Raw genomic sequence first — 57258 nt, forward strand, 5'->3', positions numbered from 1 at the left:
CGGGCCGCCGCGCCGTGCCGCCCTCGCCGAGCTCACCGACCAGTGGCTGGCCGGCCTGTTCACCGCCGGCGCCGAGCAACTGCGCGGAGTCTCCCTGATCGCCGTCGGCGGCTACGGCCGCGGCGAACTGTCCCCGCGCAGCGACCTCGACCTGCTCCTGCTGCACGACGGCGGCGACTCCGACGCGGTGGCCGCGCTCGCCGACCGCATCTGGTACCCGGTGTGGGACCTCGGACTCGCCCTCGACCACTCCGTGCGCACCCCGGCCGAGGCGCGCCGGACCGCGGGGGAGGACCTCAAGGTCCAGCTCGGCCTGCTGGACGCCCGGCACCTCGCCGGCGACCTCGGCCTGACCGCCTCGCTGCGCACCGCCGTCCTCGCCGACTGGCGCAACCAGGCACCCAGGCGCCTGCCCGAACTCCAGGAACTGTGCGCCGAACGCGCCGAACGCCAGGGCGAGCTGCAGTACCTGCTGGAACCCGACCTCAAGGAGGCCCGCGGCGGGCTGCGCGACGCCACCACCCTGCGCGCGGTCGCCGCCTCCTGGCTCGCGGACGCCCCGCGCGAGGGTCTCGACGAGGCCCGGCGCCACCTCCTCGACGTCCGCGACGCCCTGCACCTGGCCACCGGGCGCGCCACCGACCGGCTGTCCCTCCAGGAACAGGACCAGGTCGCCGCCGAACTCGGCCTCCTCGACGCCGACACCCTGCTGCGCCAGGTCTACGAGGCCGCGCGGGTCATCTCCTACGCCAGCGACGTCACCTGGCGCGAGGTGAGCCGCGTGCTGCGCTCACGCGCGGTGCGGCCGCGGCTGCGCGCCATGCTGGGCGGCGGCAAACCGGTCGCCGAGCGGTCGCCGCTGGCCGAGGGCGTCGTCGAGCAGGACGGCGAGGCGGTGCTCGCCCGCGCCGCCCGCCCCGAACGCGACCCCGTACTCCCGCTGCGCGCCGCGGCCGCCGCCGCCCAGGCCGGTCTCCCGCTCTCCCTGCACGCCGTCCGGCGTCTCGCCGCGACCGTGCGCCCGCTGCCCACGCCCTGGCCCGCCGAGGCACGCGAACAGCTCGTCACCCTGCTCGGCTCCGGCCGTCCGACCATCGAGGTCTGGGAGGCACTGGAGGCCGAGGGCCTGATCAGCCGCATCCTGCCCGACTGGGAACGGGTGCGCTGCCGCCCGCAGCGCAACGCCGTGCACGTGTGGACCGTCGACCGGCACCTCATCGAGACCGCCGTGCGCGCCTCCGAGTTCACCCGCCGCGTCAGCCGCCCCGACCTGCTGCTGGTCGGCGCCCTGCTGCACGACATCGGCAAGGGCTGGCCCGGCGACCACTCCGTGGCCGGCGAGATCATCGCCCGCGACGTGGCGTCCCGGATCGGCTTCGACCGCTCCGACGTCGCCGTCCTCGCCACCCTCGTACGACACCACCTGCTGCTCATCGAGACGGCCACCCGGCGCGACCTGGAGGACCCCTCCACCGTGCGGGCCGTCGCCGAGGCGGTCGGCACCCAGAGCACGCTGGAGCTGCTGCACGCCCTGACCGAGGCGGACGCGCTGGCCACCGGTCCGGCGGCCTGGTCGTCCTGGCGCGGCTCGCTGGTCGCCGACCTGGTCAAACGCGTCTCGGCGGTGCTCGCAGGGGACGCCGCCGACGAGCCCGAGGCGTCCGCACCGACCGCCGAGCAGGAACGGCTCGCCATCGAGGCGTTCCGCACGGGCGGCCCGGTGCTCGCGCTGCGCGCGCAGACCGAGCCGCCGGCCGAGGCGACCGTCGCGGACGAGCCCGAGCCGCTGGGCGTGGAGCTGCTGATGGCCGTACCGGACCAGCCCGGGGTGCTGCCCGCCGCCGCGGGCGTCCTCGCCATGCACCGGCTGACCGTCCGCACGGCCGAGCTGCGCGCCCTGGACCTGCCCGAGGGCGTCGACGGCTCGGTCCTGGTGCTGAGCTGGCGCGTCGCCGCCGAGTACGGCTCCTTGCCGCAGGCCGCCCGGCTGCGCGCGGACCTCGTCCGCGCCCTGGACGGCTCGCTGGACGTTCCCGGCCGCCTGGCCGAGCGGGACGCGGCCTACCCGAGGCGCCGGGGGGTCATCGCCCCGCCGCCGCGCGTGACGGTGGCCTCGGCCGCCTCGCGCCACGCCACGGTCATAGAGGTGCGCGCCCAGGACGCCCCCGGACTGCTCTTCCGGATCGGCCAGGCCCTGGAGGACGCGGCGGTCCGAGTGCGCAGCGCCCATGTGTCCACGCTCGGCGCGAACGCCGTCGACGCCTTCTACGTCACGGGCGACGAGGGCGCTCCGCTGCCGGGGGAGGAGGCCGTGGCGGTGGCGCGGAAGCTGGAGGAGACCCTGCGGGCGTGACCCCCGCGCTCGTGGCAGGCGTTCACCTCACGCGCTCCCCGCGTATGCGGGGGCGCTCCGGTGGTCAACGCCGAGCCGGTGCGGATCCCTGAGTGCTCCGCGCACGCCCGGGGATTCCGTCTCCGCCCGCTTACTCCGGCGGGCGGAGACGATTGTCCGGCCGAGCCAGATACTCTGGAGGGCAGCCCAGACCACTTCCGACCCCGAGGACCGACGCCACCGTGTTCGATACTCTCTCCGACCGCCTCAGCGCGACTTTCAAAAATCTCCGCGGCAAGGGCAGGCTCAGCGAGGCGGATATCGACGCCACGGCGCGTGAAATCCGTATCGCCCTCCTCGAAGCCGACGTGGCCCTCCCGGTCGTCCGGACGTTCATCAAGAACGTCAAGGAACGCGCACTCGGGGCCGACGTCTCTCGCGCGCTCAACCCCGCCCAGCAGGTCCTCAAGATCGTCAACGAAGAGCTGGTCAGGATCCTGGGCGGCGAGACCCGTCGTCTGCGGTTCGCCAAGCAGCCGCCGACGGTCATCATGCTGGCCGGTCTCCAGGGTGCCGGTAAGACCACCCTCGCGGGCAAGCTCGGCCGCTGGCTGAAGGAGCAGGGCCACTCGCCGCTGCTGGTCGCCTGTGACCTCCAGCGCCCCAACGCCGTGAACCAGCTCAGCGTCGTCGCCGAGCGCGCCGGTGTGGCCGTCTACGCCCCGGAGCCGGGCAACGGCGTCGGTGACCCGGTCAAGGTCGCCAAGGACTCGATCGACTTCGCCAAGTCCAAGGTCCACGACATCGTCATCGTCGACACCGCGGGCCGCCTCGGTATCGACCAGGAGATGATGCAGCAGGCCGCGGACATCCGTGACGCGGTCGGCCCCGACGAGATCCTCTTCGTCGTCGACGCCATGATCGGCCAGGACGCGGTCAACACCGCCGAGGCCTTCCGCGACGGCGTCGGCTTCGACGGCGTGGTGCTCTCCAAGCTCGACGGTGACGCCCGCGGTGGTGCGGCCCTGTCGATCCGCGAGGTCACCGGCAAGCCGATCATGTTCGCGTCGAACGGCGAGAAGCTCGACGAGTTCGACGCGTTCCACCCGGACCGGATGGCCTCGCGCATCCTCGACATGGGTGACCTGCTCACCCTGATCGAGCAGGCGGAGAAGACGTTCAGCCAGGAAGAGGCCCAGAAGATGGCCTCCAAGCTGGCGTCGAAGAAGGGCCAGGACTTCACCCTGGACGACTTCCTGGCTCAGATGGAGCAGGTCAGGAAGATGGGCTCGATCAGCAAGCTCCTCGGCATGCTGCCGGGCATGGGCCAGATCAAGGACCAGATCAACAACATCGACGAGCGTGACGTCGACCGTACGGCCGCGATCATCAAGTCGATGACCCCCGGCGAGCGCCAGGACCCCACGATCATCAACGGCTCGCGCCGCGCTCGTATCGCCCGGGGTTCCGGCGTCGAGGTCAGCGCGGTGAAGAACCTGGTCGAGCGGTTCTTCGAGGCCCGCAAGATGATGTCGCGCATGGCCCAGGGCGGCGGCATGCCCGGCATGCCGGGGATCCCGGGCATGGGCGGCGGCCCCGGCCGGGCCAAGAAGCAGCCGAAGAAGGCCAAGGGCAAGCAGCGCTCGGGCAACCCGATGAAGCGCAAGCAGCAGGAGCAGGAGGAGGCCGCCCGCCGTGCGGCCGCCGCCGAGGGCGGTGCCTTCGGGCTGCCGGGCCAGCAGGCCGGACAGGACTTCGACCTGCCGGACGAGTTCAAGAAGTTCATGGGCTGACGCGGCCCCGCGTGAGGGCCGACGCGGCCCTGTGCGCACGTCCCCTGGGGGCGCCCTCCGACGGAGGGCGCCCCCAGCGGCGTAGGTCCGCGGAGGCCCTGAGGGCGACGCCGTCCAGGGCCAGCCCAAGGAGAAGCGGGACAGGCCGGACCACGACCGCACCTTCACCAGGCACAAGGTGCCGGTCGCCGCGGAGCCGGTCGTCCCGGAGCGCGGTTTCTCGCCAATGTGCTGGTCTCACCGGCGCCGACGCTGCTGCTGATCGTCCTGTGGATCTTCATCGCTCGGTGGATGCGCCAGGGCCTGGGCGGCGCGGGCGGATGTTCGGGCGCAAGGCGCCCCCGGAACCGGGTGACGAGGTGGCGACGCCGTCGCCCACGGCCCGCGAGTGATCGGGCGGAGACCACCTCGCCTACGGCACCCGGGTGATCGGCGGAGACCACCTCGCCTACGGCACCCGGGTGATCAGGTAGCGGAAGACGTTGGGCATCCACACCGTGCCGTCCGGGCGCCGGTAGGGGTGCAGGGCCTCCGACAGCTCCTTGTCGACCTGCTCCCGGTCGCCTACGGCCGTGTCGAACAGGCCCGTCGACATCAGCCCGCGTACCGCGCTGTCCAGGTCGGCGTACCCGAAGACGCAGGTGACCCGGCCCGAGCCGTCCGGCCGCAGGCCGGCCCGCTGGGCGATGTCCTCCAGGTCGTCGCGCCGGGGGCCACGCCAGCCGCGCGCTCCACCCGGCGGGTCGCCTGGTCCGAGAACCGACCGCAGCACCGCCGAGGTGGCGCAGCGCTCCGGTGGGCCCCAGCCGGTCAGCACCACGGCGGCACCGTCCGCGGCCAGCCGGGCCACCGGGGCGAGCAGTTCGCCGAGCCCCTCCCCGTCGCCCTCCACACAGCCGACCGGCTCGAAGGCGGTCACCAGGGTGTACCGGGGTGCGTCCGTGTCGTCGGTGCCCAGGGGCGCGTCCTCGACGATGCGGGCCTGACCGTGTGCCCGTGCCCCGGGGTCGGCGGGCAGCAGGCGCTCCCGGGCCAAGGCGAGCCGCTCGGGGGAGGAGGGGTCGGTGCCGGTGACCGCGGCGCCGCGGGACAGAGCCATCAGCAGGGCCAGTCCGCTTCCGCAGCCCAGGCCCAGCAGCCGGGTCGCCGGGCCCACGTCGAGCCGCTGGTACACGGCCTCGTAGAGCGGCACGAGCATCCGCTCCTGGATCTCCGACCAGTCACGCGCGCGTGCCCGCGGATCCACCCGGGGATGCGGTCCCGAGTGAGGCCGGTGCTGCCGCACGAGCGTAGGTGTCATGAAAAGAGCCCCAATCCGCCGAGAGGTGATGGCGGGCCGTGTTCCTGGCCCGCGTGCCGTGCGCTCGTCCCCCCGTATGCCAGGTAACTCCCGGCTCGCGGTGCCGTCCAGTGGTCGTGTGGCCCAGCTTGAGGACCGGTCGCGCATGTGGCGAGATTTCACCTTCCGGCAATCTGCGCCGGTACGGTGTCGATCACCGCGAGCCCGTTTCGCACCGCGACGCCGGGGACGGGCCGGTGACGGCGGGCCGTGACGTGCCCGGTAACGTCGCCGCCGTCGTCGGAACTGAAGCGATCTACGCGCGAGGCGACCGAAACGCCTCTTGCGCTCTCGCTGGCCACGGCCGAGCCGCCCCGCGCGACCTTCCTACGACCGGGGTCGTAGGGGTTGCTACGCACCGGCTTGATACGAGGTGCGAGGCTTCTCCGCAGATCAGCGCACCCGCCCTCGTCGGGACGCATCAGCGGCAACTGACGGGTACGTGCAAATTATTTGAGATGCCCCGGAATAGGAACACGGCGGGCCCCTGGCTCGTTGTCATTACGTGAGCACGACACAGACAACACCTGTTCTCGCAGCGGAGCTGGCACAGGCGTGGGCCGACATTCAGCGGTACCACCCCGAACTGCCGGACCTCGCCGCGCCCGAGTCCCTCATCGGGGAGTCCTCGTCCGCGTGCGGTCACGAGCTCTCCTTCGAACGGCTGCTCCACGAGGCCGTCCATGGCATCGCAGCCGCGCGCGGGGTACGCGACACCTCCCGCGCCGGCCGATACCACAACCGCAGATTCCTCGCGATCGCCGAGGAGCTGGGCCTGGACCATCCCGACGAGCCGCATCCGAGCAGCGGCTTCTCGCTGGTCACGCTCAACCCCGAGGCGAAACGGCGCTATCGGCCGACGATCGAGCAGCTCCAGCGGGCCCTGAAGGCCCATACGGCGGCGACCTCCGCCGACACGGCCCGGTCCTTCCGGGGTCCGGCGGCCCGTCACGGCTCGTCCGGCGGCGGTGTGCGCGTGAAGGCCGTCTGTGACTGCGGGCGCAATGTGCGCGTGGTCCCGTCGGTCCTCGCCCAGGCGCCGATCGTGTGCGGGGGCTGCGGCAAACCGTTCCGGATTCCCGAGGTGGCCGGGGCGGCGTAAGGCCCGACGCACACACCGGCAACTCGTGGCTGTCGGTGCGGTGGGGCGAAGAGGGCGCCGCGCGTGGGGACGACCACGTGCGGCTCCTCGGCATGCGCTCGGCCGGGCGCCCGGGCCTCGGTCTGAGGCGCCCCGCGGGGTGTGGCACAATGTCTAGCTGTACTCGACAGTCGCATAGGACCCCTCTCTCCTCCGGCTGACGCGTCCGTCGGGCCACTCGGGTACCGCAGCCCCACGCGGCATCCCGCTGTGACCCACCACGTCAAATCCAGGAGAATCCACTCCCGTGGCAGTCAAGATCAAGCTGAAGCGTCTGGGCAAGATCCGTTCGCCTCACTACCGCATCGTCGTCGCCGACTCCCGCACCCGCCGTGACGGCCGTGCGATCGAGGAGATCGGCAAGTACCACCCGACCTACAACCCGTCGGTCATCGAGGTGGACGCCGACCGCGTGGCGTACTGGCTGGGTGTCGGCGCGCAGCCGACCGAGCCCGTGCTCGCCATCCTCAAGAAGACCGGCGACTGGCAGAAGTACAAGGGCGAGCCCGCCCCGGCTCCGCTGCTCGTCGCCGAGCCGAAGAAGGCCCGCCCGTCGTTCGACGCCCTCGGTGGCGACGACGAGGGCAAGGGTGAGGCCATCACCCAGAAGAAGAAGGCCGAGAAGAAGGACGAGGCGGCCACCGAGTCGTCCGCGTCTGAGTCGACCGAGGCCTGAGCACCATGCTCGAAGAGGCGCTTGAGCACCTCGTGAAGGGCATCGTCGACAACCCCGACGATGTGCAGGTCGCCTCGCGCAACCTGCGCCGCGGGCGGGTGCTCGAGGTCCGGGTCCACCCGGACGACCTCGGCAAGGTGATCGGCCGCAACGGCCGCACCGCACGCGCTCTGCGTACCGTCGTGGGCGCCATCGGCGGCCGCGGTGTCCGTGTCGACCTCGTCGACGTGGACAACATCCGCTGACGCTTCAGGCGAAGCGGACCTAGTCCGCTCACGCTTCAGGCAACCGGCTCGGGCCGGGGAGGGCCACAGGGCCGTCCCCGGCCCGTAGTCGTATGACAGGAGATCTGTACACGTGCAGCTGGTAGTCGCGCGGATCGGCCGCGCCCATGGCATCAAGGGCGACGTCACCGTCGAGGTGCGTACCGACGAGCCCGAGCTGCGGCTCGCGCCCGGCGCCGTCCTGGCCACCGACCCGGCCTCCACCGGGCCGCTCACCATCGCCACCGGCCGTGTCCACAGCGGCCGGCTGCTCCTGCGCTTCGAGGGCGTCGCCGACCGCACCGCCGCCGAGGCGCTGCGCAACACCCTGCTGATCGCCGAGGTGGACCCCGAGGAACTGCCCGAGGAAGAGGACGAGTACTACGACCACCAGCTGATCGACCTGGACGTGGTCACCCGGGACGGTGTCGAGGTCGGCCGCATCACGGAGATCTCGCACCTGCCCTCCCAGGACCTCTTCATCGTCGAGCGGGCGGACGGCAGCGAGGTGATGATCCCCTTCGTGCAGGAGATCGTCGTCGAGATCGACCTGGAGGAGCAGCGGGCCGTCGTCGACCCGCCGCCCGGGCTGATCGACGACCGCGCGGAGATCGCCTCCAGCCGGGACGCCGAGGCCGGCGAGGCCGCCGAGACGGGTGCGGCTGCCGAGACGGGTGCGGCCGGGGCCAACGGGGGCGGGGCCGACGAGGAGGACGCCGACGGGCGCGGGGACCTGGCTGTCGGGGACGGCGGGCGTGGGGACGGCGCCGACGGGAACGGCGGGCGTGGGGACCGCGCCGAAGGGGACGACCACTGATGCGGCTCGACGTCGTCACGATCTTCCCCGAGTACCTGGAGCCGCTGAACGTCTCCCTGGTCGGCAAGGCACGCGCGCGTGGCCGCCTGGACGTGCGGCTGCACGACCTGCGGTCCTGGACGTACGACCGCCACAACACGGTGGACGACACGCCCTACGGCGGCGGCCCAGGCATGGTCATGAAGACCGAGCCCTGGGGCGACGCCCTGGACTCCGTGCTGGCCGACGGCTACGAGTCGGGGGCCGGCGCGCCGGCGCTGATCGTCCCCACGCCCAGCGGCCGCCCCTTCACCCAGGAACTGGCCGTCGAGCTCTCCGAACGCCCCTGGCTGGTCTTCACACCGGCCCGCTACGAGGGCATCGACCGGCGGGTCATCGACGAGTACGCCACGCGGATGCCGGTGTACGAGGTCTCCATCGGCGACTACGTCCTGGCCGGCGGCGAGGCGGCCGTCCTGGTCATCACCGAGGCCGTGGCCCGGCTGCTGCCCGGTGTGCTGGGCAACGCCGAGTCGCACCGGGACGACTCCTTCGCGCCCGGCGCGATGGCGAACCTCCTGGAGGGGCCCGTCTACACCAAGCCGCCCCTGTGGCGCGACCGGGACATCCCCGAGGTGCTGCTCAGCGGCCACCACGGGAAGATCGCCCGCTGGCGCCGCGACGAGGCCCTGCGACGCACCACGGCCAACCGCCCCGACCTGATCGAGCGCTGCGACCCGAGGACCTTCGACAAGAAGGACCGGGAGATGCTGTCGATCCTCGGCTGGGCCCCGGACCCGGAGGGCGAGCGGTACGGCCGATTTTGGCGGCGGGTCGAGGACGTGGAACAATAGGGCGCTGTTGTGCGCCGTCCGACGTGCGCCCCTGCCGCAGGGGGACACGACGCCCGCTCCGACCCGCACGGCTTTCCACCAGAACACCTAGTTTCCGTTGATGACCTGTGGCATCAACGAAGAAAGCAGACGAAATGTCGCACCTGCTCGACACTGTCGACGCCGCGTCGCTGCGCAGCGACGTCCCGGCCTTCCGCCCGGGTGACACCGTCAACGTCCACGTCCGCGTCATCGAGGGCAACCGCTCCCGTGTGCAGCAGTTCAAGGGCGTTGTGATCCGTCGCCAGGGTTCCGGCGTGCGCGAGACCTTCACGGTCCGCAAGGTCTCCTTCTCCGTCGGCGTCGAGCGCACCTTCCCGGTGCACACTCCGATCGTGGAGAAGATCGAGCTCGTCACCCGCGGTGACGTGCGTCGCGCCAAGCTGTACTACCTGCGCGAGCTGCGCGGCAAGGCGGCGAAGATCAAGGAGAAGCGCGACAGCTGATCTCGCGTCGGGGTTCACATCGGGGCCGGATAACATCTGGCCCCGATGGACACCGAAGCACAGCCCACGGAGCGCGACCGCTCCTCCCGCCCCACGACACCGGGGCCGGAGGGACGGTCGCGTTTCGCGTTGGTGTCGCGGATCACCCCCTGGCTGCCCGGCGGCGGGCTCACCCTGTCGCTGCTCGTCTGCCTGCTCTTCCTGCTGCTCGTCAACACGTTCGTGGCGCAGCCCTTCCAGATCCCCAGCGGGTCGATGGAGCGGGGATTGAGGATCGGGGACCGCGTTCTCGTAAATAAGTTGGCGTACCGTTTCGGTGCCGAGCCCCGGCGGGGGGACGTGGTCGTCTTCGACGGCAGCGGGTACTTCGGGAACGCCGACTACATCAAACGCGTCGTGGGTGTAGGGGGAGACCGCGTGGTCTGCTGTGACAGGGAGGGAAGGATCGAGGTGAACGGCCGGCCGGTCGACGAGTCGACCTTCCTGTATCCCGGTGACAGCGCGTCGTCGGTGCCCTTCGAGGTGGTCGTGCCCGAGGGACGGCTGTTCCTGCTGGGCGACCACCGCAGCGCCTCCAGCGACTCCCGCGACCATCTGGGCTCCCCGGGCGGCGGCATGGTGCCCGTCGGCGCGGTGATCGGCCGGGCGGAGGGGATCGTCTGGCCGATCGGGCACATGGACCGGCTGGAACGGCCCGGCGCGTACGCGCGCGTGCCCGCGGCGGGCGGTTCCGGTGGCGAGGGCTCTGCCGGCGCGGGCGAGGGCTCCGCCGGTTTCGGTGAGACGGACTCTGTCGGCTCGGGTGGCGAGGGCTCCGTCGGCTCGCGTGGCGAGGGCTCCGCCGGCGAGGGTTCCGGTGGTGCGCGTGGGTAACCGCGGCAAGCCCCGTGGCGCGGCGACCAGCGCCGCCGAGGACCTGCTGCCGACCGGCACCCGCCGCTCGTCGGGGTCCTCCTCCGGCCGCAGCCGGGCGGACCGGCGCAAGCTCCAGCGCAAGGTCAAGCGCCGCCGACGCCGCTCCGCGATCAAGGAGATTCCGCTCCTGGCCGGAGTGGCGGTGCTCATAGCCCTCGTGCTGAAGACGTTCCTGGTGCAGGCCTTCGTGATCCCGTCCGGCTCCATGGAGCAGACGATCCAGATCGGCGACCGGGTCCTGGTGGACAAGCTCACCCCCTGGTTCGGCTCCGAGCCCGAGCGCGGGGACGTCGTCGTCTTCAAGGACCCCGGTGGCTGGCTGCGGAGCGAGCAGCCCACCCAGAAGAAGGACGACCCGGTCGTCGTGAAGCAGGTCAAGCAGGCGCTGACCTTCATCGGCCTGCTGCCGTCCGACAACGAGAAGGACCTGATCAAACGGGTCGTCGGGGTCGGCGGCGACCATGTCGTGTGCTGTGACGCGCAGGGCCGGTTGACCGTCAACGGCATGCCGCTGGACGAGACCGACTACCTGCATCCCGGGAACGTCCCCTCCGAATCCAGGTTCGACATCACGGTGCCCGAGGGACGCCTGTGGGTGATGGGCGACCACCGTGACAACTCCGCGGACTCCCGCGCCCACCAGGACCAGGACTACGGCGGCACGGTGTCGGTCGACCAGGTCGTGGGACGCGCGGTCGTCATCGGCTGGCCCGTCGGACACTGGACCGGCCTGAACGAGCCGCAGACCTTCTCCTCCGTGCCCGACTCCGCGCCCGGGTCGACCGCGGCTCCCCGGCTGTCGCATAGGGTTGCCCCTGACGATCCGAACGCTATGACCCAGCTCCCGAGCCCTGCGGAACTCCCGCTCGTTATGGGAGTGGTGGGCCTGCACCGGATGAGGCGCAGGCGGTGGCACAGACTAAGGAGTTGGCGTGGGGGATGTGGCGGTTGGCGCACGGTCCGGGCACGACGGCGAGGAACACCGCGGGCGGCCCGGGGATGCGACCGGCCCGTCCGCGGACAGCGTCATGAGCTCCGGGAGTGACGCCGGTACGACCGAGGGCGGCACGGTGACGGACGAACAGAGCGCCGAGGGCGCGGAGCCGACGGAACCGAGGAAGAAGCAGCAGCGTTCCTTCTGGAAGGAACTGCCGATCCTTATCGGTATCGCGCTCGTGCTGGCGCTGCTGATCAAGACGTTCCTGGTGCAGGCGTTCTCGATCCCCTCCGACTCGATGCAGAACACCCTCCAGCAGGGTGACCGGGTCCTGGTCGACAAGCTGACCCCGTGGTTCGGCTCCGAGCCCGAGCGCGGCGAGGTCGTCGTCTTCCACGACCCGGACAGCTGGCTCGCGGGCGAGCCCACGCCCGACCCGAACGCCCTGCAGACGGTCCTCAGCTGGATCGGCCTCATGCCGTCCGCGGAGGAGAAGGACCTGATCAAGCGGGTCGTCGGCGTCGGCGGCGACACCGTCGAGTGCTCCGGCACCGGCCCGCTCAAGGTCAACGGCAAGCCGCTGGACGAGCCGTACGTCTACCCGGGCAACACGCCGTGCAGCGACGACGACCAGGGCGGCCGGTTCAAGGTGACGGTCCCCGAGGGGTTCATCTGGGTCATGGGCGACCACCGCCAGAACTCCCGCGACTCGCGCTACAACCAGTCCGACTCCCACCACGGCATGGTGCCCGTGGACAAGGTCGTCGGGCGGGCCGTCGTCAAGGCCTGGCCCATCAACCGCTGGGGCACGCTGCCCGTGCCGGACACGTTCGACCAGGCCGGCCTGGACCGCAAGGACTCGGCGGCCCCGGCGCCGGCGGCGGCGCCCCAGGCGCTGGCGCTCGTGGGCGTGCTCCCGATCGCCGTGTGGCGGCGGCGCCGCAAGTGAGGCCGAGCGCGGCCTCGCGCGACCGTGCCATCAGCCCCTTCTCACGTGACCTCGGTCGCGTGCGGAGGGGCTGACCGCTTCCCGTACCGCCGGGTAGGGTGCGGACCCATGGGTGCTGAGAGTGCGACACATACGGCCCCGCGGAGCGGCGGGACGGGCAACGGCGAGGCGGGCGGCCGGGCCGGGCAGGTGCTGTCCGGGCTGGCGGTGGCGCTGGGACTGGTGCTGTTCCTCGCCGGGTTCGGCTGGGGAGCGGTCGCCTACCGGCCGTACACCGTGCCCACGCGCTCGATGAGCCCCACGATCGAGGCGGGCGACCGGGTGCTGGCCCAGCGCGTGGACGGCGACGAGATACGCCGCGGCGACGTCGTCGTCTTCAAGGACGCCACCTGGGCGAACGCGCCCATGGTCAAGCGGGTCGTCGCCGTCGGAGGGGACACCGTCGCCTGCTGCTCCCAGGGCAGGCTGACAGTGAACGGCAAGGAGATCGACGAGCCCTACCTGCCCGAGGGCGAGGCAGCGGAGAGCATCGCGTTCCCGACGGTGACCGTGCCCGAGGACCGGCTGTTCCTGCTCGGTGACGAGCGCGCGGGCTCGCTGGACTCCACCGCCCACCTCCAGGACGCCGCGAGCGGCACGGTCGCGCGGTCCGCGGTCGACGGCCGGGTCGACGCCGTCGTCTGGCCGATGGACGGCCTGCTGCCGCGCCCGACCGGATTCGAGGCACTGGGTGCGGAACTGTCGGAGCCGGGACCGTTCCGGATGCTCGTCGGCATGATCGCCGGCGGGGCCGTGCTGGTCATGGTCGGCGCCGCGTACGGGCCCATCGCCAAGCGGGTCGGCGGTGCGCGCGGGCGTCGGACGGTGGGTGCCGGTGCCGGCTGAGGTGGCGCGGGAGCCGTCCGGGGACTCGGCCGAGCACCGGGCCGAGGGTGGGCCGCGGGATTCTTCGTACGAGGGTGACCCGCGGGAGCTGTCCGGCCCGAGGGATTCGGACGAAGGTGACTCGCCGGAGTTGTCCGGCCCGAGGGATTCGGACGAGGGTGACTCGCCGGAGCTGTCCGGGCCGCGGGATTCGTACGCGGGCGGTGTGCGCAAGGTCGCCAGGGTGGTGCTGCTCGATCCGCGGGACCGCGTGCTGCTGCTCCACGGTCATGAGCCTGACGATCCGTCGAACGACTGGTGGTTCACGCCCGGCGGGGGAGTCGAGGGGAACGAGACGCGAGCGGATGCCGCGTTGCGGGAACTCGTCGAGGAGACGGGGATCACCAAGGTCGAACTCGGGCCGGTGCTGTGGCGGCGCAGATGCTCGTTCCCGTTCGCGGGACGCCGCTGGGACCAGGACGAGTGGTACTACCTGGCCCGTACGACACAGACCGCGACCCGGGCCACGGCCCTGACGGAACTGGAGCGGGCCAGCGTCGCCGGAGCCCGGTGGTGGGAGTGTGAGGAACTGGCCCGGACGCATGAGACGGTGTACCCGACCAGACTCGCCGGGCTGCTGCGCACGCTGCTCGACGAAGGTCCCCCGGCCCGTCCCGTCACCCTTGACACGGAAATCGTCTAGGGGGACACGGGGCTGGCGCACAATGGGTGGATCGCACGGCTGAAGGGGAACATGCCATGAGCGCCGAGGACCTCGAGAAGTACGAGACCGAGATGGAGCTCAAGCTCTATCGCGAGTACCGCGACGTCGTCGGTCTGTTCAAGTACGTGATCGAGACCGAGCGGCGCTTCTACCTGACCAACGACTACGAGATGCAGGTGCATTCGGTCCAGGGTGAGGTGTTCTTCGAGGTGTCCATGGCGGACGCCTGGGTCTGGGACATGTACCGGCCGGCTCGGTTCGTGAAGCAGGTGCGTGTACTCACGTTCAAGGACGTGAACATCGAGGAGCTCAACAAGAGCGATCTGGAGCTGCCGGGGAGCTGAGCCCGGCGTGTCGAGGCGGGGCCGCGCCGGGGCGAGTGGGGGCTGAGCTCGGTCGAGCCCGGAGCCGGGCCCGGGGTGGGGTCAGGGCTTTTTCACCCGAACGGGTGGGGCGGTTTTCCACAGACGCCCCACCGTCCACCAAGATCAACTCGCTGTGAGCGGGCTGCGTGATCGTTGGCGCCGGAGGTGGTGCCGACATGAGCACGCGAAACGCGCGCGGCGCGTACGGAAAATCACGCAGCGCCCTCGGCAGGTACGGCGAGACGCTGGCCGCGCGGCGGCTGGCCGAAGCCGGAATGACGGTCCTGCGGCGCAACTGGCGCTGCGGCCGCACGGGTGAGATCGACGTCGTCGCCCGGGACGGGGACGTCCTGGTCGTCTGCGAGGTGAAGACCCGCAGGGACGGCGGCTACGAGCACCCGATGGCCGCGGTGACCCCGGAGAAGGCCGGGCGGCTGCGCGATCTCGCCGAACGCTGGATCCAGACCCACGGAGGCGCCCCGCCCGGCGGCGTCCGCATCGACGTCGTGGGCGTGCTGCTGCCCCGGCGCGGCGCGCCCGTCGTGGAACACGTGCGGGGGGTGGCCTGATGGGATTCGCACGCACCTGCTCGGTCGCGCTGGTCGGGGTGGAGGGCGTGGTCGTCGAGGTCCAGGCCGACCTCGAACCAGGCGTCGCCGCGTTCACCCTGGTAGGCCTCCCCGACAAGAGCCTCACGGAGAGCCGCGACCGCGTCCGGGCCGCCGTGGTCAACTCCGGTACGGCCTGGCCGCAGAAGAAGCTCACCGTGGGCCTGAGCCCGGCGTCGGTGCCCAAGAGCGGCAGCGGATTCGATCTCGCCGTCGCGGCCGCGGTCCTCGGCGCGGCGGAGCGCATCGATCCGCGGGTCCTGGCCGACATCGTGATGATCGGGGAGCTGGGCCTGGACGGACGGGTCCGCCCGGTGCGCGGTGTCCTGCCTGCCGTGCTGGCCGCGGCCGACGCGGGGTACGAGCAGGTGGTCGTGCCGGAGTGCGCGGCCGCGGAAGCCTCGCTGGTACCGGGCGTGTCCGTGCTGGGTGTGCGCAGCCTGCGGCAGCTCATCGCCGTCCTGGCGGACGAGCCGGTGCCCGAGGAGGATCCCGACGAGCAGGGCCGGCCCGATCCCCTGCTGGCCGGACTGCGGGTGCCCGGCCGGAGCCGCCACCGGCATGCGCGGGGTGGGCACGGCCCAGCACGACCCGGGGCACGACCTGGCGGACGTGGTGGGCCAGCTCGCGGCCCGTACGGCGGTGGAGGTCGCCGCGGCCGGCGGTCATCACCTGTTCCTGGAGGGACCCCCGGGCGCCGGGAAGACGATGCTCGCCGAGCGGCTGCCCGCGATCCTGCCGCGGCTCACCCGGCAGGACTCGCTGGAGGTCACGGCCGTGCACTCGGTGGCCGGGCTGCTGCCGCCGGGCAAGCCGCTGATCGACGTCGCCCCCTACTGCGCACCGCACCACTCGGCGACCATGCAGGCGCTGGTCGGCGGCGGGCAGGGCGTCGCCAGGCCGGGCGCGGTGTCGCTGTCGCACCGGGGCGTGCTGTTCCTCGACGAGACACCGGAGTTCAGGAGCCAGGCGCTCGACGCGCTGCGCCAGCCGCTGGAGGCCGGGCATGTGGTCATCGCCCGCAGTGCCGGTGTGGTGCGCTTCCCGGCCAGATTCCTGATGGTGCTGGCCGCCAACCCCTGTCCCTGCGGGCGCTTCTCCCGGACGGACGACCTGTGCGACTGCCCGCCCTCGGCGATCCGCCGCTACCAGGCCCGGCTCTCCGGGCCGCTGCTCGACCGGGTCGACCTGCGGGTGGAGGTGGACCGCGTCACCCGCGCCGAGCTGACCGAGCGCGGCGCCCGCGGGGAGGCCACGGCGGCGGTCGCCGACCGGGTGCGCCAGGCCCGCGAACGGGCCGCGGCCCGGCTGGCCGGCACCCCGTGGCGCACCAACGGCGAGGTACCCGGCCGTGAGCTGCGCAGCCGCTTCTACGCCGCCACCGGCGCGATGGAAGAGGCCGAGCGCGGTCTCGAACGGGGTGTGCTGACCGCGCGGGGCCTGGACCGGGTGCTGCGGGTCGCCTGGACCGTCGCGGACCTCGTCGGCCACGACCGGCCCAACGGGATGGACGTCGCCCTCGCCCTGCAACTGCGCACAGGCGTCCCGCGGGGGGTGCCGCTGGCCATCGGAGCGCTGACATGAGCGACGAACCGGGCCTCGACCTCCTCGGCCGTGTCTTCCTCGCCCGGGTCGTCGAGCCCGGGGACGAGAAGGCCGGGCGATGGGTGCGGGAGGTCGGAGTGAGGGAGGTCGTGGCGCGGCTGCGCGAGGGCGGGGACCCGCTTCCGGGGGTCGGCGCGACCCGCTGGGCCGGACTGCTGGCCCGGGCGCGGCAGGCCGAGCCCGAACGGGACCTCGCCGTCGCGCGGGAGGCCGGGGTCCGGTTCGTGTGCCCGGGCGGGCCCGAGTGGCCGACGCAGCTCGACGACCTCGGCGACGCCCGTCCGGTCGGGCTGTGGGTGCGCGGGCGGCCCAGTCTGCGGATGTGGGCGCTCCGGTCGGTCGCCGTGGTCGGCGCACGCGCCTGCACCGAGTACGGCGCTCACCTGGCCGTCACCCTCGCCGCGGGCCTCGCCGAGCACGGCTGGGTCGTCGTCTCCGGCGGTGCATACGGGGTCGACGGCGCGGCCCATCGCGGCGCCCTCGGCGCGGGAGGGGCCACGGTCGCCGTGCTGGCCTGCGGCGTCGACCGGCCCTATCCACGCGGACACACCGGACTGATCAACAGGATCGCGGAACAGGGGCTGGTGATCGGGGAGTTGCCCCTGGGCGAGCATCCGACGCCCAGCAGATTCGTCCTGCGCAACCGGGTGATCGCCGCCTTGACCAGGGGAACCGTGGTCGTGGAGGCCGCCCATCGCAGCGGCTCGCTGGTCACCGCGCGGGCCGCGCAGCGGCTGGGTCGGCACACGATGGGCGTGCCCGGCCCGGTCACCAGTGCCCTCTCCGCGGGGGTGCACGAACTCCTGCGCGGGGAGGCGCTGCTGGTCACCGACGCCGCCGAGGTCGTCGAGGTGGTCGGCGACATGGGGCAGCTCGCCCCGGAGCGGCGCGGCCCGGTGCTCCCCCGCGACCTGCTGGCCGCCGCCACCCGGTGTGTCCTCGCCGCCCTGCCCGCCCGCCGGGCCGCCGCACCGCGGGAGATCGCCCGCGGCGCGCAGACGACCGAGGACGACGCCGTCGCGAGACTGTACGAACTCAGGGCACTGGGCTACGTCGAACGACACGGCGACGGCTGGAAGTTGACACGCCAGGCGATGGTCTCCCTTCGCGGTGATCGTCCGCGTTGCTGACCGAGCGTGTTCGTCCGTCCGGGGGAAGCCGTACTCCCCTTGGGAATTCACGCAGTTGACGAGTCCCGGCGGTCGCCGGGCATGCCTGCCATGCCCCGGCGGAGCGGTCAGCGGAACGTATCTGCGCACAAGTCGGGCCCCGCTCTTAGCGCACCGCGACACTCCAGTCACGCTACGCTCACGAAGTTCCTGACACAGACCGGCAAGTCGGCACCAGTCCGACAGCACACCCAGGCACCCCTACTTCGCAAGCTTCTCGGCAGAACGGCTCAAGGCGACGAATGCCCCAGCACACCTCCGGGTCCGACCGGGCGGCGATCCCCCCAGCCGCCCGCGACGGTGGCGGCGTGCGGCCGCCCGCTCCCTCGACGCTCGACGAACTGTGGCGGTCGTACAAGGCGACCGCGGACGAGCGGCTGCGCGAGCAGCTGATCCTGCACTACTCGCCGCTGGTCAAATACGTGGCGGGCCGGGTGAGCGTCGGTCTGCCGCCCAACGTGGAACAGGCCGACTTCGTCTCCTCGGGCGTCTTCGGGCTCATCGACGCGATCGAGAAGTTCGACATCGAACGGGAGATCAAGTTCGAGACGTACGCGATCACCCGGATCCGCGGCGCGATGATCGACGAGCTGCGGGCGCTGGACTGGATCCCCCGCTCGGTACGGCAGAAGGCACGCAACGTCGAGCGGGCCTACGCCACCCTGGAGGCCCGGCTGCGGCGCACGCCCTCGGAGAGCGAGGTGGCCGCCGAACTGGGTATCGCCGTGGACGAACTGCACGCCGTCTTCAGCCAGTTGTCCCTGGCCAACGTGGTGGCGCTGGAGGAGCTGCTGCACGTCGGGGGTGAGGACGGCGACGGGCTCAGCTTCATGGACACCCTGGAGGACACCGCCGCGGACAACCCCGTGGAGGTCGCCGAGGACCGTGAGCTGCGGAGGTTCCTGGCGCGGGCGATCAACACGCTGCCCGACCGGGAGAAGACCGTCGTCACGCTCTACTACTACGAGGGACTCACCCTCGCCGAGATCGGCAACGTGCTGGGCGTCACCGAGAGCCGCGTCAGCCAGATCCACACCAAGTCCGTGCTCCAGTTGCGCGCGAAGCTGGCCGGCTTCGGCCGCTGAGCGGGTGGGCCGGGCCGGGACGCTCCCGTTGCGAGTGGCACGTCCGTACAGTGGTTGACGTGCCAAGGATTCGAGCGGCCTCCGTGGCCGAGCACCGGTCGATGCAGCGAGCCGCCCTGCTGGACGCGGCTCGCTCCCTGCTGTCCGAGGGAGGGACGGAGGCGTTGACCTTCCCGGCCCTCGCCGAGCGCACCGGGCTCGCGCGGTCGTCGGTGTACGAGTACTTCCGGTCGCGGGCCGCCGTGGTCGAGGAACTGTGCGAGGTCGACTTCCCCGTGTGGGCCGCGGAGGTCTCGACGGCCATGGAGCGGGAGGCCACGCCCGCCGGCAAGGTCGAGGCGTATGTGCGGGCGCAGCTGGAGCTGGTCGGGGACCGGCGGCATCGGGCCGTCGTGGCGATCTCGGCGAGCGAGCTGGACGCGGGTGCCCGGGAGAAGATCCGCGCCGCGCACGGCGGTCTCGTGGCGATGATCGTCGACGCCCTCGGGGACCTCGGCCACGAGGAGCCCCGCCTGGCGGCGATGCTCGTCCAGGGCGTCGTCGACGCCGCGGTCCGCCGCGTCGAACTGGGCGCGGCCGAACCCCCGGACGTCATCGCGACGGCCACGATCGCCATGGTCCTACGGGGCGTACAAGGCTGAGCCGCCCCGAACGACGCGAGGAACGACGCGCCCAGGGGCGCGGGGAACTGCGCGATCAACCCACCACGACCCGCAGGTCGGCGGGCGCCGTTTCCCGGCAGGGTGCACTCCGCCCCGCCCCCATGTCCCCAGCCCGGCCGCTTCCAGGGGGCGCGGGGAACTGCGCGATCAACCCCCACGGCCCGCAGGTCGGCGGCCGACGTTTCCCGGCAGGGCGCCCTCCGCCCACCAGGGCCCGCAGCCCGCCCGCTTCCAGGGGGCGCGGGGAACTGCGCGACCGGCCGACCACGACTCGCAGGTCGGCCGCCGACGGACCCCGGCAGAGCGAACTCCGCCCGCCACCGCCACGCGGACAGCCGCCGCCGGCGAACCGGAGGGCGCGCACCCCGCCGACCGCGCACCACCGCCCCCCGACCAGCCACCGCCGGTTCACGGCAGCGCCACCCCCGCCACCGGCAGCAGCCGCGACGGCCCCCTCCCCAGCAGCCACGGCGGCAGCAGGGCGAGCGGGTTGAGATAGACGTCCCCGCGTCTCAGACCCCAGTGGACGCACGGCCGCACACAGTGCGAGCCCGTCGCCTCGACCGTGCCGATCACCTCGCCGGGTGATACCTCGTCCCCCTTTCGGACCGCCGCCCGCACCGGCTCGTACGTCGTCCGCAAGGGCGGTTCACCCGTGGCGGAAAGGGTCACCGACACCACGCCCCTGCCAGCCACCCGCCCCGCGAAGGACACCCGGCCCGCCGCGACCGTCCGTACCGGTGCCCCGGGTGCCGCGGCCAGGTCCACGCCCCGGTGGCCCGCGGCGTAGGGCGTAGGCGGAGGCAGCCAGCCGCGCAGGACCGGCGGACGCAGCCCCACGGGCCAGCCGCGGGCCAGCGGCGGGACGGGTTCGGCCGACGGCGGCGGAGCAGGCCCGGACCCGGGCGCCGGCGCGAAGGCCGCGGCCGCGGAGGTGAGGACGGTCAGTGTCAGTCCCAGCAGCAGAACCCACGCCAGGTGTGCGTATCGCTTCAGTCGCATGACACGAGCGTCCGGCACACGGTCGAGAGCCGCCGGGACCTGTGGACCCTCGACCGCTTGTGGACAGCGGCGTCACCCGGCACCTCTCGGGTTCCGTATACTTCTGGTGGCGACCCGGGCCACCGGGTCGACTTCGCACGCCCCGACGTCGGCGGTCAGTCCGCCGGTGTCTCGCGCCCCTCGGTCCTTCGCGGCAGGCGCATCGGGAGCGTCAGGCGCGGGAGCCGTCCGGCACCCGCGGCACAACCGAGAAACATGAGGAGAACGGCTATGGCCGTCGTCACGATGCGGGAGCTGCTTGAGAGCGGCGTCCACTTCGGTCACCAGACCCGTCGCTGGAACCCGAAGATGAAGCGCTTCATCTTCACCGAGCGCAACGGCATCTACATCATCGACCTGCTCCAGTCGCTGTCGTACATCGACCGCGCCTACGAGTTCGTCAAGGAGACCGTCGCCCACGGCGGCACGGTCATGTTCGTCGGCACGAAGAAGCAGGCGCAGGAGGCCATCGCCGAGCAGGCCACCCGCGTCGGCATGCCCTTCGTCAACCAGCGCTGGCTGGGCGGCATGCTCACCAACTTCTCGACCGTCTACAAGCGTCTGCAGCGCCTCAAGGAGCTTGAGCAGATCGACTTCGAGGACGTCGCGTCCTCCGGTCTGACCAAGAAGGAGCTCCTGGTCCTCTCCCGCGAGAAGGCCAAGCTGGAGAAGACCCTCGGCGGTATCCGCGAGATGCAGAAGGTGCCCAGCGCCGTCTGGATCGTGGACACCAAGAAGGAGCACATCGCGGTCGGTGAGGCCCGGAAGCTCAACATCCCGGTCGTCGCCATCCTCGACACCAACTGCGACCCCGACGAGGTCGACTACAAGATCCCGGGCAACGACGACGCGATCCGCTCCGTCACCCTGCTCACCCGTGTGATCGCCGACGCCGTCGCCGAGGGCCTCATCTCCCGCTCCCGTGTCGCCACCGGCGACAAGGGCGAGAAGGCCGCGGGCGAGCCGCTCGCCGAGTGGGAGCGCGACCTGCTCGAGGGTGAGAAGAAGGCCGAGACCGCTGAGACCGCTGAGGCCGCTCCGGCCGCCGAGGCCGAGGCTGAGGCCGCCCCGGCCGCCGAGGCTCCGGCCGCTGAGGCTGCTCCGGCCGCCGAGGCCGAGGCTGAGGCTGAGGCTGCTCCGGCCGCGGACGCCGAGCAGGCCTGACCCGTCCAGCGTCAGTGTTGACGGCGGGGGCGGCGCGGCACCACTCAGCGCCCCTACAGGCGTGGTGAAGTCCGCCCCCGCCGTTCACCCGTGGATCAGCGGGATGTCAGCGGACCCGGCTACATCCGGAACGCAGACTCCGTAGATCTTCGAGATCTTCCAGACTTCGAGAAAGACTCACAGACTCATGGCGAACTACACCGCCGCCGACGTCAAGAAGCTTCGTGAGCTCACGGGCGCCGGCATGATGGACTGCAAGAAGGCGCTGGACGAGGCCGACGGCAACGTCGACAAGGCCGTCGAGGCGCTGCGCATCAAGGGCCAGAAGGGCGTCGCCAAGCGCGAGGGCCGCTCCGCCGAGAACGGCGCCGTGGTCTCGATCATCGCCGACGACAACTCCTCCGGCGTCCTCGTCGAGCTGAAGTGCGAGACGGACTTCGTCGCCAAGGGCGAGAAGTTCCAGGCCGCGGCCGAGGCCATCGCCGAGCACGTCGCCAAGACCTCCCCGGCCGACCTGGAGGCCCTGCTCGCCTCCGAGATCGAGGCCGGCAAGACCGTCCAGGCGTTCGTGGACGAGGCCAACGCCAACCTCGGCGAGAAGATCGTCCTGGACCGCTTCGCGCAGTACTCTGACGGCTTCGTGCTCGCCTACATGCACCGCACGATGCCCGACCTGCCCCCGCAGATCGGTGTCCTCGTCGAGCTCGACAAGCAGAACGCCGACATCGCCAAGGGCATCGCCCAGCACATCGCCGCCTTCGCGCCGAAGTACCTCTCCAAGGAGGACGTGCCGGCCGAGGTCGTCGAGACCGAGCGTCGCGTCGCCGAGGAGACCACCCGCGCCGAGGGCAAGCCCGAGGCCGCGATCGCCAAGATCGTCGAGGGTCGGGTCAACGGCTTCTTCAAGGACGCGACGCTGCTCGGTCAGCCGTACGCGCTCGACAACAAGAAGTCGGTCCAGAAGGTCCTGGACGAGGCCGGTGTCACCCTGAAGCGCTTCACGCGCATCAAGGTCGGTATCTGAGTCCGTACCGGGACCGACGCGCGACCCGGGGCGGACTACCCGCTAGGGTCGACCGCAGTCGTCCGCGTACACCGCGGAACGCGCGTGTGACGGACGACAGCAGATCTGACGAGGAGGCCATTGCCAGCATGGGAAACACACCCCAGCGGCAATGGCCTTCTTCGTATGTGCAACACGTGAAAGAGGCGGGATCTCCATGACCACGAAGGCCCAGAAGAGCGACGACGGCAAAGTACCCGGCCGGTATCTGCTGAAGCTGTCCGGAGAGGCCTTCTCCGGCGGCGGGGGCCTGGGCGTGGACCCCGATGTGGTACACAAGATCGCCCGTGAGATCGCCGCGGTCGTACGCGACGGCGCCCAGATCGCGGTCGTCATCGGTGGCGGCAACTTCTTCCGCGGCGCCGAACTCCAGCAGCGCGGCATGGACCGTGCCCGTTCGGACTACATGGGCATGCTCGGCACCGTGATGAACTGCCTCGCCCTCCAGGACTTCCTGGAGAACGAGGGCATCGACAGCCGGGTGCAGACCGCCATCACCATGGGCCAGGTCGCGGAGCCCTACATCCCGCTGCGTGCCGTGCGCCACCTGGAGAAGGGCCGTGTGGTCATCTTCGGCGCCGGTATGGGTATGCCGTACTTCTCCACCGACACCACCGCCGCACAGCGCGCCCTGGAGATCGACGCCGAGGCGCTGCTGATGGGTAAGAACGGCGTGGACGGGGTCTACGACTCCGACCCGAAGACCAACCCGGACGCGGTGAAGTTCGACGCCCTCGGCTACGGCGAGGTCATCACCCGCGACCTCAAGGTCGCCGATGCCACGGCCGTCACGCTGTGCCGCGACAACAAGCTGCCGATCCTCGTCTTCGAGCTTCTGGCCGAGGGCAATATCGCTCGCGCCGTCAAGGGTGAGAAGATCGGCACGCTGGTGGGTGACCAGGGCTCCCGGGCCTGACCGGAGATTCACCCGGAGCCCGGCCGAGGGATGGACAATGTCCTGCCGGTCGGGAACCGTGCAGAAGAAGACGCGACGCAGCCGGCCGCCGCCCCGACGAGGAACCGCAGCCGGGCCTTACTCAAGACACGCAGGAGCAAGTGGTGATCGAAGAGACCCTCCTCGAGGCCGAGGAGAAGATGGAGAAGGCCGTCGTGGTCGCCAAGGAGGACTTCGCCGCGATCCGCACCGGCCGTGCGCACCCGGCGATGTTCAACAAGATCGTGGCCGACTACTACGGCGCGCCGACGCCGATCAACCAGCTGGCCTCGTTCTCCGTGCCGGAGCCGCGCATGGCTGTCGTGACCCCGTTCGACAAGAGCGCGCTGCGCAACATCGAGCAGGCCATCCGCGACTCGGACCTGGGCGTCAACCCGAGCAACGACGGCAACATCATCCGTGTGACGTTCCCCGAGCTCACCGAGGAGCGCCGCCGCGAGTACATCAAGGTGGCCAAGGGCAAGGGCGAGGACGCCAAGGTGTCCATCCGCTCCGTGCGCCGCAAGGCCAAGGACGCGATCGACAAGCTGATCAAGGACGGCGAGGTCGGTGAGGACGAGGGCCGCCGTGCGGAGAAGGAACTCGACGACACCACCGCGAAGTACGTCGCCCAGGTGGACGAGCTCCTGAAGCACAAGGAAGCGGAGCTGCTCGAGGTCTGATGAACGACTCTTCCTGGGGAGCGCCGCCACAAGCCGGGTACTGGGGGCCGTCCGACCAGGGGCCTGGCCAGGGGTATGTCCAAGGGGCTGCCCCGGCGGGTCCCGCGTACGATGCGCCTCAGGCGCAGCAGACTCGCCCCATGCCCATCGTTCCCGGCGTACCCGCGTATGGCGGAGACCAGGATGACGACAGGGGGGCCACTCGGCTGAGTGGCCCCTTGTTCCGCGACGAGACGCCGCACGTGCGGCCGTACGACATGCCGCAGGCGCAGCCCTCCCGGGTGGTGCCGCAGAATCCGGAGCCCATGCCCGACGCCCCGCAACCGGCGCCCGCACCGCAGAAGAAGAGCGCGGGCCGGGACCTGGGTGCCGCGATAGGGGTCGGCGTCGGGCTCGGCGCGGTGATCGTGGCGTCGCTGTTCGTCGTCAAGGCCGTGTTCGTCGGTGTCGTCGCGGTCGCCGTCGTCGTCGGTCTGTGGGAGCTGACCAGCAGGCTGGAGGAGCGCAAGGGCATCAAGGCGCCCCTCGTCCCGCTGGCGCTGGGCGGTGCGGCGATGGTCGTCGCCGGGTATGTCCGGGGCGCCGAGGGCGCGTGGGTGGCGATGGCGCTCACCGCGCTGGCCGTTCTGGTCTGGCGCATGACCGAGCCGCCCGAGGGCTACCTGAAGGACGTCACGGCGGGTGTCTTCGCCGCGTTCTATGTGCCGTTCCTGGCCACCTTCGTCGCACTGATGCTCACGGCGGACGACGGGGCCTGGCGGGTGCTGACGTTCCTGCTGCTGACCGTGGTCAGCGACACCGGGGCGTACGCGGTCGGCTGGCGCTTCGGCAAGCACAAGCTCGCCCCGCGCATCAGCCCCGGCAAGACCCGTGAGGGACTGCTCGGCGCGGTCTCGTTCGCCATGGTCGCCGGTGCGCTGTGCATGGAGTTCCTGGTCGACGACGGCACCTGGTGGCAGGGTCTGCTGCTCGGCCTCGCGGTCGCGGCCAGCGCCACACTGGGCGACCTCGGCGAATCCATGATCAAGCGGGACCTGGGCATCAAGGACATGGGCACCCTGCTGCCGGGCCACGGCGGCATCATGGACCGACTGGACTCCCTGCTGCCCACCGCCCCGGTGGTGTGGCTGCTGCTGGTGCTGTTCGTCGGCTCCGGCTGATCGTTCCTTCGCTCGTACGACGCCATAGTCGAACGCCGATGCGACATCGAGCCCCTGCCCCTCCCGGGTGGGGGCTCGACCGCGTTCTCCGGGGCATTGGCCGCTGAGTGTGCCGAGTGGGACGATTTCGGTGTACGCCCTCACCGGGGGTCGCCTCACAGGGGGTCGCCATGACCGCCATCCGAGAATCCATCGACGTCGACCGCCCGCCGGAAGATGTCTACGCATATGTCACCAACCCCTCCCACCTGACCGAATGGCAGTTGAGCGCGGTCGCGGCGGAGCCGTTGGAGGAGGGGCCGATGCACCCTGGCTCGCAGGTCAAGGTCACCCGTCGCATCGGCACCCGCGAGTTCCCGATGACCGTGGAGTTCGACATGCTCAACCCTCCGTACAGCTGGGACCTGCACGGAGTCGAGGGCCCTGTCAGGCCGCGCACCCACGGCTCGATCGAGCCGCTCGACGAGGGACGTCGCTCCCGCGTCACGATCGAGATCGACTTCGAGGGCCATGGCCTGGGCAAGGTCCTGCTGCCCCTCGTCGTCCGCCCGCAGGTCCGCAAGGAGCTGCCACGGGACGAGCTGCTGCTCAAGCAGCTGCTGGAGCAGACCACGTAGGCCGCGTGGCACGGTCACGTCCGCAGGCGATCTCGTGGCCGCGGATTCCGGCAAGGCCCTTGAACGCAACGGCGAGGTCCTCACATCGCAGGCCACTCATAACGATCTGCGACACTGGTAGGACCATGCCCAAGCCCGGAGAACTCACCTTTGTCGCGCCGCGCGGAGCCAAGAAGCCGCCGCGGCATCTCGCCGATCTCTCGCCCGCCGAACGCAAGGAGGCGGTGGCCGAGGTCGGGGAGAAGCCGTTTCGTGCCAAGCAGCTCTCGCAGCATTACTTCGCGCGGTACGCCCACGACCCGCAGGAGTGGACCGACATCCCCGCCGGTTCCCGAGACAGGCTGCGGGAGGCGTTGCTCCCCGAGCTGATGACGGTCGTAAGGCATCTGTCGACGGACGAGGGGACCACCCGCAAGACGCTGTGGCGGCTGTTCGACGGGACGCTCGTCGAGTCCGTGCTGATGCGCTACCCGGACCGGGTGACCATGTGCATCAGCTCGCAGGCGGGGTGCGGGATGAACTGTCCGTTCTGTGCCACCGGACAGGCCGGACTGGACCGGAATCTCTCCACCGCCGAGATCGTCCACCAGATCGTGGACGGGATGCGCGCCCTGCGGGACGGGGACGTTCCCGGTGGGCCCGCGCGGCTGTCCAACATCGTCTTCATGGGAATGGGCGAGCCCCTCGCCAACTACAAGCGCGTCATCGGGGCGATCCGGGCGCTGACCGACCCGGCCCCTGACGGGCTCGGGCTCTCGCAGCGCGGTATCACCGTGTCGACCGTCGGGCTCGTGCCCGCGATCCACCGGTTCGCCGACGAGGGCTTCAAGTGCCGGCTCGCGATCTCCCTGCACGCCCCCGACGACGAACTGCGCGACACGCTCGTCCCCGTGAACACGCGGTGGAAGGTGCGCGAGGTGCTCGACGCCGGCTTCGAGTACACGGAGAAGTCCGGGCGCCGGCTGTCCATCGAGTACGCCCTGATCCGGGACATCAACGACCAGGCCTGGCGTGGTGACCGCCTCGGCCGGCTGCTCAAGGGCAAGCCCGTGCACGTCAACCTGATCCCGCTGAACCCGACGCCGGGATCGAAGTGGACCGCCTCGCGGCCCGAGGACGAGAAGGCGTTCGTGGAGGCCATCGCCGCGCACGGGGTGCCGGTCACTGTCCGGGACACCCGTGGTCAGGAGATCGACGGGGCCTGTGGTCAGCTGGCGGCCACCGAGCGATAATCTGGCTGCGTCCGACAACGGAAGTCACATCTTCATATTCCGACAGGGGAGCGCCACAGCGCTGAGAGTGCGGCAATCGGGCCGCAGACCCTCTGAACCTCGCCCAGGTCATTCTGGGTAGGAAGTTCGGTCATCACTCAAGCTGTTGCGCCCTGCCCGGGCACCCCGCAGGGGGTCCCGGGCGGGGCCGCGTCTCTTCCTGGTCCATCCCAGGAGGAATCCAGTGCACACCAAGACGTTCGTCGCCGCGGCCGTCGGCCTCGGCCTGATCACGCTGTCCGCGTGCGGATCGTCCGACGCCGGCTCCGGCTCCGACGGCCAGGGCTCCAAGACGGTCACCCTGGTCAGCCACAGCTCGTGGGCCGTCTCCAAGGACGTCATCGCCGCCTTCGAGAAGGAGTCCGGCTACAAGGTCAAGGTCCTTGAGGACGGCGACGCGGGCCAGGCCGTCAACAAGGCCATCCTGACCAAGGACAACCCGCAGGGCGACGTGTTCTTCGGCGTCGACAACACCCTCCTGTCGCGCGCGCTCGACAACGGCCTCTTCCAGTCCTACGAGGCCCAGGGCCTCGACCAGGTCGGAGCGGACTACCAGCTCGACAAGGACGAGCACCGGGTCACGCCCGTCGACTACGGCGACATCTGCGTCAACTACGACAAGCAGTACTTCGCCGATCACAAGCTGGCCCCGCCGGCCTCGCTGGACGACCTGGTCAAGCCGGCGTACAAGAACCTCCTCGTCACCGAGAACGCCTCCACCTCCTCGCCCGGCCTCGGCTTCCTGCTCGGCACGGCCGCGCGCTACGGCGATGGGGGAGGCTGGCAGGACTACTGGACGAAGCTGAAGGCCAACGGCGTCAAGGTGGTCGACGGCTGGGAGCAGGCCTACAACGAGGAGTTCTCCGGCTCGGCCGGCGGCAAGGCCGCGAAGGCCGAGCGGCCGCTCGTCGTCTCCTACGCCTCCTCGCCGCCCGCCGAGGTGATCTACGCCGACCCGAAGCCGAAGACCGCGCCCACCGGCGTCGCCGAGGGGACCTGCTTCCGGCAGATCGAGTTCGCGGGCCTGCTGAGCAACGCGAAGAACGCCGAGGGCGGCAAGAAGCTGATCGACTTCCTGATCTCGGAGAAGTTCCAGGCGGACATGCCGCTGAACATGTTCGTCTACCCGGTGAACAAGAACGCTCAGGTGCCCGCCGAGTTCACCGAGTACGGCCCGGCCGCGAAGGACCCCGAGACCATGGACCCGGCCAAGATCGCCGAGAACCGTGACGACTGGGTCAAGTCATGGACCTCGCTCGTAGTGAAGTAGGCCGCGTGAGGAACGCGGCGCGGCTCGGGCTCATGGCCCTGCCCGTCGCGTTCTTCGGGCTGTTCTTCGCCTACCCCGTCGTCGCGATCGTCGAGCGCGGACTGAGGGTCGACGGGGCCTGGCAGTTCGGCCGGCTCGGCGAGGTTCTCGCCGACCCCGGCATCCGCCATGTGCTGTGGTTCACCGCCTGGCAGGCGCTCGCCTCGACCGCGCTCACCCTGCTGATCGCCCTGCCGGGCGCCTATGTCTTCGCCCGCTTCGACTTCCCCGGCAAACAGGCGCTGCGCGCGGTGGTGACCGTGCCGTTCGTGCTGCCGACCGTGGTCGTCGGCACCGCCTTCCTCGCCGTCCTGGGCCGGGGCGGGCTGCTGGACGAGCTGTGGGGCGTACGGCTCGACACCACCGTGTGGGCGATCCTGCTCGCCCATGTCTTCTTCAACTACGCGGTCGTCGTGCGCACCGTCGGCGGGCTGTGGGCCCAGCTCGACCCGCGGCAGGAGGAGGCCGCGCGGATGCTGGGCGCGTCCCGCCTCACCGCGTGGCGCACGGTCACCCTGCCCGCGCTCGGGCCCGCCGTCGCCGCCGCGGCCCTGATGGTCTTCCTGTTCACCTTCACCTCCTTCGGCGTGGTGCAGATCCTCGGCGGGCCGACCTTCTCGACGCTGGAAGTCGAGATCTACCGGCAGACCACCGAGATCTTCGACCTGACCACCGCCGCCGTGCTGACCCTGGTGCAGTTCGCCGCGGTGGGCGCGATCCTCGGCGTCCACGCGTGGACCGTACGGCGGCGCGAGAGCGCCCTACGGCTGGTGGACGCGGCCGGGACCGCGCGGCGGCCGCGCGGGGCGGGGCAGTGGGCCCTGCTCGCCGGGGTGCTTCTCTCGATCGTGGTCCTGCTGGTGCTGCCGCTGGGTGTGCTGGTGCAGCGGTCCCTCAAGGCCCCCGACCTCGGCTACTACCGGGCGCTGACCTCGTCCGACGGCGGTGTGTTCCTGGTGCCGCCGATCGACGCGATCGGCAACTCGCTCTCCTACGCCGCCGTCGCCACCCTTGTCGCCGTCCTGATCGGCGGTCTCGCGGCGGCCGCGCTCACCCGGCGCGACGCCGGGCGGCTGGTGCGCGGCTTCGACGCGCTGCTGATGCTGCCGCTCGGGGTGTCCGCGGTGACGGTCGGCTTCGGTTTCCTGATCGCCCTCGACGAGCCGCCGCTGGACCTCAGGTCCTCCTGGCTGCTGGTGCCGCTGGCGCAGGCGCTGGTCGGGGTGCCGTTCGTGGTGCGGACCATGCTGCCGGTGCTGCGCGCGGTGGACGCGCGGCTGCGGGAGGCCGCGGCCGTGCTCGGCGCGTCCCCGTGGCGGGTGTGGCGGGAGGTGGACCTGCCGATGGTGCGGCGGGCGCTGCTGGTGGCCGCCGGGTTCGCCTTCGCCGTCTCGCTCGGCGAGTTCGGGGCCACGGTGTTCATCGCGCGGGCCGACAATCCGACCCTGCCGGTCGCCGTGGCCAAGCTGCTGTCCCGGGCCGGTGACCTCAACTACGGCCAGGCCATGGCCCTTTCGACGATTCTCATGGTGGTGTGCGCCACCGCTCTGCTCCTGCTGGAGAAACTGGTGGTCGTGGATCGGACGGGGGAGTTCTAGTGCTGCTCAGCTGTGAAGACGCGACCGTGCGGTTCGGCGGACGGGCGGTGCTGGACGGGGTCGGTCTGGAGGTCGCCGAGCACGAGATCGTGTGCGTGCTCGGACCGAGCGGCAGCGGCAAGTCGACCCTGCTGCGGGCCGTTGCCGGGCTCCAGCCGCTGGACTCCGGGCGCGTGCTGCTGGACGGCCGCGACCAGACGGGCGTGCCCGCGCACCGCCGCGGGGTGGGGCTGATGTTCCAGGACCACCAGCTGTTCCCGCAGCGGGACGTGGGCGGAAACGTGGCCTTCGGACTGCGGATGCACGGTGTCTCCAAGGCACAGCGGCAGCAACACGTACAGGAACTGCTCGACCTGGTCGGGCTGCCGGGTGCCGCGCGGCGGGCCGTGGCCGCGCTGTCCGGAGGTGAGCAGCAGCGGGTGGCGCTGGCGCGGGCCCTGGCGCCCCGGCCGCGGCTGCTGATGCTGGACGAGCCGCTGGGCCAGCTCGACCGCTCGCTGCGCGAGCGGCTGGTCATGGAACTGCGGGAGCTGTTCGGCCGGTTGGGCACGACCGTGCTGGCCGTCACCCACGACCAGGGCGAGGCGTTCGCGCTCGCCGACCGGGTCGTGGTGATGCGGGACGGGCGCATCGCCCAGTCGGGTACGCCCCTTGAGGTGTGGCAGCGGCCGGCGGACGAGTTCGTGGCCCGCTTCCTCGGCTTCGACAACGTGGTGCCGGCGACCGTGACCGGGGAGGCCGCGGACACGCCCTGGGGCAAGCTGCCCGTGCCGGAGGGGTCCCCGCAGGGGACGCATGCCGTGCTCGTACGGCCCGCCGGGGTGCGGTTGGTGCCGGTGGCGGACGGGCTGCGCTGCACGGTGACCGCGCGCACCTTCAGGGGCACCCACGTGGCGGTCCGCCTTCAGCCCGGCGACGGGCCCCGGCTGGAGGCGGCCTGCGCGCTGCGGGACGCGCCGGGGGTGGGGGACGAGGTGGCTGTCGCCTTCGACGGGGCGGAGGTCGTGGTGCTCGGGTGATTCTGGTTCGACGGGGCGGAGGTTGTGGTGCTCGGGTGACTCCGGTTCTACGGGCGGATGTCGTGGTCCTCGGGTGACTCCGGTTCGACGGGGCGAGGGTCATGGTGCTCGGGTGATCCCGGAGGGCGGTGTGATGATCCGATCGACCCTGTGGAAAACCCGGAGCCCGTTGATCACCCGGCTCCTATCGTGAAACGCATGACGCGACTCACCCATGATCGATACTGCGACGAGATCACCCACCAGATCGGCCTGTTGAGGTCCTTGCTGACCTCCGGCGTCGCCCTCGCCGCCCCGGTCCCGACCTGTCCCGAATGGACGATTCAGCAGCTCGTGGAGCACACCGGAGGTGCCCTGCGCTGGGTGGAGGCCCTGGTGCGCACCCGGGCCGAGCAGGACATCCCGGAGGAGGAGATCCCGCTCGTCGACGGACCCGCCGTCAAGGGGGACGCCGCGGCCCTGGAGGCCTGGCTCACCGAGACCGGTGACCTGGTGACCGCGGCTCTGCGGGAGGCCGGGCCGGACGCCAAGGTGTGGTCCTGGGCCGGGATGGTCGACGCGGGCTTCTGGTCCCGCCGGATGTGCCACGAGGTGACGATCCACCGCGCCGACGCGACCCTCGCGGCCGGCCTGCCCTTCGAGGTCGCGCCCGAGGTGGCCGCCGACGCGGTCGACGAGTGGCTCCAGATAGTCCAGTGGCTGCAGCGCACGCGGCCGATCCAGCCGGAGGTGCCCGGCAGCAGCATCCACCTCCACGCCACCGATGCCCCGGCCGGGCTGAACGCGGAGTGGATCGTCGAACTTCCCGGTGACGGGGTCGTGTGGCGGCGCGGTCACGAGAAGGCGACCGTCGCGCTGCGCGGCCCGCTCACGTCCGTGCTGCTCGCGTTCTACCGGAGGGTGTCGCTGGACAGCCCCGGTCTGGAGGTGCTCGGCGAGCGCGAGCTCCTGGAGTTCTGGCTGGAGCGGGCCACCTTCGAGTGACCCCGGACGATGGCCCGCTCTCGTGCCGCGCGGTGGGGGCGACGCTGTCGGCGCCGCCCCGGTGAAGCGAGGCGTCAGCGGCTGTTCGAGCCGCGTCGGCGCATGCCGAAGAAGACCGCGCCGCCGCCGACCACGACCAGAGCGGCCGCGATACCGGCGATGAGACCGGTGTTGGAGTTGGCGCCGGTCTCGGCGAGGTTGGAGTCCCCGGCCGCGGGCGAGGGAGCGTTGTCGGCGGGCGGTGCGCTCTCGCTCTGCGGGGCCGACGGCGTCGGGGTCGGGGTCGCCGACTCCGAGGGGGACGGGGCGCTCTCGGAGGGCGTCGGCGAGGGGGCCGACGGCGTCGGCTTCGGGGTGTCGTCCTTCTTGCAGGGGGTGGACGGCGTCACGAGATTCGGCTTGATGTCGTCGTCGACATAGCCCTTCGCCACGACGTGGATGCGGTACTCCGCGTTCGGCTTCCAGTCCTCGGCGAAGGTGATGGTGGTGCCCTTGGCGGAGCCCTTCACCTCCTGGGTGCCGACCAGGCGTTCGTCGGCACCGTTGTTCTCGAGGTAGACCGAGACCGTGGCGGTGATGCCGGCCGGGTCCTTGTCGGTGACGGTGATGACGCCCTTGTTTCCGTCGCACACGGCGGCGGCGGTGAACTCGCTGATGTCGCAGGCCAGCGCGTTGCCCGCGACACCGAGCGCGAGCGTGGCGGAAGCGGCGGCGACACCGAGGGCACGCACGGAATGGCGTGCGTTACGGCGGGATATGGACACGTTTGTCCTTAAGTGATGTGCAATTTGAGGGGGGTTGATATCCGAGGAGAGCCGAAACGCGCACCGCGGAGGGGACGCTTCAACTCCCCCACGAGGCTCACAGGTTTATAAGCGCTCGGTCGGCAGTGTCAATCCGTGTGCACGTCAAGGAGGTTGCCTTTGCCTGCTCATTAACCGCCGAGACGTTTCAACGCCTCCGGAGCCTCCTCGATCCGGTCGACCAGCGCGATCCGTGTCTCCATCGAGCGGTCGCGGGCCAGGGACCGGAGCAGCGGCCAGGCCGGCAGCCGCTCCGTCCAGTGTTCCCGGTCCACGAGCACCATGGGCGTCGGTTCGCCACGCGACTCGTAGTAGTTCGGGGTCGCGTTGTCGAAGATCTCCTGCACGGTGCCGGCGGCGCCCGGCAGGAAGATCACGCCGGTGTTGGAGCGGACCAGCAGGCCGTCCTCGCGGGTGGCGTTGGCGAAGTACTTGGCGATGTGCGCGGCGAACGGGTTGGGCGGCTCGTGGCCGTAGAACCAGGTCGGGATACCGATCGAATCGCCGCCCCTGGGCCAGCGGGCGCGCACCTCGAAGGCGACCGCCGCCCAGTCGGTGATGGACGGGCTGAACCCCGGGGCCTTGGCGAGGAGTTCGAGGGCCTCCGTCAGCATCCTGTCCTCGTGGGGAGCGGCGTACGCGCCGAGGTTCGCCGCCTCCATCGCGCCGGGGCCACCGCCCGTGGCGACGGTGAGGCCGGCGCGGGCCAGTTCACGGCCGAGGCGGGCGGCACCGGCGTAGCCGAGGGTGCCGCGGGCCATCGCGTGGCCGCCCATCACGCCCACCACGCGGGCGCCGGTGAGGAGTTCGTCGAGCGCGTCCGAGACGGAGTCGTCATGGATGGCGCGGAGTGTGGAGGAGAGGATGTCCCGGTCCGTCTTCGTCTGCTGGAACCAGGCGTAGGCGCGGGCGTCGGGCGTGGCCTCGTAACCGCCGTCGGAGAGGGAGGAGAAGAGTTCGTCAGGGGTGTAGAGCAGCCCGCGGTACGGGTCGAAGGGGAGGTGCGGGACGGGCGGGAAGACCAGCGCGCCGTCGGCGCGGACCTTCGCGGCCGCGTTCTCGCGCATCGGACAGCCGAGGAAGACGGCGCCCGCGGTGTCGGTGGTGAGGAGTTCGCGCGTACGGTCCGTCAGGTCGACGGCCTGGACGCGGAATCCGGCGAGCGTGCCGCGGGCGGCGACAGTCGCGTCGAACTCCTCCAGGGTCTCTATCTCGCGGTCGTTGTGGTGGGCCGCATGGGCGGGCATCGTCTGCACGCGCCCATGCTAGGCACCGCGTTCGGGACGGCTGGGGTCAGCCCTGGACGGCTTCCGGGTCCATCCACATGATCTCCCAGGTGTGGCCGTCGAGGTCGTCGAAGGCGCGGCCGTACATGAAACCCATGTCCTGGGTCTTGCCGGTGGCGGTGCCGCCGAGGGAGATCGCGCGGTCGACCAGCTCGTCGACCTGCTCGCGGCTCTCCGCGCTCAGACACACCAGCACCTCGCTGGTCCTGGAGGCGTCGGCGATCTCCTTGTCGGTGAACGTCGAGTAGAAGGGCTTGGTGAGCAGCATCGCCACGATGGTCTCGCTGATCACGACCGAGGCCGCGTTCTCGTCGCTGAACTCGGGGTTGATGGTGTAGCCGAGCCCGGTGAAGAACTTCTTGGAGGCGTCCAGGTCGTTCACGGGCAGGTTCACGAAGATCATCTGCTGGTACATGCGGTGTCTCTTCCGTCGGTGTCTTGCCGTTCGTGGGGGTAGACCGGGGGTCCAGGAGGAACTCATCGCTCCTCGCGGAATTTTTCTCACCGGTCCTGGCCCGCCCGTCCCAACCGGTCTCGGGCCGCTCGGGTCTCGGGCCGCCCCCCAACCGGTCTCGGGCCGCTCGGGTCTCGGCCCGCCCGTCCCAACTGGTCTCGGCTCGGCCCCTCACCGGCGGGCTGGTCTCAGACAGTCAGCGGCTGGGCCGCGAGCTCCGCCACGATCAGGGTCAGCGGGCCGAACAGCGCGAGCAGTGCCCCGGCGCGCAGGGCCGCCGCCATGCGCAGGGTGGTCGCGGGGGCGCCGAGGCGGAGCAGCGCGGCCGTGGTGTCGGCCCGGGAGTGCTTGGCCTCCACGGCGGCGGTGAGCAGGGTAGCCAGGGCGCAGCCGGCGACCAGGAGGGTGCCGAGGGTGGTCAGAGGGCCGATGCTGTCGCCGTTCGGGTCGTACAGCGAGCCCATGGCGTAGGCGGCGGAGGCGACGGCGCAGACGACGCCCAGGGGACGGCCGATGCGGGTGGCCTCGTCCATCAGGACGCGGCCGGAGAGGAGGCGGAGGGCGCCGGGACGGACGGACTGCACAAGGCGGCCGCACAGGTGGGTGAGTCCGGGGCCGGCGAGGGCCAGGCCGACGGCGGTGAGGGCCCAGCCGAGCAGGGCACCGGCGGAGTTGCCGGTGAGGCCGCCGGGGAGGGGGAGGCCGTCGGGGGCGGAGGTGCGGCGGGAGTAGGCCTCGACCGTCAGTCCGGCCGCGAGGGTGGCGATGCCCCAGGGCAGGGCCGTCGGGCGAGGGGCCGGGGTGCGCGGGTCGGCCTCGGGTGCGTCGGCTTCGAAGGGGGCCCCCGCGAGAGCCTGCCCGGGGGCCGGGACCGGGTGGGTGACGGACGCGGTGCGCCCGGTGCGCCCGACGGGCTCGACGGCCGGGTCCACGGGCTGACGCGGGCCGTCCGGCCCCTGGCTGTCCCACTTCGCTCTGTTCGGCCGCGGACCGTCCGATCGTGCGCCGAATCTGCCGTAGGCACCGAACGTCTCCCGCGAGCCCGCGCGGCCGTACGTGCCGAAGCGGCCGAAGACGCGGGGGCCGTCGGCTCGGCGTGGTTCCCGTGGGCGCAGGACGACGCCCACCGACACGGAGGCGATGACCGGGACCAGGGAGAGGAGCGTCAGAGCCCCGGGAAGGGGCAGGGGCTGGTCGGCGGCCAGCACGTCCGCGGCGTCGCCGTCGAAGGGCATGCCCGTGAGGTCGCCGCGCAGATGGAGGAAGAAGAGGAGGGCCAGCATGGAGCCGAGGAGCGTGGACAGGGCCGTGGTCGTCGCGGAGACGGCCATCAGACGGGCCGGGCCCAGGCCGATCGCCGACAGCCCGGCGCGGGGCCTGGTGCCGGGGTCCGCGCGGGCGACCGCCACCGCGAAGTGGACCGTCGCGGCCAGCGGCGCCGCGCACCAGGCCAGCCGCAGGGCGGAGGCGGCCGGGGTGTCGGGGTGGGTCAGGGCGTGGCCGAGGGCGCACAGCAGCAGGAAGCCCGTGCCCGCCGAGGCGGCCGCGACCAGCAGGCGGCGGAGCTGGACGGCCGGGCGGGCGCCGCGGCTCAGACGGAGAGCGAGCACGGGGCCCGGCCTTCCGCCTCGGCCATCGGGGGCAGATGGACCGTGTTCACCCGGCGGCCGTCCAGCAGGGACACCGTGCGGTCGGCCAGGGCGGCGGTCTCCGCGTCGTGGGTGGCCAGGACGACCGTGATGCCGTGCGAGCGGGCGGCCGTGGTGAGCGTGCGCAGGACGTGCGCGCGGTCGGCGCGGTGCAGCGGGGCCGTCGGCTCGTCGGCGAACAGCACGCAGGGAGCGGGGGCGAGGGCGCGGGCGATGCAGACGCGCTGGCGTTCGGCGTGGGTCAGTTGGTGCGGGCGTCGGCGTGAGCCCTCGCCCACGTCCAGTCGCTCCAGCCACTCCAGCGCGGCGGTCTTGGCGCGGCGGCGGCTCGTGCCGCGCAGCATCAGGGGCAGGGCGGCGTTCTCCCAGACGTTCAGCTCGGGCACGAGCACCGGGGCCGGGTCGATCCAGCCGAAGCGGTCGCGGCGCAGCCGTTCGCGGGCCATGGGACCCATGGTGTGTACGGGGACGCTGTTGAACCAGACCTCGCCGCGTCGCGCGGGCACCAGCCCGGACAGGCAGGCGAGCAGGGCGGTCTTGCCGCTGCCGCGCGGGCCCCCGACGGCCAGGATCTCGCCCTCGCGGACGCCGAGCGAGACGCCGCTCAGGGCGGGCGAGCCGTCGCTGTGCTGGTAGTGCAGGGAGCGTGCCCAGAGCACGTCGTTGTCCGGCGGGGCCTCCATGGGCGTACACCTTCGTTCAGATCCGTAGTTCCCGTGCCTCATCCCCCGTGCGGGGGAACGAAGGCAGGGCCGATCGGTCACTGGGCACGCTAGGCAGCGGGTCGCGCGAGGCCGGACAGTACGCGGCCCCGGGCCGCCGTTTCTCACTCGAACGGGCGGCACCGGGGCCAAATGATCTTTCTTGCTGAAGATCAGAGCTTCGTCCACGCCTCCGTGAGCGTCGCGCGCAGGATCTGCTCGATCTCGTCGAACGTGCCCTGGTCGGAGATCAGCGGCGGGGCGAGCTGCACGACCGGGTCGCCGCGGTCGTCGGCACGGCAGTACAGGCCGTTCTCGAAGAGGGCCTTGGAGAGGAAGCCGTACAGGACGCGCTCGGTCTCCTCCTCGTCGAAGGAGGCCTTGGTGGCCTTGTCCTTGACGAGCTCGATGCCGTAGAAGAAGCCGTTGCCGCGGACGTCGCCGACGATCGGCAGGTCGTGCAGCTTCTGCAGCGTCGAGAGGAAGGCGCCCTCGTTGTCGAGGACGTGCTGGTTCAGCTTCTCCTTCTCGAACAGGTCGAGGTTGGCGAGGCCGACCGCGGCGGAGACGGGGTGGCCGCCGAAGGTGTAGCCGTGCAGGAAGGTGTTGTCGCCCTTGTAGAACGGCTCGGCGAGGCGGTCGGAGACGATGCACGCGCCGATCGGGGAGTAGCCCGAGGTCATGCCCTTGGCGCAGGTGATCATGTCCGGCACGTAGCCGAACTTGTCGCAGGCGAAGGTCGCGCCCAGCCGGCCGAAGGCGCAGATGACCTCGTCCGAGACGAGCAGCACGTCGTACTGGTCGCAGATCTCGCGCACGCGCTGGAAGTAGCCGGGCGGGGGCGGGAAGCAGCCGCCGGCGTTCTGCACGGGCTCCAGGAAGACCGCGGCGACGGTGTCCGGGCCCTCGAAGAGGATCTGCTGCTCGATCTGGTCGGCGGCCCAGCGGCCGAAGGCCTCCGGGTCGTCACCGAAGATCGGGGCGCGGTAGATGTTGGTGTTCGGCACCTTGTGCGCGCCCGGGACGAGCGGCTCGAAGGGGGCCTTCAGAGCCGGCAGACCCGTGATGGACAGGGCGCCCTGCGGGGTGCCGTGGTAGGCGACCGCGCGGGAGATGACCTTGTACTTGGTGGGCTTGCCGACCAGCTTGAAGTACTGCTTGGCGAGCTTCCAGGCGGTCTCGACGGCCTCGCCGCCACCGGTGGTGAAGAAGACCTTGTTGAGGTCGCCCGGGGCCTCGTGCGCCAGGCGCTCGGCCAGCTCGACGGCCTTGGGGTGGGCGTAGGACCACACCGGGAAGAAGGCGAGCTCGCTCGCCTGCTTGGCGGCGACGTCGGCGAGCTCGGTGCGTCCGTGACCGGCCTGGACGACGAACAGACCCGCGAGACCGTCGAGGTAGCGCCTGCCCTTGTCGTCGTAGATGTAGGTGCCCTCACCGCGGACGATGGTCGGGACGGGGGAGTTCTCGTACGAGGACATGCGGGTGAAGTGCATCCACAGGTGGTCGTACGCGGATCGGCTGAGGTCCTTGGTGCTCACGGTTATCGGGTCCTCACGGTTATCGGGTTCCCCACATGTAGGTCTGCTTCTTGAGCTTCAGATAGACGAAGCTCTCGGTGGAGCGCACGCCGGGCAGGGCCCGGATGCGTTTGTTGATGACGTCCAGCAGGTGGTCGTCGTCCTCGCACACGATCTCGGCGAGGATGTCGAACGAGCCCGCGGTCATCACCACGTACTCGACCTCCGACATGGCCGTCAGCGCGTCGGCTATCGACTCGATGTCGCCCTCGACGTTGATGCCGACCATCGCCTGCCGGCGGAAGCCCACGGTGAGCGGGTCGGTGACGGCGACGATCTGCATCACGCCCTGGTCGAGCAGCTTCTGGACGCGCTGGCGCACGGCCGCCTCGGAGAGCCCGACGGCCTTGCCGATGGCGGCGTACGGCCGGCGGCCGTCCTCCTGGAGCTGTTCGATGATGGCGAGGGACACGGCATCCAGCTGGGGAGTGCCGTTCCTGGACTCGCGGGAGTCCCTCTGGTCTGCGCTTCGACTGGCCACGACCTCACTTTGCACGAGGACTCGACAGTTTCGCAAGGTCGGATCGATGAAATTCGTTGTTTCAGTGATACAGGCTTGCGGATTTCGCAGATCTGGCTGGCTGGGGGGTGTTGAAACCGTGGACGGAGCGATTAGGGTGGGCATCTCAAGGAATGGACACCCGACAGGAGGGCCGGCCGTGACCACCGAGCTGCGTCGTCTGCGCAACTACATCGACGGAGAGTTCCGGGACGCCGCCGACGGACGGACCACCGACGTGGTGAACCCGGCCACCGGCGAGGCGTACGCCACCGCACCGCTGTCCGGACAGGCGGACGTCGACGCCGCCATGGCTGCCGCCGCCGCGGCCTTCCCGGCCTGGCGCGACACCACCCCGGCCGAGCGGCAGAAGGCCCTGCTGAAGATCGCCGACGCGTTCGAGGAGCGCGCCGAGGACCTGATCGCCGCGGAGGTCGAGAACACCGGCAAGCCGATCGGTCTCACCCGGTCGGAGGAGATCCCGCCGATGGTCGACCAGATCCGTTTCTTCGCGGGCGCCGCCCGCATGCTCGAAGGCCGCAGCGCCGGCGAGTACATGGACGGCATGACCTCGATCGTGCGCCGGGAGCCGATCGGCGTCTGCGCGCAGGTGGCACCGTGGAACTACCCGATGATGATGGCCGTGTGGAAGTTCGCCCCGGCCCTCGCCGCGGGCAACACCGTCGTGCTGAAGCCGTCGGACACCACCCCCGCGTCCACGGTCCTGATCGCCGACATCATCGGCTCGATCCTGCCCAAGGGCGTTTTCAACGTCGTCACCGGCGACCGTGGCACCGGCCGCCTGATGGTCGAGCACCCGACCCCGGCGATGGCCTCCATCACCGGCTCGGTCCGCGCGGGCATGTCGGTCGCCGAGTCGGCGTCCAAGGACGTCAAGCGCGTCCACCTGGAGCTGGGCGGCAAGGCGCCGGTCGTCGTCTTCGAGGACACGGACATCGCCAAGGCCGTCGAGGACATCGCGGTCGCCGGCTACTTCAACGCCGGCCAGGACTGCACCGCGGCCACCCGCGTCCTCGTGCAGGCGGCCATCCACGACGAGTTCGTCGCCGCGCTCGCCAAGGCCGCCGCCGAGACCAAGACCGGTCAGCCGGACGACGAGGACGTCCTCTACGGCCCGCTGAACAACCCCAACCAGCTTCAGCAGGTCACCGGCTTCATCGAGCGCCTGCCCGCGCACGCCAAGGTCGAGGCGGGCGGCCACCGCGTCGGCGACAAGGGCTACTTCTACGCCCCGACCGTCGTCTCCGGCCTGAACCAGGACGACGAGATCGTCCAGAACGAGGTCTTCGGCCCGGTCATCACCGTCCAGTCCTTCACCGACGAGGCCCAGGCCGTCGAGTACGCCAACGGCGTCGAGTACGCCCTCGCCTCCTCCGTGTGGACCAAGGACCACGGCCGTGCGATGCGCATGTCCAAGAAGCTCGACTTCGGCTGTGTGTGGATCAACACCCACATCCCGCTGGTCGCCGAGATGCCGCACGGCGGCTTCAAGAAGTCCGGCTACGGCAAGGACCTGTCGGCCTACGGCTTCGACGACTACACCCGCATCAAGCACGTGATGACGTCGCTGGACGCGTAAGCGGCCCCGCGCGACAGCGTGCGGCCCCGGACGGAGGAAGGTCCGTCCGGGGCCGCACGCTGTGTCCCGGGGGTGCCTGGGCCTCCTGCGGATGTGTATCTGTCCGTGCCCGCTGCGCCTGGCCGTGCCCGCGGCAGCTGCCCTGGCCCGCCGCATCCGCATCCGCCCGTGCCCGCGCCGGTTCGCGCCCCGGGCCGAGCGCGTGAGCCCGGGCCGGCGCGATCGCCGGGTTGCGACGACCGCGTTACCTCGGCGGCCGGGCCCGTTCCCTTCCTGCGGGCCGGGCCCGTTCCCTTCTTGCCCGTGCCGAGCCCGTTACTTCCCGCCCGTGCCGAGCCCGTTACTTCCCGCCCGTGCCGGGCCCGTTACGTTCCTGACCGGGCCGGACCGTTCCGTCACGACCGGGCCGGATCGTTCCGTCAGTGGCCGTGCCCCGTGGAGCGTTCCGCCTCCGGTGCGGCGGAGGCCGTACGACCGTCCGTGTGCACCGTGAACGCGGCCGTACGCACCTCGCCGTCGACCTTGAAGTCGAGGAAGAGTCGGTAGTCGCCGGTGCTCGGCGCGGCAGCTGTGAAGGCCACCTCCGGGCCCGAGGTCGCCGTGCCGTGGGCCTCCTCGTGCGGATGGACGTGCAGATAGGCGAGGTCTCCGGAGCGCAGGGCGACGAGGTGGCCGTAGGCGCCGAGGTAGGTCTGGAGGCGGGCCGGTTCGCCGGCCCGGGTGACCTCGAAGGTGAGGTCGCTGTCCGCGCCCGGGGCGAGTGAGCCGGTGAGCCGGACGGTGTAGCCGTCGACGGTGGCGGTCTCGCCGGTCTCGGGCAGAGCCGCGGGCGCGTACCGCCCGGTGACCGCGAGGTCGGTGCCCAGCGTCAGGTTCTCGCCGCCCGCGGCGGGCGTGAAGTCGGCGAACACCCGGTAGGAGCCCGCCTCGGGCAGGTCCGTGCCCGTGCTCCAGGTGCCGTCGGCACCGCGGACCGGGTGCAGATGGCGGTACGTCGTGAGGTCACGGGACGCCACGATCAGGTGCAGCTCCTTCTCGTGCTCACGCCGGTACTCGGTCACGGGGCGGCCGTCCTCGTCGCGCACGGTGAAGCGCAGGACGGTCTCCCGGCCGGCGGGTACACGGCCGGTCTCAAGGTCGAGTGTGTAGCCGCCCTCGGAGATCTGGAGGCCGCCGGGCGGCTGCGCCCGGGTCGGGGTGGCGGCGGACCTGCCGCCAGGGGTGTGGCCGCCGTGGGCGGCGGACCGCTCGCCGCCGTCTGAGGAGACCGGGCCGGCCACGTCTCCCACGGCGAAGGCGGTGCCGAAGGTGGCGGCCACGGCTGCGGCGAACGCGGCGATCTTCACTACGGGCTTCATCTCGGGCTCCTCGGTACAGCTGCAAGGCGACTCCTTCATTCATGCATACCCCCCTGGGGTATCACAAGGTCTTGCCAGGAAATACCTGAGGGGGGTATACCTGAGGTGTCAGATACCCCCGAGGGGTATACGTATCCGGTCCTGGAGGACTCCTCATGACCACGACGGCCCCCGCGGCCACCGACGCCGACGAGGTCGAGCTCGCCATCGGCGGCATGACCTGTGCCTCCTGCGCGGCGCGCATCGAGAAGAAGCTCAACCGCATGGACGGCGTCACCGCCACGGTCAACTACGCGACCGAGAAGGCGAAGGTGACCTACGCGGGCGCCGTGACCGTGCCCGACCTGATCGCGACGGTCGAGGCCACCGGGTACACCGCCCGCGAGCCGCGGCCGGTCGTGGTCGAGCCCGGCCCCGAACCGGCCGCCGAGCCCGATGAGCTGCGGCCGCTCAGGGAGCGGCTGGTGACCGCGGTCGTGCTCGCCGTGCCGGTCGTCGCGATGGCGATGATCCCGGCGCTCCAGTTCGAGTACTGGCAGTGGCTGTCGCTGACCCTGGCGGCGCCGGTGGTGACGTACGCGGCCTGGCCGTTCCACCGGGCCGCCTGGACCAACGCCCGGCACGGGGCCGCGACGATGGACACGCTGATCTCGGTCGGCACCTCGGCCGCGTTCCTGTGGTCGCTGTGGGCCCTGTTCTTCGGGACCGCCGGGACGCCCGGCATGACCCATCCCTTCGAGCTGACCATCGCCCGCACGGACGGCTCGGGGAACATCTACCTGGAGGCCGCGGCCGGAGTCACCGCGTTCATCCTGGCCGGGCGGTACTTCGAGGCCCGCTCCAAGCGCAAGGCGGGCGCGGCGCTGAAGGCGCTGCTGGAACTGGGCGCCAAGGAGGTCACCGTCCTGCGCGGCGGCCGCGAGGAGCGGATCGCGGTCGGCGACCTGAACGTCGGCGACCGCTTCCTGGTCCGTCCCGGGGAGAAGATCGCGACCGACGGCACCGTGGTGGAGGGCTCGTCCGCCGTGGACGCCTCGATGCTGACCGGCGAGTCCGTGCCCGTCGAGGTCGGCGTCGGCGACACCGTCACCGGTGCCACCCTGAACGCGGGCGGCCGTCTGGTCGTCGAGGCCACCCGGGTCGGCGCGGACACCCAGCTCGCCCGGATGGCCCGGCTCGTGGAGGACGCGCAGAACGGCAAGGCCGCCGCCCAGCGGCTCGCCGACAGGATCTCCGGTGTCTTCGTCCCGGTCGTCATCGCCCTCGCGATCGGCACCCTCGGCTTCTGGCTCGGCAGTGGCGCGGGTCTGACCGCCGCCTTCACCGCCGCGGTCGCGGTGCTGATCATCGCCTGCCCCTGCGCCCTGGGCCTGGCCACCCCGACCGCGCTGATGGTCGGCACCGGCCGGGGCGCCCAGCTCGGCATCCTGATCAAGGGCCCCGAGGTGCTGGAGAGCACCCGCGAGGTCGACACCATCGTGCTGGACAAGACCGGCACCGTCACCACCGGCCGTATGACCCTGCTCGCCGTCCACACCGCCGAAGGCGCCGACGAGTCGGACGTCCTGCGCCTGGCCGGTGCCCTGGAGCACGCCTCCGAGCACCCCGTCGCCCAGGCCGTCGCCACCGGCGCCCTGGACAAGCTGGGCTCGCTGCCCGTGCCGGAGGACTTCGCCAACATCGCCGGTCTCGGCGTGCAGGGCATCGTCGACGGCCACGCCGTCCTGGTCGGCCGCGAGAAGCTGTTGGGAGAATGGGCCATCGGCCTTCCCGCCGAACTGGAGCGGGCCAAGGCCGAGGCGGAGGCGGGCGGCCGTACCGCCATCGCGGTCGCCTGGGACGGCGAGGCCCGCGCGGTGCTCGAGGTCGCCGACGCCGTCAAGGACACCAGCCGTGAGGCCATCACCGGGCTGCGTGCCCTCGGACTGACCCCGCTGCTGCTCACCGGGGACAACGAGGCCGTCGCCCGGGCGGTCGCCGCCGAGGTCGGCATCGCCCCCGAGCACGTGATCGCCGAGGTCATGCCGCAGGACAAGGTCGACGTCGTCAGGCGCCTCCAGGGCGAGGGCCGTTCGGTCGCCATGGTCGGCGACGGCGTCAACGACGCGGCCGCCCTCGCGCAGGCCGACCTGGGCCTGGCCATGGGCACCGGCACGGACGCGGCGATCGAGGCCGGTGACCTCACCCTGGTCCGCGGCGACCTGCGCGTGGCCGCCGACGCGATCCGGCTCGCCCGCCGCACCCTCGGCACCATCCGCTCCAACCTGTTCTGGGCCTTCGCCTACAACGTCGCGGCCCTGCCGCTCGCCGCGGCCGGACTGCTCAACCCGATGCTGGCCGGTGCGGCCATGGCCTTCTCATCGGTCTTCGTCGTCGGCAACTCCCTGCGGCTGCGCCGCTTCCGGGCAGCCGGCTGACAACGGCCCGAAGCGGGGCCCCTGTTGCGACAGGGACCCTGCTTTTGAACGTGTTCAATTCCAGGCGTACGCTGGGCCCATGAATGACAGAGCCGCCCTGCTGAAGGGCATCCGGGCCTGGCTGGTCCTCTTCGTCGTCTGCCTGGTGCTCAGCGGCGCCACGGCCTTCCCGCTGGTCCACGAACTGCGCTGGACCGAGGACCTGTTGCACGCCCTGTCCGTGCAGGACCACCTGCCGGGGCTGACGGACTGGATCACCCAGGTGCGCCGCGGGCTCGACACCGCCGACGCCGACTACCCGTTCCTCCTCTACGGAACCGACTGGCTCGCCTTCGCCCACCTGGTCATCGCCGTCGCCTTCTACGGCGTCTTCCGGGACCCGGTCCGCAACATCTGGGTCGTCGAGTTCGGGATGATCGCCTGCGCCGGGATCATCCCGCTCGCCCTGATCTGCGGGCCGATCCGGGGCATCCCCTTCTGGTGGAGCGTCATCGACATGTCCTTCGGAGTCTTCGGGGTGATCCCGCTGTACGTCGTACGCCGCAGGATCAAGCGGCTGGAGGCACTGACCGCCGTGCCGGTCCCCGCGTGAACGCCCTGCGGGTCACCCCGCGAACGCCCTGCGGGTCACCCTGAACACCCGGCCCGTCACCGCGTGAACGCCGGGAAGGCGAAGCGCTGCGCCAGGGCCAGGCCCTGGGACCGCGCGTCGGTGGAGTTGACCGAGAAGACCACGGTCCGGCACAGGTCCGGGGTCGCGGCCACACCCGTGGCGTACCCCGGGCGCGAGCCCGACTTGCCCCAGATCTCCTGGCCGTCGATGGTGAACCGCTCCAGCGCCATGCCGTACCGCGCCCCCTCGAACGGCGTGGTCAGCACCTCCTTCACCAGTGCGGGCGGAACGGCCCGGCCGCCCAGGACGCCCTTCAGCAGCCGCTCCAGGTCGGCGGTCGTGGAGATCAGATCGCCTGCCGCCCACCGGTCGGACATGTTCCACTCGGTGACGTCGACCAACTCGCCGTCGATCCACTCGTAGCCCCGGTTGTGCGGACCGCGCACCCGCGGGTCCGGGCCCGCCGGGAACGACGAACCCCGCATGCCCAGCGGGTCGAAGACCCGCTTCTGCGCCTGGTGCGCGTAACGGTCGCCGGTGATCTTCTCGATCAGCAGGCCGAGCACGGTGTAGTGGATGTTGCCGTACGTCTGCCGCGAACCGGGCGTGTACGCCGGGCCCTTGGCGACCGCGGCCGCGACCACCTCGTGCGGCGTCAGTGTCTCGAAGCGGTGCGGGAACATCTCCTCGGTCGAGTCGCCGAAGCTCGCCCCGGGCTGGAGACCGCTGGTGTACGTCAGCAACTGCCGTACGGTGACGGGCTCGAAGTCGTCGGTGAGCAGGCCCGGCAGATACTCCTGCACGGTCCCGTCGAGGTCGAGGCGGCCCTCGGCGACCAGTTGCAGCACGACCGACACGGTCACCAGCTTGGTCACCGAGCCCGCCCGGAACCGGCCCCGTTCGAGCACCGGCGCCCCGGTGCGCAGGTCCCGGACCCCGGCCGCGCCGTGCCAGCTGCCCTTGCCGCCCACCCGGACCAGGGCCGCGGTCACGTCGTCGGCCGGGATGCCGGTCAGCGCGGCGGATAGGGCCTGCGAGTCAGGGGTAGCGGTGTCGGCGCAGACCGCGGGGGAGGGCCGCCCGCCGGACGCGGCGAACACGGGAGCGGCCAGCGGGCCGGCCGCGAGGGCGAGCGCGAGGGAGGCGGCGACGAGGGTGGTACGGCTGCGTGGACGCATGGGCGGGCTCCTCGGAGGATCCGGTGCGGACGATGTGTGATCATCCTGCGACCGTGCGTGTCGTCGCGGATCGTCGTCGAGGAGGGCGACCACCCTCGGGAAACCCCCAGCAACTCACCCACGTCCCAAGGGTAGTTGTCGGGGTCGGACCCCTACGGGGGAGTCCTTCAGCGCACTCAGTACGTCCACTCGGTTGGTCGTGATCGAGTCGACGCCCATGCCGATGAGACGGCGCATGCTGCGGCGCGTGTCCGGCGTCCACACGGACAGCAGCAGCCCGTCGCGGTGCACACGCTCGGCGAGGTCGGGGGTGACCAGGCCCCAGCGGTAGTTGAGCCACCGCGGCCGCACCGCCGCCAGCAGCCCGGCGCGTGGCGGCGCCAGGGTCGTCCAGGTCAGCGCGATCTCGGCGGACCCGTCGGCGTCGCGCACCGCGAGCATCGCGTGCGCGTCGGCGCAGTAGTACACCCGGTCCCGCGCCCCGCTCGCACGCACCGCGTCCAGCACCCTGGACGCGGTGCGGACGTCGCGCAGGCCCGGCAGGTCGACCATCACCCGGTGCCCGTCGGTCGCGGCGAGCGCCTCGGCGAGCGTCGGCACCGCGCCCTCGGTCAGGCCCCGCAACTCCTCCGCCGACAGCGCGCGAAGCGGCCGGTCCACCTCCCACAGCCGCTTCAGCGTCTCGTCGTGCAACAGCACGGGCACGCCGTCCCGGGTGAGCCGTACGTCGATCTCCACCGCGTCCGCGCCCAGTTCGAGCGCGGAACGCAGGGAGTCGAGTGTGTTCTCGCGGAAGAGGTAGGGGGCACCGCGGTGGGCCACGGCGGTCACGTTCTGCATGGGCTCATTGTGATCTGCCGTCAGGGCGCGAGCCATGCCGAGGTGTACGTGTCGATCTCGTCGACGATCCGCTGCTTGCCAGCCTCGTCGAGGAAGGACGCCTCCACGGCGTTCTTCGCGAGCTCGCCGAGGCCGCGCTCGTCCAGCCCGAGCAGACGGGCGGCGACCGCGTACTCGCTGTTGAGGTCGATGCCGAACATCGGCGGGTCGTCGGAGTTGACCGTCACCAGCACCCCGGCCCGCACGAACTCCTTGATGGGGTGCTCGTCCAGCGTGGTGACCGCGCGCGTGGCGATGTTGGAGGTGGGGCACACCTCCAGCGCGATCCGGTTCTCGGCGAGGTGGCGCAGCAGCTTCTCGTCCTGGGCAGAGCTGGTGCCGTGCCCGATGCGCTCGGCGCCGAGGTAGGTCAGCGCGTCCCACACGGTCTCCGGGCCGGTGGTCTCACCGGCGTGCGGCACGGAGTGCAGCCCGGCGGCGATGGCCTGGTCGAAGTAAGGCTTGAACTGAGGCCGCGGTACGCCGATCTCGGGTCCGCCGAGTCCGAAGGAGACCAGGCCCTCGGGGCGCAGCCGGTCGTCGGTGGCGAGGCGCACGGTCTCCTCGGCGGACGCGAGGCCGGCCTCGCCGGGGATGTCGAAGCACCAGCGCAGCACGGTCCCGAACTCGGTCTCGGCGGCCTTGCGGGCGTCCTCGATCGCGTCCATGAAGGCCCGCGCGTCGATGCCGCGCCGGGTGGAGGAGTACGGCGTGATGGTCAGCTCGGCGTAGCGCACCTTCTGGCGGGCCAGCTCGCGGGCCACCTCGTAGGTCAGCAGCCGGACGTCCTCCGGGGTGCGGATGAGGTCGACCACGGACAGATACACCTCGATGAAGTGGGCGAAGTCCGTGAAGCTGAAGTAGTCCGCGAGCGCCTCGGGGTCGGTGGGCACCTTGGAGTCGGGGTGGCGGGCGGCCAGCTCGGAGACGATCCGGGGGGAGGCGGAGCCGACGTGGTGGACGTGCAGTTCGGCCTTGGGCAGTCCGGCGATGAAGGCGTGCAGCTCGCGGGCGCCGGGTGCGGCGGTCGGGTTGACGCGGTCGGTCAAGGGTTCCTCCCGGGAACGGCGTCCCCGGCCGGTGGGCGCGGGACGCTGGTGATCGGCTGATCGGTGACTCGGGATCATCGTAGGCCGGGGGCACGGCCTGGGAACGGGGGCCGTAGCATGACGGCACTGCCGACAGAGGGGATCTGGCGCATGTCAGACGACACGCAGCCGCCGGCCGTTCCGCGGCACGGTGCCGCGAACGGCGCGACGCCGCCCCCGGGCGACGGCTCGTGGTCGGCGCCCCGGGACGCGGCCGGGCCGGTTCCTCTGGGCAAGGGCGAGACCGCCGGGCCGGCCCCTTCCGCCGGACCCGAGCGTGATCTCTGGGCGCCGCCCGCCGACGACGGCTCGGCCGGGGCGGGGCACACCATCGCGTCCGGTGCGCTGCCCATCGTGAACCCGTCCATGCACGACCAGCAGACCATCACCTCCCTGCCGAGCCTGGGCGGCAGCCCGCAGCCGGCGCCCTGGACCGACCCGTCGGCCCAGGCCCCCGGCGGCTACCCGCCGCCCGCCGCGCAGACGTCCGCCCCGGGTACGCCGGGTGCCGCGAACCCCTTCGCGCCGCCCGCGGCGTCCTACCCGCCCCCGGCCGCCTCCGGTCCCTTCGCGCCGCCCGCCAACCCGTTCGCCGCTCCCGGCGCCGGTGAGCCCGTCCCGCCGCCGCCCGTCTCACCCGACGGGCCTCAGCCGGGGTACGGCTACCCGGGCGGTACGTCGGGCTACGGCTACCCGGGCGGCACCTCCGGCTACGGCTACCCGGGCCCTGTACAGCCGGCCTCCTCGAGCGCCGGCTACTACGGGTGGCCGGGCCTGCCGCCGGTGCCCAGCAACGGCATGGGCACGGCCGGGCTCGTGCTCGGCATCATCGCGGACGTCGTCTTCTGTGTGTGGCCGCTGGCGATCGTCGTGGGCATCCTGGCCGTGATCTTCGGCGCCGTCGGCCGCGGCAAGGCCGGCCGCGGCGAGGCCACCAACCCGGGCCAGGCCCTGGCCGGCATCATCTGCGGCGTGGTCGGCATCGCCCTGGGCGTGGGCTTCGGCGTACTGGTGCTCGCGGGCCCGTGACCCCGGCGGGCCCGTGACCCCGCCGGGCCCGTGACCCTGGCAGGCCCGTGACTCCGGCCGGGCCGGGTCGTCGCCCTGGGCGTGGACTTCCGTAACCCCGTCGGCCCCGGTCAGGCCCCGTCCCGTCCTGAAGCCCCGCTCGCGCGCCGTCGGCCCAAGGTCAGGCCACGTCCAGCAGTCGCTCCCGCGCCGTCGGCCCCGGTCAGGCCCCGTCCCGGAGTCGCTCCCGCGCCTCCATCAGCGCGAAGCCCAGCAGGTTCGGTCCCTGCCAGCGCTCCGGGTCCCAGGCCCCCTGGTCGGTGGCGGCCAGGCCGATGCCCCACACCCGGTCCACCGGACTGGCCTCCACCAGCACCCGCTGCCCGGTGCCGAGCAGGAACTCCCGCAGCCCGGGGTGCGCGGTGAACTTGTGGACGCTGCCCTCGACCACGATCCCGAACCGCTCGCGCTGCCATACGCGCTCGTCGAAGCCCCGCACCAGCCGCCCGGCCTTCTTCGCCTGCGAGGGGTGCTCGGCGGCGAGGGCCTGCCGCTCGGCCTCGGAGTCGTCGAACAGCCGCGCCTTGGCGGCCATCATCCAGTGCTCGGCCGTCGCGTACTCCACGCCGTCCACCGAGAACGGCGACGGCCACCACTGACTCAGACAGCCGGCGCCGATCCGGCCGTCAGGTGCGGGTCTGTGCCCCCAGAAGTGCAGATACTTGATCGCCACCCCCGCGCGGACCGCCCCGATCAGGGCATCCCGAGAATCGATCTTTGCCATGCACGGGAGTCTGGCACGCACCACTGACAGTTCGTCCTGGGTTATTCGCGTCAACTCGACACCTGGTCGACAGATTCCGTTGCGTAACCAAAAGGCAACAACGGAATCACTTGTTGGAGTGCATGTGCTCTGTCAGGATCGGCACTCAAATCGAGCTGGAGCTACGCCACCCGCCCCCGTGGACAGCGGGGCGAAGGCGGAGGAGAGCGACATGCACAACCCGGGCAACGCCACCCCGGAACGATTCCCCGTTCAGGACCGCTTCGCGGCCGGGGCGCAGTACATCGCGGGCCGCTTCACCCAGGGCACCTCGGGCCGCACCCACGCGGTGATCGACCCGGCCACCGGCGAGGAGGTCCTCACCTACGAGCTGGCCGGTGCAGACGACGTCGACGCGGCCGTGGCCGCCGCCCGGGAGGCATTCCCCGGCTGGTCCGGGGCCACCCCGGGCGAGCGCTCCGACGCGCTGCACCGGCTGGCCGCGGTGCTCGCCGAGCGCGCCGAGGAGTTCGCCCGCGCCGAGTCACTCCAGTGCGGCAAGCCGCTGAAGCTGACCCGCGAGTTCGACGTGCCCGGCACGATCGACAACACGGCCTTCTTCGCGGGCGCCGCCCGGCATCTCCAGGGTCAGTCGGCGGGCGAGTACTCCGGCGACCACACCTCGTACGTGCGCCGCGAGCCCATCGGAGTGGTCGGCTCCATCGCGCCCTGGAACTACCCGCTGCAGATGGCCGCCTGGAAGATCCTCCCGGCCATCGCCGCGGGCAACACGATCGTGCTGAAGCCCGCCGAGCTGACCCCCCTCACCTCGCTGCTGTTCGCCGAGGCCTGCACCGAGGCGGGCCTTCCCGACGGCGTGGTCAACGTCGTCACGGGCCTCGGCAAGGAGGCCGGTGAGCACCTGGTCGGCCACCCGGACGTGGCCATGACCTCCTTCACCGGCTCCACCGCGGTCGGCAAGCGCGTCGCCGAGATCGCCACGGCCAACGTCAAGCGTCTCCACCTGGAGCTCGGCGGCAAGGCGCCCTTCCTCGTGTTCGACGACGCCGACCTGGACGCCGCCGTCAACGGCGCGGTCGCGGGCTCCCTGATCAACACCGGCCAGGACTGCACCGCCGCCACGCGCGCGTATGTGCAGCGGCCGCTGTACGAGGCATTCGTCGAGCGGACCGCCGCCCTGATGGAGACCGTCCGCCTGGGCGACCCCTTCGCGGCGCGCACCGACCTCGGCCCGCTGGTCTCCCACGCGCAGCGCGACCGCGTGGCCGCCATCGTCGACCGGGCGCGCGGGTACGCGCACGTGGTGACGGGCGGCGAGGCACCCGGTGACGAACTGGCCAAGGGCGCCTACTACCGGCCGACGCTCGTCGCCGACGCGGCCCAGGACAGCGAGATCGTCCAGTCCGAGATCTTCGGGCCCGTCCTGGTCGTGCTGCCCTTCGACACCGACGACGAGGGCATCGCGCTGGCCAACGACACCCCGTACGGGCTGGCCGCCTCCGCCTGGAGCCGGGACGTGTACCGCGCGAACCGTGCCACCAGGGAGATCAAGGCGGGCTGTGTGTGGGTCAACGACCACATCCCGATCATCAGCGAGATGCCGCACGGCGGCTATCAGCAGTCCGGCTTCGGCAAGGACATGTCGGCGTACTCGTTCGAGGAATATACGCAGATCAAACATGTGATGTTCGACAATACGGCGGTGGCGAGGAAGGACTGGCACCGCACGATCTTCGGGGACCGACAGCCGTAGCAGGCCGCCTGACCGACGGCCGACAGACCTCCCGAAAGGGCACCAAGCGCATGGAGCAGTACGAGCCCGACCGCCTCTCCGCGGCCCAGGTGGCCGCCATGCGGCGCAGCTTCCGCAACGGCAGGGCCTCCCTCACCCGCCGGTCCCTGCTGCGCGCCTCCGCGGGTGGCGCGCTCGCGATCGGCGGTGCGGCGGCCCTGAGCGGCTGCGGCATCCCCGCCGCCGGCAGGACACAGGGCGGTGAGTCCGCCGACGACCGCTCGGCGAAGGAGAAGACCGTCAACTTCTCCAACTGGACCGAGTACATGGACGTGGACGAGAGCGAGAAGCACCACCCCACGCTCGACCGGTTCACCGAGCGGACCGGTATCAAGGTCAAGTACACCGAGGACATCAACGACAACGTCGAGTTCTTCGGCAAGATCAAGCCGCAGCTCGCCGCCGGTCAGGACACCGGGCGCGACATCATCGTGCTCACCGACTGGCTCGCAGCCCGGCTGATCCGCCTCGGCTGGGCGCAGAAGCTGGACCCGTCGAACCTGCCGCACGCCTACGCCAACCTCTCCCCCCAGTTCCGCTCGCCGGACTGGGACCCGGGCCGCGCCTACTCCTATGTGTGGCAGGGCATCTCCACGGTCATCGCGTACAACAAGAAGGCGCTGGACGGCGTCGAGGTGAAGTCGGTCTCCGACCTGCTGGACAACCCCAAGCTCAAGGGCCGGGTCGGTTTCCTGTCGGAGATGCGGGACAGCATCGGCATGACGCTGCTCGACATGGGCAAGGACCCGGGCGGCTTCACCGCCGACGACTACGACGCGGCCATCGCCCGCCTTCAGAAGGCCGTCGACAAGGGCCAGATCCGCCGCTTCACCGGCAACGACTACACCTCGGACCTGACCAGCGGTGACTTCGCCGCCTGTGTCGCCTGGGCCGGGGACGTCGTCCAGCTCAAGGCGGACAGCCCGGACATCGACTTCCTCATCCCGGACAGCGGATACATCACGTCGACCGACAACATGCTGATACCCAACAAGGCCCGGCACAAGGCGAACGCCGAGCGGCTCATCGACTACTACTACGAGCCGAAGGCGGCCGCCGAGCTGGCCGCGTACATCAACTACGTCTGTCCGGTCGACGGCGTGAAGGAAGAACTGGCGAAGATCGACGAGGACGCGGCGAACAACCCGCTGATCATCCCCGACAAGGCCATGGCGAAGAAGTCCCGCGCCTTCCGCTCGCTGAGCTCGAAGGAAGAGACCGAATTCGAACTTAAGTTCGCGAAGCTGACGGGGGCGTGATCGACGTGACCACCAAGAACGACAACACCGGTGACGTCCGCCTCACCGGCATCAGCAAGACGTACGCCAACGGCTTCACCGCCGTACAGCCGCTCGACCTGACCGTCCCGCAGGGCTCGTTCTTCGCCCTGCTCGGTGCCTCCGGCTGCGGCAAGACCACCACCCTGCGCATGATCGCGGGCCTGGAGGAGCCGACCACCGGCACGGTCTTCCTCGGCGACCAGGACGTCACGCGCCTGCCGCCGTACAAGCGGCCGGTCAACACGGTCTTCCAGTCCTACGCCCTCTTCCCGCACCTCGACATCTTCGAGAACGTCGCCTTCGGCCTGCGCCGGCGCGGCATCAAGAGCGTGAAGAAGCAGGTCGGGGAGATGCTGGAGCTGGTCCAGCTCGGCGAGCAGGCGCGCAAGAAGCCGCACCAGCTCTCCGGCGGCCAGCAGCAGCGCGTCGCGGTCGCCCGCGCACTGATCAACCACCCCAAGGTGCTGCTCCTCGACGAGCCGCTCGGCGCCCTCGACCTCAAGCTGCGCCGCCAGATGCAGCTGGAGCTCAAGCGCATCCAGACCGAGGTCGGCATCACCTTCGTGCACGTCACGCACGACCAGGAGGAGGCCATGACGATGGCCGACACGGTCGCCGTGATGAACGCGGGCCGGGTCGAGCAGCTCGGCGCCCCCGCCGACCTGTACGAGAACCCGAGGACCACCTTCGTGGCGAACTTCCTCGGCACCTCCAACCTCATCGAGGCCGAGGTCGACTCCCGCAGCGGCGACGAGATCGTCCTCAGGGCCGGCGGCGGCAAGCTCGTCCTGCCCGCCGGGCGCGGTACGGCGCCCACCGCGACGGGCGGCAAAGTACTGGTCGGGGTGCGCCCGGAGAAGATCTCCCTCGCGCACGCCGACGACGCGGGCGAGATCCCCGACGGCCGCAACCGCATCACCGGCAAGATCGCCGACGCGTCGTTCATCGGCGTATCCACGCAGTTCGTCATCGACAGCCCGGTCTGCCCCGAGCTCTCGGTCTACGTCCAGAACGTCGACCGCGACACCCGGCTGGTGCCCGGCGCGGACGTCGTCCTGCACTGGAACCCGGCGCACACCTTCGGACTGGACGCGGCGCAGAGCATCGACGCGGGCGTCCAGGAAGAGGCGGTCTGATGGCGACGGTCACCGAGGCGCCGCCCCTGGCGCCCGCCCCCGAGCAGAAGAAGCCCCCGCGCAAGCGGGGCCGCTGGACGCCCTACCTCCTGCTGCTGCCCGGACTCGCCTGGCTGGTGGTGTTCTTCGCGCTGCCGATGGTCTACCAGGCGTCGACCTCCGTGCAGACCGGCTCCCTGGAGGAGGGCTATGAGGTCACCTGGCACCTCGCCACCTACTGGGACGCGCTGACCGACTACTACCCGCAGTTCCTGCGCTCGGTGCTGTACGCGGGCTCGGCGACGGTCCTGTGTCTGCTGCTGGGCTACCCGCTGGCGTATCTGATCGCCTTCCGCGCGGGCCGCTGGCGGAACCTGATCATGATCCTGGTGATCGCGCCGTTCTTCACCAGCTTCCTGATCCGCACCCTGGCCTGGAAGACGATCCTCGCGGACAGCGGTCCGGTCGTCGGCGCACTCAACTCGCTGCACGTCCTGGACGTCACCAGCTGGCTCGGCCTGACCGCGGGCGACCGGGTGCTGGCCACCCCGCTCGCGGTGGTGTGCGGTCTGACCTACAACTTCCTGCCGTTCATGATCCTGCCGCTGTACACCTCGCTGGAGCGCATCGACCCCCGTCTGCACGAGGCGGCGGGCGACCTGTACGCGCGGCCGGCCACCACCTTCCGCAGGGTCACCTTCCCGCTGTCGATGCCGGGTGTCGTCTCGGGCACGCTGCTGACCTTCATCCCGGCCGCCGGCGACTACGTCAACGCCGATCTGCTCGGCTCCACGGACACCCGCATGATCGGCAATGTGATCCAGACGCAGTTCCTGCGCATCCTGGACTATCCGACGGCGGCCGCGCTCTCCTTCATCCTGATGTTCGCGATCCTCATCATGGTGTCGCTCTACATCCGTAAGTCCGGCACGGAGGATCTGGTTTAAATGGCCTTCGTCAACTGGCTCAGGCGCCACTTCGTCGTCATCGCGGGCCTGATCACGCTCGGTTATCTGCTGCTGCCCAACATCGTCGTGACGGTGTTCTCCTTCAACGACCCGAAGGGCCGCTTCAACTACCAGTGGCAGCAGTTCTCCACCGAGGCCTGGACCGACCCGTGCGGTGTGGCGGGGATGTGCGACTCGCTCACCCTCAGCCTCCAGATCGCCTTCTGGTCGACGCTGGGCGCCACCGCCCTCGGCACGATGATCGCCTTCGCGCTGGTCCGCTACCGCTTCCGGGCTCGCGGAGCGGTCAACTCGCTGATCTTCATGCCGATGGCGATGCCCGAGGTCGTCATGGCCGCGTCGCTGCTCACCCTGTTCCTCAACATGGGCGTCCAGCTGGGCTTCTGGACGATCCTGATCGCCCACATCATGTTCTGCCTCAGCTTCGTCGTGACGGCCGTCAAGGCCCGCGTCATGTCGATGGACCCGAAGCTGGAGCAGGCCGCGCAGGACCTCTACGCCGGCCCGTTCCAGACCTTCGTCAGGGTCACCCTGCCCATCGCGGCACCCGGAATCGCCGCGGGCGCGCTGCTCGCCTTCGCGCTCTCCTTCGACGATTTCATCATCACCAATTTCAACGCGGGTTCGACCGTCACCTTCCCCATGTTCGTCTGGGGCTCGGCCCAGCGCGGTACGCCCGTCCAGATCAATGTCATCGGTACGGCCATGTTCGTCATCGCCGTACTGCTCGTCCTGGCCTCCATGGTCATCAGTAATCGCCGTAACAAGCAAAAGGCGTAAAGCCCTTGTAGGGAGTTGAAATCATGGCCCCGAGCGCCATGAGCCGTGGCAGTCACTGGACAAAGGCACTCATCGACGCCCAGCCGGTCCCGTACTGGCTGGACGACCCCGGCAGGCCCCGCCCCGAGCCCGCGCTGACCGGCGCCGAGACCTGCGACCTGCTGGTCGTGGGCGGCGGTTACAGCGGGCTGTGGACCGCGCTCCTGGCCAAGGAGCGCGACCCGCAGGCGGACGTCGTACTGCTGGAAGGCCGCGAGGTGGGCTGGGCCGCCTCGGGCCGCAACGGCGGCTTCTGCGCCGCCTCCCTCACGCACGGCCTGCCCAACGGGCTCGCCCGCTGGCCGGACGAGATCCACCGGCTCCAGGAGCTGGGCGCCCGCAATCTCGACGAGATCGAGACGGCGGTCGCCCGCTACGGCCTGGACTGCGAGTTCGAGCGCACCGGCGAGATCGACGTGGCGACCGAGACGTACCAGGCGTGGGAACTGCGCGACTGGTACGAGGAGATGCGGCGCGAGGGGCTCGCCGAGGGCGTGGAGTTCCTCGACGCCGACGCGGTGCGCGAGCAGGTCGACTCGCCGACCTTCCAGGCCGGCCTGTACGACCGGCGCGGGGTGGCCATGCTCAACCCGGCCAAGCTGGTGTGGGGCCTGAAGCGGGCCTGCGTCGAACTCGGCGTCCGGGTCTACGAGCACACGCCCGCGCTGACGCTGAAGCCGTACGGCGCCGGGATGGCGGTGCGCACCCCGTACGGCCAGGTGCGCGCCCGCAAGGTGGCGCTGGGCACCAACATCTTCCCCAACCTGGTGAAACGGGTGCGCTCGTTCACCGTGCCGGTCTACGACTACGCCCTGATGACCGAGCCGCTCGACCAGGCGCGGCTGGACTCCATCGGCTGGCGGAACCGGCAGGGGCTCGGGGACAGCGCCAACCAGTTCCACTACTTCCGGCTCAGCGCCGACAACCGCATCCTGTGGGGCGGTTACGACGCGGTCTATCCGTACGGCGGGCGGGTGCGGGCCGA

General features: G+C 71.2%; 52 protein-coding genes, 2 pseudogenes and 1 riboswitch (2 of these 55 running past the window's edge). Of the genes and pseudogenes, 40 read left to right on the top strand and 14 right to left on the bottom strand.

Annotated elements, in window-relative coordinates:
• Together ABZZ79_RS25890 and ffh are read left to right on the top strand one after the other, a co-directional pair.
• Positions 1-2353 carry the 3' portion of a [protein-PII] uridylyltransferase gene (locus ABZZ79_RS25890; protein ID WP_356692490.1) on the top strand. 95 nt of this gene lie to the left of the window's left edge, so the window shows 2353 of its 2448 coding nt (coding positions 96-2448); the start codon falls outside the window, past its left edge; the stop codon is at positions 2351-2353.
• A 221-nt stretch (positions 2354-2574) separates the two neighbouring features.
• Positions 2575-4125 (top strand): signal recognition particle protein, encoded by a 1551-nt coding sequence (gene ffh, locus ABZZ79_RS25895; RefSeq protein WP_356692492.1) that lies wholly within the window; start codon positions 2575-2577, stop codon positions 4123-4125.
• A gap of 448 nt (positions 4126-4573) precedes the next feature.
• Here the strand turns inward: ffh and ABZZ79_RS25900 are convergent, their stop codons facing one another.
• The gene (locus tag ABZZ79_RS25900; RefSeq protein WP_356692494.1) at positions 4574-5425 is read right to left on the bottom strand and encodes an SAM-dependent methyltransferase; all 852 of its coding nucleotides are present in this window, start codon (positions 5423-5425) and stop codon (positions 4574-4576) included.
• A gap of 544 nt (positions 5426-5969) precedes the next feature.
• On the opposite strand from ABZZ79_RS25900, the gene ABZZ79_RS25905 reads away from it, so the two are divergent.
• The 17 genes and pseudogenes from ABZZ79_RS25905 (at position 5970) to ABZZ79_RS25985 (ending at position 19541) form a co-directional block, all read left to right on the top strand.
• A complete protein-coding gene (locus ABZZ79_RS25905; protein WP_356692496.1) occupies positions 5970-6566 on the top strand; it encodes a hypothetical protein in 597 nt (198 codons plus the stop codon).
• A gap of 286 nt (positions 6567-6852) precedes the next feature.
• Entirely contained in the window at positions 6853-7281 is a 429-nt protein-coding gene (gene rpsP, locus ABZZ79_RS25910; RefSeq protein WP_356692498.1) for a 30S ribosomal protein S16, read from the top strand.
• Positions 7282-7286: 5 nt separating this feature from the next.
• On the top strand, positions 7287-7526 hold the full coding sequence (locus ABZZ79_RS25915; RefSeq protein ID WP_030168271.1) for an RNA-binding protein: 240 nt from the start codon (positions 7287-7289) through the stop codon (positions 7524-7526).
• Positions 7527-7638: 112 nt separating this feature from the next.
• The gene (rimM, locus tag ABZZ79_RS25920; protein ID WP_356692501.1) at positions 7639-8361 is read left to right on the top strand and encodes a ribosome maturation factor RimM; all 723 of its coding nucleotides are present in this window, start codon (positions 7639-7641) and stop codon (positions 8359-8361) included.
• Complete coding sequence (gene trmD / locus ABZZ79_RS25925) at positions 8361-9194, top strand: tRNA (guanosine(37)-N1)-methyltransferase TrmD (protein ID WP_356692503.1); 834 nt, start codon at positions 8361-8363, stop codon at positions 9192-9194. Before rimM ends, trmD begins: the two co-directional genes overlap by 1 nt.
• A 134-nt stretch (positions 9195-9328) precedes the next feature.
• The gene (gene rplS / locus ABZZ79_RS25930) at positions 9329-9679 is read left to right on the top strand and encodes a 50S ribosomal protein L19 (RefSeq protein WP_351837198.1); all 351 of its coding nucleotides are present in this window, start codon (positions 9329-9331) and stop codon (positions 9677-9679) included.
• A 45-nt stretch (positions 9680-9724) separates the two neighbouring features.
• The gene (gene lepB / locus ABZZ79_RS25935) at positions 9725-10552 is read left to right on the top strand and encodes a signal peptidase I (protein ID WP_356692505.1); all 828 of its coding nucleotides are present in this window, start codon (positions 9725-9727) and stop codon (positions 10550-10552) included.
• On the top strand, positions 10545-11639 hold the full coding sequence (gene lepB / locus ABZZ79_RS25940; protein ID WP_356692670.1) for a signal peptidase I: 1095 nt from the start codon (positions 10545-10547) through the stop codon (positions 11637-11639). The genes lepB (ABZZ79_RS25935) and lepB (ABZZ79_RS25940) overlap by 8 nt, the downstream gene beginning before the upstream one ends.
• Complete coding sequence (lepB, locus tag ABZZ79_RS25945) at positions 11527-12480, top strand: signal peptidase I (protein WP_356692507.1); 954 nt, start codon at positions 11527-11529, stop codon at positions 12478-12480. The genes lepB (ABZZ79_RS25940) and lepB (ABZZ79_RS25945) overlap by 113 nt, the downstream gene beginning before the upstream one ends.
• A 108-nt stretch (positions 12481-12588) precedes the next feature.
• Positions 12589-13365, top strand: coding sequence for a signal peptidase I (gene lepB / locus ABZZ79_RS25950; RefSeq protein WP_356692509.1), 777 nt, complete (start codon positions 12589-12591; stop codon positions 13363-13365).
• Between the two features lie 172 nt (positions 13366-13537).
• Positions 13538-14047, top strand: a complete 510-nt coding sequence (locus ABZZ79_RS25955) for an NUDIX hydrolase (RefSeq protein ID WP_356692672.1) — start codon at positions 13538-13540, stop codon at positions 14045-14047.
• Positions 14048-14103: 56 nt separating this feature from the next.
• On the top strand, positions 14104-14412 hold the full coding sequence (locus ABZZ79_RS25960) for a DUF2469 domain-containing protein (RefSeq protein ID WP_005311352.1): 309 nt from the start codon (positions 14104-14106) through the stop codon (positions 14410-14412).
• 167 nt (positions 14413-14579) lie between these two features.
• Positions 14580-15002 (top strand): YraN family protein, encoded by a 423-nt coding sequence (locus ABZZ79_RS25965; RefSeq protein WP_356692511.1) that lies wholly within the window; start codon positions 14580-14582, stop codon positions 15000-15002.
• A pseudogene (locus tag ABZZ79_RS25970) lies at positions 15002-16625 on the top strand (YifB family Mg chelatase-like AAA ATPase). The gene ABZZ79_RS25965 and the pseudogene ABZZ79_RS25970 overlap by 1 nt, the downstream one beginning before the upstream one ends.
• Entirely contained in the window at positions 16622-17776 is a 1155-nt protein-coding gene (gene dprA, locus ABZZ79_RS25975; protein ID WP_356692513.1) for a DNA-processing protein DprA, read from the top strand. Before ABZZ79_RS25970 ends, dprA begins: the two are co-directional and overlap by 4 nt.
• A gap of 281 nt (positions 17777-18057) precedes the next feature.
• Positions 18058-18900: an RNA polymerase sigma factor WhiG gene (gene whiG, locus ABZZ79_RS25980; RefSeq protein WP_356692515.1), complete on the top strand. Its 843-nt coding sequence runs from the start codon at positions 18058-18060 to the stop codon at positions 18898-18900.
• A gap of 83 nt (positions 18901-18983) precedes the next feature.
• Positions 18984-19541 carry a helix-turn-helix domain-containing protein gene (locus tag ABZZ79_RS25985; protein WP_356692674.1) on the top strand — a complete coding sequence of 186 codons (558 nt, stop codon included), beginning with the start codon at positions 18984-18986 and terminating at the stop codon, positions 19539-19541.
• A 429-nt stretch (positions 19542-19970) separates the two neighbouring features.
• On the opposite strand, the gene ABZZ79_RS25990 is transcribed toward ABZZ79_RS25985, so the two are convergent.
• Entirely contained in the window at positions 19971-20564 is a 594-nt protein-coding gene (locus tag ABZZ79_RS25990) for a M23 family metallopeptidase (protein ID WP_356692517.1), read from the bottom strand.
• A 270-nt stretch (positions 20565-20834) separates the two neighbouring features.
• On the opposite strand from ABZZ79_RS25990, the gene rpsB reads away from it, so the two are divergent.
• From rpsB to ABZZ79_RS26045, 11 genes are all read left to right on the top strand, one after another.
• Positions 20835-21767: a 30S ribosomal protein S2 gene (gene rpsB, locus ABZZ79_RS25995; protein WP_356692519.1), complete on the top strand. Its 933-nt coding sequence runs from the start codon at positions 20835-20837 to the stop codon at positions 21765-21767.
• A 187-nt stretch (positions 21768-21954) separates the two neighbouring features.
• The gene (gene tsf / locus ABZZ79_RS26000) at positions 21955-22791 is read left to right on the top strand and encodes a translation elongation factor Ts (RefSeq protein ID WP_356692521.1); all 837 of its coding nucleotides are present in this window, start codon (positions 21955-21957) and stop codon (positions 22789-22791) included.
• Between the two features lie 196 nt (positions 22792-22987).
• A complete protein-coding gene (pyrH, locus tag ABZZ79_RS26005; RefSeq protein WP_356692523.1) occupies positions 22988-23746 on the top strand; it encodes a UMP kinase in 759 nt (252 codons plus the stop codon).
• 143 nt (positions 23747-23889) lie between these two features.
• Complete coding sequence (frr, locus tag ABZZ79_RS26010; protein ID WP_356692525.1) at positions 23890-24447, top strand: ribosome recycling factor; 558 nt, start codon at positions 23890-23892, stop codon at positions 24445-24447.
• Positions 24447-25607, top strand: coding sequence for a phosphatidate cytidylyltransferase (locus tag ABZZ79_RS26015; protein WP_356692527.1), 1161 nt, complete (start codon positions 24447-24449; stop codon positions 25605-25607). Before frr ends, ABZZ79_RS26015 begins: the two co-directional genes overlap by 1 nt.
• 170 nt (positions 25608-25777) lie before the next feature.
• On the top strand, positions 25778-26224 hold the full coding sequence (locus ABZZ79_RS26020) for an SRPBCC family protein (RefSeq protein WP_356692529.1): 447 nt from the start codon (positions 25778-25780) through the stop codon (positions 26222-26224).
• 125 nt (positions 26225-26349) lie between these two features.
• Positions 26350-27456, top strand: a complete 1107-nt coding sequence (gene rlmN / locus ABZZ79_RS26025; RefSeq protein WP_356692531.1) for a 23S rRNA (adenine(2503)-C(2))-methyltransferase RlmN — start codon at positions 26350-26352, stop codon at positions 27454-27456.
• 34 nt (positions 27457-27490) lie between these two features.
• A riboswitch (TPP riboswitch) is annotated at positions 27491-27598 on the top strand.
• A gap of 81 nt (positions 27599-27679) precedes the next feature.
• A complete protein-coding gene (locus tag ABZZ79_RS26030; protein ID WP_356692533.1) occupies positions 27680-28765 on the top strand; it encodes a thiamine ABC transporter substrate-binding protein in 1086 nt (361 codons plus the stop codon).
• Complete coding sequence (locus ABZZ79_RS26035; protein WP_356692535.1) at positions 28741-30402, top strand: iron ABC transporter permease; 1662 nt, start codon at positions 28741-28743, stop codon at positions 30400-30402. Before ABZZ79_RS26030 ends, ABZZ79_RS26035 begins: the two co-directional genes overlap by 25 nt.
• Positions 30402-31421, top strand: coding sequence for an ABC transporter ATP-binding protein (locus ABZZ79_RS26040; RefSeq protein WP_356692537.1), 1020 nt, complete (start codon positions 30402-30404; stop codon positions 31419-31421). The genes ABZZ79_RS26035 and ABZZ79_RS26040 overlap by 1 nt, the downstream gene beginning before the upstream one ends.
• Before the next feature lie 198 nt (positions 31422-31619).
• On the top strand, positions 31620-32405 hold the full coding sequence (locus ABZZ79_RS26045; RefSeq protein WP_356692539.1) for a maleylpyruvate isomerase family mycothiol-dependent enzyme: 786 nt from the start codon (positions 31620-31622) through the stop codon (positions 32403-32405).
• A 74-nt stretch (positions 32406-32479) separates the two neighbouring features.
• Here the strand turns inward: ABZZ79_RS26045 and ABZZ79_RS26050 are convergent, their stop codons facing one another.
• From ABZZ79_RS26050 to ABZZ79_RS26080, 7 genes are all read right to left on the bottom strand, one after another.
• Positions 32480-33136, bottom strand: coding sequence for an LAETG motif-containing sortase-dependent surface protein (locus ABZZ79_RS26050; protein ID WP_356692541.1), 657 nt, complete (start codon positions 33134-33136; stop codon positions 32480-32482).
• Between the two features lie 203 nt (positions 33137-33339).
• Entirely contained in the window at positions 33340-34464 is a 1125-nt protein-coding gene (locus tag ABZZ79_RS26055; RefSeq protein ID WP_356692543.1) for an LOG family protein, read from the bottom strand.
• Positions 34465-34501: 37 nt separating this feature from the next.
• Positions 34502-34909: a VOC family protein gene (locus ABZZ79_RS26060; RefSeq protein ID WP_356692545.1), complete on the bottom strand. Its 408-nt coding sequence runs from the start codon at positions 34907-34909 to the stop codon at positions 34502-34504.
• A 227-nt stretch (positions 34910-35136) separates the two neighbouring features.
• Complete coding sequence (locus ABZZ79_RS26065) at positions 35137-36558, bottom strand: hypothetical protein (protein ID WP_356692547.1); 1422 nt, start codon at positions 36556-36558, stop codon at positions 35137-35139.
• The gene (locus ABZZ79_RS26070) at positions 36540-37280 is read right to left on the bottom strand and encodes an ATP-binding cassette domain-containing protein (RefSeq protein ID WP_356692549.1); all 741 of its coding nucleotides are present in this window, start codon (positions 37278-37280) and stop codon (positions 36540-36542) included. Before ABZZ79_RS26070 ends, ABZZ79_RS26065 begins: the two co-directional genes overlap by 19 nt.
• A 191-nt stretch (positions 37281-37471) precedes the next feature.
• Positions 37472-38836: an aspartate aminotransferase family protein gene (locus ABZZ79_RS26075; RefSeq protein WP_356692551.1), complete on the bottom strand. Its 1365-nt coding sequence runs from the start codon at positions 38834-38836 to the stop codon at positions 37472-37474.
• 19 nt (positions 38837-38855) lie between these two features.
• The gene (locus ABZZ79_RS26080) at positions 38856-39371 is read right to left on the bottom strand and encodes an Lrp/AsnC family transcriptional regulator (RefSeq protein ID WP_356692553.1); all 516 of its coding nucleotides are present in this window, start codon (positions 39369-39371) and stop codon (positions 38856-38858) included.
• Positions 39372-39534: 163 nt separating this feature from the next.
• On the opposite strand from ABZZ79_RS26080, the gene ABZZ79_RS26085 reads away from it, so the two are divergent.
• Complete coding sequence (locus ABZZ79_RS26085) at positions 39535-40974, top strand: gamma-aminobutyraldehyde dehydrogenase (protein ID WP_356692555.1); 1440 nt, start codon at positions 39535-39537, stop codon at positions 40972-40974.
• A 419-nt stretch (positions 40975-41393) separates the two neighbouring features.
• Here the strand turns inward: ABZZ79_RS26085 and ABZZ79_RS26090 are convergent, their stop codons facing one another.
• Positions 41394-42332: a hypothetical protein gene (locus tag ABZZ79_RS26090; RefSeq protein WP_356692557.1), complete on the bottom strand. Its 939-nt coding sequence runs from the start codon at positions 42330-42332 to the stop codon at positions 41394-41396.
• A gap of 155 nt (positions 42333-42487) precedes the next feature.
• Here ABZZ79_RS26090 and ABZZ79_RS26095 point away from each other — a divergent pair, with 155 nt between their 5' ends.
• On the top strand, positions 42488-44749 hold the full coding sequence (locus tag ABZZ79_RS26095; protein ID WP_356692559.1) for a heavy metal translocating P-type ATPase: 2262 nt from the start codon (positions 42488-42490) through the stop codon (positions 44747-44749).
• Between the two features lie 79 nt (positions 44750-44828).
• Entirely contained in the window at positions 44829-45341 is a 513-nt protein-coding gene (locus tag ABZZ79_RS26100; RefSeq protein WP_356692561.1) for a hypothetical protein, read from the top strand.
• A gap of 56 nt (positions 45342-45397) precedes the next feature.
• Here the strand turns inward: ABZZ79_RS26100 and ABZZ79_RS26105 are convergent, their stop codons facing one another.
• The 3 genes and pseudogenes from ABZZ79_RS26105 to ABZZ79_RS26115 all read right to left on the bottom strand — a co-directional run bounded on the left by ABZZ79_RS26105 (position 45398) and on the right by ABZZ79_RS26115 (position 48562).
• Positions 45398-46540, bottom strand: a complete 1143-nt coding sequence (locus tag ABZZ79_RS26105; RefSeq protein ID WP_356692563.1) for a serine hydrolase domain-containing protein — start codon at positions 46538-46540, stop codon at positions 45398-45400.
• Between the two features lie 114 nt (positions 46541-46654).
• The gene (locus tag ABZZ79_RS26110; protein ID WP_356692565.1) at positions 46655-47380 is read right to left on the bottom strand and encodes a glycerophosphodiester phosphodiesterase; all 726 of its coding nucleotides are present in this window, start codon (positions 47378-47380) and stop codon (positions 46655-46657) included.
• 20 nt (positions 47381-47400) lie between these two features.
• Positions 47401-48562, bottom strand: a pseudogene (locus ABZZ79_RS26115) (adenosine deaminase).
• 56 nt (positions 48563-48618) lie between these two features.
• Here ABZZ79_RS26115 and ABZZ79_RS26120 point away from each other — a divergent pair.
• On the top strand, positions 48619-49536 hold the full coding sequence (locus ABZZ79_RS26120; protein ID WP_356692567.1) for a hypothetical protein: 918 nt from the start codon (positions 48619-48621) through the stop codon (positions 49534-49536).
• 202 nt (positions 49537-49738) lie between these two features.
• Here ABZZ79_RS26120 and ABZZ79_RS26125 read toward each other — a convergent pair whose 3' ends face one another.
• Positions 49739-50299 carry an NADAR family protein gene (locus ABZZ79_RS26125; RefSeq protein ID WP_356692569.1) on the bottom strand — a complete coding sequence of 187 codons (561 nt, stop codon included), beginning with the start codon at positions 50297-50299 and terminating at the stop codon, positions 49739-49741.
• 211 nt (positions 50300-50510) lie between these two features.
• Here ABZZ79_RS26125 and ABZZ79_RS26130 point away from each other — a divergent pair, with 211 nt between their 5' ends.
• The 6 genes in view from ABZZ79_RS26130 to ABZZ79_RS26155 are tightly spaced (at most 50 nt apart) and all read left to right on the top strand, a layout consistent with a single transcriptional unit that may run on beyond the window.
• A complete protein-coding gene (locus tag ABZZ79_RS26130) occupies positions 50511-52052 on the top strand; it encodes a gamma-aminobutyraldehyde dehydrogenase (protein WP_356692571.1) in 1542 nt (513 codons plus the stop codon).
• 50 nt (positions 52053-52102) lie between these two features.
• On the top strand, positions 52103-53350 hold the full coding sequence (locus ABZZ79_RS26135) for a spermidine/putrescine ABC transporter substrate-binding protein (protein ID WP_356692573.1): 1248 nt from the start codon (positions 52103-52105) through the stop codon (positions 53348-53350).
• Complete coding sequence (locus ABZZ79_RS26140; protein WP_356692575.1) at positions 53347-54507, top strand: ABC transporter ATP-binding protein; 1161 nt, start codon at positions 53347-53349, stop codon at positions 54505-54507. The genes ABZZ79_RS26135 and ABZZ79_RS26140 overlap by 4 nt, the downstream gene beginning before the upstream one ends.
• On the top strand, positions 54507-55433 hold the full coding sequence (locus tag ABZZ79_RS26145; RefSeq protein WP_356692577.1) for an ABC transporter permease: 927 nt from the start codon (positions 54507-54509) through the stop codon (positions 55431-55433). Before ABZZ79_RS26140 ends, ABZZ79_RS26145 begins: the two co-directional genes overlap by 1 nt.
• Positions 55434-56234 carry an ABC transporter permease gene (locus ABZZ79_RS26150; RefSeq protein WP_356692580.1) on the top strand — a complete coding sequence of 267 codons (801 nt, stop codon included), beginning with the start codon at positions 55434-55436 and terminating at the stop codon, positions 56232-56234.
• 23 nt (positions 56235-56257) lie between these two features.
• A protein-coding gene (locus ABZZ79_RS26155) for an FAD-dependent oxidoreductase (protein WP_356692582.1) crosses the window boundary here: on the top strand, positions 56258-57258 show its 5' portion. It continues 427 nt past the right edge of the window; 1001 of the gene's 1428 nt are visible here — the first part of the coding sequence; it begins with the start codon at positions 56258-56260; its stop codon lies off the right edge, out of view.

Source organism: Streptomyces sp. NPDC006458, from assembly GCF_040612135.1.
GTDB lineage: Bacteria > Actinomycetota > Actinomycetes > Streptomycetales > Streptomycetaceae > Streptomyces.

Coding starts and splice junctions, on each gene's coding strand:
- ABZZ79_RS25900 (WP_356692494.1), bottom strand. CDS start 5,425: ATGACACCTACGCTCGTGCGGCAGCACCGGCCTCACTCGGGACCGCAT.
- ABZZ79_RS25915 (WP_030168271.1), top strand. CDS start 7,287: ATGCTCGAAGAGGCGCTTGAGCACCTCGTGAAGGGCATCGTCGACAAC.
- trmD (WP_356692503.1), top strand. CDS start 8,361: ATGCGGCTCGACGTCGTCACGATCTTCCCCGAGTACCTGGAGCCGCTG.
- rplS (WP_351837198.1), top strand. CDS start 9,329: ATGTCGCACCTGCTCGACACTGTCGACGCCGCGTCGCTGCGCAGCGAC.
- lepB (WP_356692505.1), top strand. CDS start 9,725: ATGGACACCGAAGCACAGCCCACGGAGCGCGACCGCTCCTCCCGCCCC.
- lepB (WP_356692509.1), top strand. CDS start 12,589: ATGGGTGCTGAGAGTGCGACACATACGGCCCCGCGGAGCGGCGGGACG.
- ABZZ79_RS25960 (WP_005311352.1), top strand. CDS start 14,104: ATGAGCGCCGAGGACCTCGAGAAGTACGAGACCGAGATGGAGCTCAAG.
- dprA (WP_356692513.1), top strand. CDS start 16,622: ATGAGCGACGAACCGGGCCTCGACCTCCTCGGCCGTGTCTTCCTCGCC.
- whiG (WP_356692515.1), top strand. CDS start 18,058: ATGCCCCAGCACACCTCCGGGTCCGACCGGGCGGCGATCCCCCCAGCC.
- ABZZ79_RS25990 (WP_356692517.1), bottom strand. CDS start 20,564: ATGCGACTGAAGCGATACGCACACCTGGCGTGGGTTCTGCTGCTGGGA.
- rpsB (WP_356692519.1), top strand. CDS start 20,835: ATGGCCGTCGTCACGATGCGGGAGCTGCTTGAGAGCGGCGTCCACTTC.
- tsf (WP_356692521.1), top strand. CDS start 21,955: ATGGCGAACTACACCGCCGCCGACGTCAAGAAGCTTCGTGAGCTCACG.
- pyrH (WP_356692523.1), top strand. CDS start 22,988: ATGACCACGAAGGCCCAGAAGAGCGACGACGGCAAAGTACCCGGCCGG.
- ABZZ79_RS26015 (WP_356692527.1), top strand. CDS start 24,447: ATGAACGACTCTTCCTGGGGAGCGCCGCCACAAGCCGGGTACTGGGGG.
- ABZZ79_RS26020 (WP_356692529.1), top strand. CDS start 25,778: ATGACCGCCATCCGAGAATCCATCGACGTCGACCGCCCGCCGGAAGAT.
- rlmN (WP_356692531.1), top strand. CDS start 26,350: ATGCCCAAGCCCGGAGAACTCACCTTTGTCGCGCCGCGCGGAGCCAAG.
- ABZZ79_RS26035 (WP_356692535.1), top strand. CDS start 28,741: ATGGACCTCGCTCGTAGTGAAGTAGGCCGCGTGAGGAACGCGGCGCGG.
- ABZZ79_RS26045 (WP_356692539.1), top strand. CDS start 31,620: ATGACGCGACTCACCCATGATCGATACTGCGACGAGATCACCCACCAG.
- ABZZ79_RS26060 (WP_356692545.1), bottom strand. CDS start 34,909: ATGTACCAGCAGATGATCTTCGTGAACCTGCCCGTGAACGACCTGGAC.
- ABZZ79_RS26070 (WP_356692549.1), bottom strand. CDS start 37,280: ATGGAGGCCCCGCCGGACAACGACGTGCTCTGGGCACGCTCCCTGCAC.
- ABZZ79_RS26090 (WP_356692557.1), bottom strand. CDS start 42,332: ATGAAGCCCGTAGTGAAGATCGCCGCGTTCGCCGCAGCCGTGGCCGCC.
- ABZZ79_RS26095 (WP_356692559.1), top strand. CDS start 42,488: ATGACCACGACGGCCCCCGCGGCCACCGACGCCGACGAGGTCGAGCTC.
- ABZZ79_RS26100 (WP_356692561.1), top strand. CDS start 44,829: ATGAATGACAGAGCCGCCCTGCTGAAGGGCATCCGGGCCTGGCTGGTC.
- ABZZ79_RS26105 (WP_356692563.1), bottom strand. CDS start 46,540: ATGCGTCCACGCAGCCGTACCACCCTCGTCGCCGCCTCCCTCGCGCTC.
- ABZZ79_RS26110 (WP_356692565.1), bottom strand. CDS start 47,380: ATGCAGAACGTGACCGCCGTGGCCCACCGCGGTGCCCCCTACCTCTTC.
- ABZZ79_RS26120 (WP_356692567.1), top strand. CDS start 48,619: ATGTCAGACGACACGCAGCCGCCGGCCGTTCCGCGGCACGGTGCCGCG.
- ABZZ79_RS26125 (WP_356692569.1), bottom strand. CDS start 50,299: ATGGCAAAGATCGATTCTCGGGATGCCCTGATCGGGGCGGTCCGCGCG.
- ABZZ79_RS26130 (WP_356692571.1), top strand. CDS start 50,511: ATGCACAACCCGGGCAACGCCACCCCGGAACGATTCCCCGTTCAGGAC.
- ABZZ79_RS26135 (WP_356692573.1), top strand. CDS start 52,103: ATGGAGCAGTACGAGCCCGACCGCCTCTCCGCGGCCCAGGTGGCCGCC.
- ABZZ79_RS26145 (WP_356692577.1), top strand. CDS start 54,507: ATGGCGACGGTCACCGAGGCGCCGCCCCTGGCGCCCGCCCCCGAGCAG.
- ABZZ79_RS26150 (WP_356692580.1), top strand. CDS start 55,434: ATGGCCTTCGTCAACTGGCTCAGGCGCCACTTCGTCGTCATCGCGGGC.